This window comes from Palleronia rufa (assembly GCF_000743715.1).
Taxonomy (GTDB): Bacteria; Pseudomonadota; Alphaproteobacteria; order Rhodobacterales; family Rhodobacteraceae; genus Palleronia; species Palleronia rufa.
In genome coordinates this window covers 55,531-110,890 of the sequence record NZ_JQEY01000009.1, presented here as the reverse complement: position 1 = coordinate 110,890, position 55,360 = coordinate 55,531, and the positions used below count along the sequence as shown (strand labels likewise).

The following is a 55,360-nucleotide window of genomic DNA, read 5'->3' as shown; positions in this document are numbered from 1 at the left end:
GCACCGCAGTTCGTCGGTGAGCGACATCTGCCCGGGGTCCTTCCAGGTCGCGACATCGCCCACCATGAAGTCGATCGCGGCGAGGGTGCGATCTCCCTCGGCGGCGTCCTGGGGGCCGAACATCAGCCCCTCGTGGGTCATCGGGCCCGGCTGTACCAGCTCGGCGGCGGTCGAGGGCGGAAACGGGCGGAGCCCGGCCTGCATCATCAGGTGCGGGACGTCGAAGATCATCGCCGTCTCCGCGATCCTGCCGTTCGCGACCCGGTGGAAGGCGGCGTAGCGCAGCATCGCGACCCTGCCCGTGGGCGGGATGCCGAGCCAGACCGCGTCGAAGAGTCCCATCAGGTGGCCCATCGAGGCGACCCAGACCGACGCGAATCCGTCGATCTCGTTGCGGCCCGCGAAGAACAGGTCGAGCCTGCGCCGCATTGGGCGCAGCGACGCCTTCAGCGGCCTCCAGAACCGTTCGGCGACGAGGTGGGGGCCGCGGAGCTCGCCGAACGGATGACAGCCGCGCCAGAGCAGGTCGGGCGCGCAATGGCGTTCCATCGACGGTGCAAGGGCCGTGTCTTCGGCACCGTCGATCGCGGCGTAGAACTCGCGGACCACCCGTTTCGCATCCTGGAGGTCCGCCGTCACGCCGGGCGCCATCCCGGCTCGGTGGCGGAAACGGGGCTCATGTGCGCGCCTTTTCGAACCGTGTCCACGCGGCCTCGAAACTGGTGAAGTCGAAGCCGGGCGCGCGTGCCGCGTCGAGAACGATCCGCTCGGTCTCCAGCAGCCGGGCGATGCCGTCCGCCAGGCCCGGCACGACCTCGGCCGGGATCACCACGGCGCCGTGTCGATCGGCGTGGACCAGGTCGCCGGGCGACACGGTCAGGCCCATGACGGTGACGGGACAGTCGATCTCTCGCACATGGACGAAGCCGTGGCTGGGGCCCACCGATCCGGCCAGCACGGGAAAGCGGTCCGGCAGATCGCCGAGGTCGCGCACCACGCCGTTGGTCACCACGCCCGCGAGGCCGAACCCCCTGTGCACGGCGGTGTTGATCTCGCCCCAATAGGCGCCGATGCAGTCCGGCCAGTCCAGATCCTCGATCACGGCGATTGCCGGCGCGGGCGCCTCGGCCATGTAGCGGTAATAGGCCATCCGGCGCTCGCGGATGACCTCCGCCGCTTCCTCGGGCGGGTGTCGGGCAGCCAGTCGTGCGGTGCGCGCATAGCCCACCATAGCGGACGCGCCGGGGTCTGAGGCGACCATCGTGCCGCGGGTGAAGCGGTCGAACCCGCGCCGGGCCTCGACCACCTCGATCGCGTTGCAGACGGTCGGCGTGTCGACCCGTCCGAGAAGGTCCAGAAGTGCGCTGTCCATCATTCCTCCAGCCATCGTTTCAAAGCCGCATTGACCGCATCGGGCCGTTCGAGCACCGGCAGGTGGCCCGCGTCCTCGACGATCACCAGCCTTGCCCGCGGCATCAGCTCGTGCATCAGTTCGTGCCGCTCCACGGGGCAAAGCGCGTCATGGCGTCCGCAGAGCAGCAGCGTCGGGCCGTCATAGGCGCGCAGCGTGGCGCATTGATCCGGCCGGTCGGCGAGCGCGCGGGATTGCCGTTCGAAGACCTCCGGGCCCAGCGACAGCGCCATCTCCAGGCAGAGATCGAGCAGGTCTTCGTCCGGCGCGGCCAAGTACCGGGGTTTCATCTCCTGGCGCATGACCTGCGCGAGCCCGCCGGATCGCGCCGCCTCGATCTGCGGGACGCGGCGCGCCTTGACCTCGGCGGCCTCGGCCAGGGGATTGGTGTCGAGCAGCGCCAGCCGCGCAACCCGGTCCGGCGCCTGCCGGACGATCTCCATCGCCACGATCCCGCCCATGGACAGCCCGGCGAGCGCGAAGAGCGGCGGGGCGTTGGCCAGCACGTCCGCCGCCAGGGACTCAACCCTGTCGTGCCCGGACAGCGGCGCGTGTTGGACGGCGCGGGTCCCGGACAGGGCGGCGGTCTGCGGCGCGAAGAGCCGCGCGTCGCACATCATTCCGGGCAGAAGGACGAGCGGCGTCATCGGCCGACCAGGGCCGCGCCGTCCGACAATGCGGAAAGCTTGGCATAGGCGATGTCCGGATCCACGGCGCCGAAGCCCGCGAAGGTTCCGAAGCCGCAATCCGACCCGGCCATGACGCGGTCCGGCCCGACGATGTCGGCAAACCGGCCGATCCGCTGGGCCACGAGCCTCGGATGCTCGACGAAGTTCGTCGTGGTGTCGACGCAGCCGGGGACCAGCACCTTGTCGTCGGGGATCTCGGAGCGCCTGTCGCGGAACACTTCCCATTCGTGGGCGTGGCGGGGGTTGGAGCTCTCGAACAGGATATAGCGGGCGGGAACCGACATGAGCGTGGCGAACACCTTGTCCATGTCGATGTCGCAGACATGGGGCCCTTCGTAATTGCCCCAGCAGATGTGGACGCGGACCCGCGCCGGGTCGATGCCGGACAGCGCATGCCTCAGGGCGTCGACATGGCCGCCGGCGATGCGCACGAACTCGTCGTCGGAGAGGTCGGCGAACAGCATGTGGCGCGCCAGCGCAAGATCCGGGCAATCGAGCTGCAGCAACAGGCCGGCATCCACGATGGCCCGGTATTCCGCCGCCATCGCGTCGGCGAGCGCGCCGAGATAGGCGTCGCGGCTCGGGTAATGGGCGTTCTGCAGGAACAGCGAGATGACGCCCGGGGAGGCCGCGTTCATGAACCCTTCGCGCGCGCCGTGCGTCGCCATCGCGGCGCGCAGGTTCGCGATGTCCTTTTCAAGCTCGCCGTTCTCCTTGGGGCGCACCTCGCCCACGCACATCGGGCGGGCGTATTGCGGCGTGCCGCCGGAGCTGGCCAGACGCTCCAGGAAGCTCGGGAACCGCTTCAGGTCGGCGGGCGCGTTGCGCGGGCTGTCGCCCCCGAAGCCTGTGTAGCGGTCCTTGACGTAGGTCGCGTAGCTGATCTTGGAGGTCTCGCCGTCCGATACGCAGTCGACGCCCGCCTCGACCTGCCGGCGCACGGTCTCGGAGACCGCGCGCGCCATCGCGTCGTCGAACGCCGCCGCGTCATGGGGCGCGCCGCGCTCGCGGGCGAAGAGGAAATCCACCACCTCCTGCGAGCGCGGCAGAGAGCCCACATGCGTGACCGCGATCCGACTCATGCCGCGGACCAGGTGGCGCCGGCGGGATCGTCGGTGTTCGTCACCCGATAAAGGCTCGCCTCGCCGCTCATCGACGGCGCAAGGCTGTGACGCAGACCTTGCGGCACCAGACAGGTGTCGCCGGGCGCAAGGATCGCGCCGCCGCCGTCCCAGTCCACGCGCCAATGGCCGCGGACGACCATCAGCACCTCGTTCCTGTCGAGCGCATAGGCCTCCTCGGGCTCCGTGCCGCCGCGCAGGAACTCGACCTCGAAGCCGGGCCGGTCGCGGATCAGGCCGGTTTCGCCGATGACCTTCACCGGCGCCCCGGCACCGGCCAGGGCCATCATGTCGGCGTAGCGCCGGACGTAGCCGCCCACGACTTCCATCGGCGTCGGCTCGGGAAAGGCCTTCAGCTCCTCGTCGGTCAGCACCGGCATCGGCTTGACGCCCTCGGGCAGCGACTGCCCCGCCTTGGTATCGTAGAGCTTGCCGGACTCGGCCAGAACCAGGCCGTGATCCTTGGCGTCCTCGATCACCTGCGGCGCCCAGATCACGCCGCCGCCGGCATCGTCGCCGCCGAGGATCGCCATGATCATCCCGTAGTCCGTGCCGACATTCTCGAAGCCGCGGAAGATGCCGGTCGGGATGTCGAAGATGTCGCCCTCTTCGAGCACCACGTCGCCCGCGTCGCCCCAACGGCCCCAGAAGAACCGCCAGCGGCCCTTGAGGACGTAGAACACTTCGGCGGTTCGGTGCGAATGGAGCGAGTTGCGGCAGTTGGGCGGCTGCCCGGCGGCGCCGATGTTGAAGCCGACCCGGTCGGTGATGTGGACATGCTGATCGGGCGACTCGGAGACGCCGCCGCCGATGATGGTGAAGTTCTCCTTCTGGTTCGATCCCGGCGTATGGGCGTCGATGAAGGCGGTCTTGCAGGGAATCAGCTCGCCGTAATGGACGATCTGCGGCTGCGTGGCGGTCCGGTCGGCCTGTCGGGTCGGGGCCGCGTCGGTCATGGTCATGTTCCAGATCCTTCGCTGTTGAGTGTTGCATGGCGGGAGAGAGGGGGTGTCCGGCGCATCAGACCTCACCGGTGGCGAGCAGGATCTGTTTCCAGATCGCCGTCTCGTCGTAGAGGGTCCATTCGCGGCGCAGTCCCCAGGGCCCGAACTCGGCATGGGAGATGCCCAGCACGTAGACGTCGGCGCCGGTGGGCCGGCCGAAGGCGCCCCAGCCATCGTGCTTGCCGGTCAGGCTCCAGCGGACCGCCGCGCGGGGCGGCATCAGCGCGTCCTCGGCGCCGATCCGGTGCTCGACGCGGAACTCGGCCGAGGAGAAACTGGCGCGCAGGCCCATCCAGAACCGGTCGACCGCCCCGTGCGAATGGTCGGTCCGGCCCCCGGGATATTCCGACTGCACCGCGCGGTCGTATTCGCGCGGGATCACGGCCAGGTCGGCGGCCATGATCCGGCCGATGATGTCAGCGTATCTCGCGCCCCATGCGTTGTCGTTGCCGGTCCCTCGGTAGGGTCCCGGCCGGTCCGTCACGGGCGTGAGCGGACGCACGCAGGCCTCCGGGCCACCCTCGCGCGCGATCAGGTCGCGGGCATAGTCGCGGGGCTCCGATCCAAGCTGCCGGACGATGGCGCCCTGGTCACGGATCAGCCACTCGTCGTCGATCCGGTTGTCACGCGCGTGGCAGTCGGCCAGGATCCGGTAGCGCAGCCGCGTGCCCGTGGCCTGGCCATAGACACCGCTGCCGGAATGGGTCGCGGTCGAGAGCAGCCGGTGTGACGAAAGCATCCCCGCATCCGGCGTTCCGCACCAGATCACGTCCTCGCCCAGGAGCGTTCGGTCGGGAAACTCGGCCAGCGTCGCCATGGTCGCGGCGATGACGCCCTGGTTGCCGACCACGACCGCCGCGGGCGAGCGCACCACGATGTCCGGCGCGTAGTACTTGTGCAGCGTGTCGATGCCGCGGTCTTCCCAGATCTCCTTGGTGACGCCGATGATGAAATCGGGGAAATCTCGGAACTTGGGATCGAAGCCTTTCATCGGGGCCATCCTTCGGGAATGCGGGCGGAACTGCGAATGATCAGCGGGGCGTCGACGGACACCTGACGTGGCGGGACGCCCGCATCGTCGACATGCGCCAGCAGCGTCGAAACGGTCTCCTCGACCATCCGATTTGCGCGCTGGCGGATCGTGGTGAGGTCATAGGCCGCCCAGGCGGCGGGCGGCACGTCGTCGAAGCCCACCACCGACACGTCTTCGGGCACGCGCAGGCCGGATCCCGAGCGGATCGCGTCCATGGCCTGGAACGCCATGTGATCGTTGGCGACGAACAGCGCGTCGGGCGGGTCCGGCCGGTGGAACATGGCGTCGGCCGCCTGCCGGGCGGTCTCGCCGTCGAAATTGCCCACCTCGCGGGCGTGGAGCGCGACCCCGTGCGCGGCGAGGCCCGCGAGGAACCCGGCCTCGCGGTCGCGCTGCGTCGAGGCGCCGTGCCAGCCGGCGATGTAGCCGAACCGGCGGTGGCCGCCCGCCACCAGGAAGTCGGCCACCTGCCTGCCGCCGCCGAAATTGTCGGAGGTGACCGAGGAGATGCCGTCGATGTCCTGCCGGCGGTTGAAGAACACGACCGGAACTCCGGCCTTCTGGCAGCGCGAAGCTAGATCGGACGACAGCGAGACCGACGCCATGATGATGCCGTCGACCTGGAAATCGAGGATCTCCCCGAGGATCTCGTCGATGTTGCCGGCCTGCTGCGAGGCCATGAAGACGAGCACGTGGTAGCCGCGGGCCTGCAGCGCGTTCGACAGCTTTTCGAGCGCCTCGGGATAGAAGTAGTTCTCGAGATAGGCGACGACGAGGCCGATGAGGCGCGAGCGCCCGGTGATCAGCGACCGCGCCAGCGTGTTGGGCCGGTAGCCGAGCGCCTCGGCCGCCGCATGGATCCGGGCCGCCGTGCTCGGGGCGACCGAGGCGCCGGGGGTGAAGGCGCGACTGACCGCGGACTGGCTGACGCCGGCCCGTTCGGCGACCTGCTGGGCTGTGACCTTCTCGTCCGTCATCCGGCCGTCCATCCGCCATCGACCTTCAGCGCCGTGCCGGTCACCAGCGCCGAGGCGTCGGAGGCGAGATAGAGGACCGCCCCCATGATATCCTCGATCTCGCCCGGTCGGCCGAGCTTGATCTTGTCGGTGATCCAGGCGACGCGCTCGGGATCGGCGAAGGTCGCCTCGGTCAGCGGGGTGCGGATGAAGGTCGGGCAAAGCGTGTTGACGCGGATGCGGTGCGGCCCCCATTCGATGGCCATCGCCTTCACCATGCCTTCGAGCCCGTGTTTCGAGGCGCAGTAGACGGCGCGGTCGATGCCGCCCACATGCCCCATCTGGCTGGACACGTGGATGATCGAACCGGGCCGCCCGGCCGCGATCAGGGTGCGGGCGGCATGGGCGGACAGGAAATAGGCCGCGCGCAGGTTGATCGACATCACGGCATCGAAATCCTCGGCCCGGGTCTCGAGCGCGGGGCCGTGCCGGCCGAGACCGGCCGAGTTCACCACCACGTCGAAGGGCGCGCCGTCGAACACGGCCGGGAGGGCGTCGAGTTCGGCCATGTCGAGCGGCAGGGCCTCGACCGACCGGCCGTCCGCGGCCATCGCGCCGACCGCCGCGTCCAGCCGCTCGCGCCCGCGCGCCGCGCAGACGACATGCGCGCCGGCCTCGGCCAGCGCCATTGCCGCGCCGAGGCCGATCCCCGACGACGCGCCTGTCACCAGCGCCCGCCGTCCGTCGAGCCGCAGGGAGGGTGTCCGGGGGAGCCCGCTCATGCCGCCCTCCCTGTCTCGGGGTCGAAGCCCGTGCGTGCCTTGTTGAAGGCCCGCAGCCGGGCCAGGACATCGACGCCGACTTGGGCATAGGCGTCGAGCAGGTCGACCAGCACCCAGTTCTCGCGGATCAGGCCGTCCTCCAGCCGCCAGAAGTCGAGCGAACGCATGGTGATGCGCTGTCCGGCCGGGGCGATGCCCATCCAGCCGTCGTGGGTGACGGTCTGGATCATGTTGGGCCATCCGGTCACCGCGGCGTAGTCGCCGTCGCCGAAGAAATGGTAGGTGATCCCGTCGAGGTACTGCCCGCGGTCGGGCATGGCATTCAGGAACGGGATCTGGTGCCAATTGCGGAACCCCCTTATGCCACGGCCGGTGCCGATGCCCGAAGGTCCGTACCAGCTCATCCGGGGATGCCAGTAGCGGTCCATCTCCATGACCTCGGGCCCGCCCTCGGACGGATGGCGCTTCAACGCCGTCAGCATCTTGACGATGCGCTGCCGGGTCGCGGCGCTTTTCTCCGCGTCATGGGGGCCGCGCACGTGGCCGTCCTGCGTCGCCGGACCCGGCACGTGCCATTCCCGGCCGAGCGAGGGCGCCATCGGCCAGGCGCCCGCCTGCATCATCACCTCGGGGATGTCCCAGAGCGCCTGCACCTCGACGACGCGCCCCTCTTCGATCCGGAAGAACTCGTGGAACCGCATCGCGACCTGGTGGCCCGTCGGCGGGATATCGAGCCAGGGCCCGAGGAACGCTCCGGTATAATATCCCCCGCAGCCCACCCAGTCCGCGCCGTGCTCGTCGGGGCCGGCCATGACGATCGTGTCGCGCCGCTCGAGATCGGGGATCGCCGTGAAGAGCGCGGCATAGGCGCGGTCATAGAGACCCTCCCCGACGCAATCGCCTAGGGGATGCGCAAGATGGATCACGGCGTCGGCGGCGATCGCCCGGCCGATCGCCGCGCGCACCCCGGCATCGGTGAAGTCGTACATCGCCGCGCGCAGCGTCGCGACGAGGGCCTTGTTGCGGGTGTGCACGTCCATGGTCATTCCGCGGCGACACTGCGCGGCGCGGCCCCGCCATAGGGCACGTTGACCCCGCCGTAGCGGCGGACGCGCAGGTTGCACTGTTCGGCATGGCCGACGAACCCCTCGAGCAGGCAGAGCCGGGAGCCGTAGGCGCCGATCTCGCTCGCCGCCGCGTCCGTGGTGACCTTCTGGTAGCTGTGGGTCTTGAGGAACTTGCCGACCCAGAGCCCGCCGGTGTAGCGGCCGGCCTTCTTGGTGGGCAGCGTGTGGTTGGTGCCGATCACCTTGTCGCCGTTGGCCACGTTGGTGCGCGGGCCGAGGAACAGCGCGCCGTAGGAATGCATGTTCGCAAGGTACCAGTCATCGCGGTCTGTCATCACCTGCACGTGCTCGGACGCGATGTCGTTGGCGACCTTGAGCATCTCGTCGTGATTTCCGCAGACGATCACCTCGCCGTAGTCGCGCCAGGACACGGACGCGGTGTCGGCGGTGGGCAGGATGGCCAGGATGCGGTCGATCTCCGCCAGCGTCGCCTCGGCCAGCTTGCGCGAGGTCGTCACCAGTACCGCGGGCGAATTGTAGCCGTGCTCGGCCTGGCCCAGAAGGTCGGTGGCGCACATCTCGGCGTCCACCGTCTCGTCGGCGATCACCATCGTCTCGGTCGGCCCGGCGAAGAGGTCGATGCCGACGCGGCCGTAGAGCTGGCGCTTGGCCTCGGCCACGAAGGCGTTGCCGGGACCGACCAGCATGTCGACGGGCGCGATCGTCTCGGTGCCGAGCGCCATGGCGCCCACCGCCTGGATACCGCCGAGGACGTAGATCTCGTGCGCGCCGCCCAGATGCATCGCCGCGATGACGGCCGGATTGGGCTTGCCCTTGAAGGGCGGCGTCGCGGCGGCGATGCGCGGCACGCCCGCGACCGATGCCGTGAGAACGGACATGTGGGCGGAGGCGACCATGGGGAACTTGCCCGCCGGTACATAGCAGCCCACGGACTGGACGGGGATGTTGCGGTGCCCGAGGATCACGCCCGGCAGGGTCTCGATCTCGATATCGGTCATCGAGGCGCGCTGCGCCTCGGCGAAGGCGCGGACCTGGGCCTGGGCGAAGCGGATGTCGTCGAGATCGTCCTGTGGCACCTCGGCGATCAGCGCCGCGATCTCGTCTTCGGTCAGGCGGTAGCTGTCGCGGTCGTAGCCGTCGAACTTGTTGGCGAGCTCGCGCGCGGCGTCGTCGCCGCGCGCTTCGATCTGCGCGAGCGTCTCCTCGACGATCTTCCGGGTCTTCGCGTCGTCCTCGGAGCGTTCCGCGTCCGACTTGCCGCGCTTGAGATATTCGATGCTCATGGTCTCTCTTCGGGTTTGGGTTTCGGTGGGGTCTTCTCGCCGCGGTCGAAGGCCTCCCAGCCCTCGCCGGCGAAAACGTCGTGGCCGAGCTGGGCGAGGACATGGGGGAAATCCACCATCACCCAGTTGTCCGCGATCCGGCCGTCCGCGACGCGCCAGAAATCCATGTACCGGATCTCGACCCGCCGGCCGGTGGGCGCGAGGCCCATGAACGGGCCGGAATGGGTCGCTTCCTGGCGGCCGAACGCGGCCGCCCAGTCGCCCATGAAAAGCCGCGCCTCGTCGACGCAGACCTTGTCGGAGAACGCGGCCTGGAACGGCCGCTGCCAGTTGTCCTGGAACTCGCGAAGGCCGTTCTTGGTGCCGCATCCGTAGTTGCCGATCCAGCGGAAGTCCGGATGGAAGAACTGGCCGATGTCGTCGATGCGGTGGTCGTTCAGACCGTCCACCATGCCCTCGATCACGGCGCGGGTGGCGTCGGTCCGCGAGAGATCCGTGTCGCGGCTGAGGACGGCCTGTTCGGGTCGTGCGCCAGGCATGGTCAATCTCCGTAATCCAGGAATATCCGCGGCAGGCCGAGCGAGAGCGCGGGGATGAAGGCGATGATGAGAAGGGCCACGATCATCGCCACGACCCAGGGAAAGATGCGCCGGGCGATGTCGTCGAACGGGATGCGGCCGACCTGCGCGGCCATGAAGAGGTTCGCGCCGAGCGGCGGCGTGACGAAGCCGATGGCCAGCGCCACGATCATGACGATGCCGAAATGCACCGGATCGACGCCGAGCTCGGTCATCACCGGCAGCAGCACCGGCGTCAGGATGACGATGGCGGCGAGCGTCTCGAGGAAGGTGCCGACGATCAGCAGCAGCACGATCGCCGCGAGCAGGACGACGATCCAGCTCTGCGTCAGGCCAAGGACGAATTGCGACAGTTCCAGCGGGATCTGTTCCAGCGCGATGATCCGGCCGAAGGCGACCGAGGCGCCGATGATGACGAGCACGGCCGAGACGAGGAGCGCCGATTCCAGCATCATGGTCGGCAGGTCGCGGAGCGGGAGTTCGCGATAGACGAAGCAGCTCACGATCAGCGCGTAGACGACGGCGACGGCCGAACTCTCGGTCGGGGTGACGATGCCCGCATAGATCCCGCCGAGGACGACGAGCGGCATGAGGAGGGCGAGCTTGGCCTCGTTCAGGGCGGACAGGGTCTCGCGCCAGGTGGCCCTGGGCAGCGGTTCGGCGGGCGCCTGGACGCCGCGGCGGCGCAGGATGTTGTAGACGATCAGGGTCAGCGCGATGACGATGCCCGGCACGATGCCGGCCATGAAGAGCGCCGTGACCGAGACGCCTGCGGAGACGGCGTAGACGATCATCACGACCGACGGCGGGATCATCACGCCGAGACCCCCGGCGCTGGCGACCATGGCGCCCGCATAGGCGCGGTCGTAGCCGCGGGCGACGAGCGCCGGGATCATGGCGAGGCCGATGGCGGCCACGGTCGCCGAGCCGGTGCCCGAGATCGCCGCGAAGAAGAGACACGCCATGATGGTGACCGTGCCGAGGTCGCCCGGCGCCCGGCCGAAGACGTTGTCGGCGACCCTGATGAGGCGGCGCGAGATGCCGCCCTGGCTCATGATGTTGCCCGCGAGCGTGAAGAGGACGACGGCGATCAGCGTGAAGCTGTCGATGCCGCTGATGAGGCCGAGCGCGTAGAGGTCGAAGTTGAGGAACGGGATCCAGGCGATGGCGATCAGCGAGGCGGTGCCCAGGGCGATGCCGATCGGCACGCCGATGGCGAGAAGGGTGAAGAAACTGCCGAAGAGGATGGCGGAGGTCATGGCTCAGACGTCCATCTGAGGGGTCAGTTGGGTCTCGCCGCGGGCGGCTATGCGCCAGATGGAGTGGACGAGCCGCGCCGCGCTGAGCGCGCCGGAGAAGATGATGGCGGAGTAGAGGACCGAGGTCGGCCATTCGGTCGCGGACAGGATCCTGCCCCGCTCGGCCGCCTGCCGGGTGATGACGATGCCGAGCCAGCAGACGGCGAGCGAGTAGGCGAGGAACACGGCCTCGGCGGCCAGCATCAGGACGCGCCGCAACTCGGGCGGCGCGAGGTCGAGAAGAACGGTGACGCGCATGTGACGGCGGTCGCGGATCGCGTAGCTGACGCCGAAGTAGATCATGTAGACGAACGAGAGCCGGGCCACCTCTCCGGCGAAGGCGATGGAAGTGGAGAAGGCGAAGCGCGCCACGACGTCCGCGAACACCAGGACGACGATGACGCCGAGCGTCGTGACGATGACGGCAGGCTCGAAGTATCGTTCAAGCTTGGAGAACATCTTCGCCATCCCCGATGGTCACTGCGACAGCTTCGACATGAAGTCGTCGTAGAAGGCGTCGCCGACCCTGGCGCGGATGTCGGATTCAATGGCGGCGTTCATCGTGTCGCCCATCCTCTGACGTTCCTCCGCCGGCAGTTCGTTGATCGCGAGCCCTTCCTCGGCCAGGCGGTCCAGCGTCTCCGCGTTGGCCGTGGCGGCGAGATCGCGCTGGAGCGCCACGGTCTCGGCCGCGACCTCGGTGACCAGCGATTGCTGGCCCTCGTCGAGCCCCTCGAACCACGCGAGATCGGCCAGCCAGAGTTCCGGCCAGTAAATGTGGCCGGTGAGCGAGACGAAGTCCTGCACCTCGAAGAACCGCTCGACGACCATCGACGAGAGCGCGCTTTCCTGCCCGTCGATGAGGTTCTGCTGCAGCGACGAATAGATCTCGCCCCAGGCCAGCGGCACGGGCACGGCGCCGATGGAGCGCCAGGCGGTGATCTGGATCGGGTTGTCGGCCGAGCGCATCCGCAAGCCCTCGAACGCCTCGACGCTGTCTAGCGGGCCGCGGCTGTTGGTGAAGCTGCGGAACCCGAGTTCCATGAACCCCATGAGCTTCAGCCCGCGCGCCTCGACCGCCTGGGCCAGCGCATCGCCGCCCTCGCCGTCGAGCACGGCGTGGGCCTGCGCCTCGTCGTCGAACAGCAGGAACTGGTCGAGCACCGCAAGCTCGGCCACCGTCGAGGACAGCAGGACCGACGCGCCCGTGGTCATCGTGATGTTGCCCGACTGGACGAGCTCCACCATTTCCTGGACGCTGCCGATCTGGCCGCCGGGAAAGAGCTCGACCTCGAACGCGCCGTCGGAGCGGGATTCGAGCTCCTGCTCAAAGAACAGCAGCGACTGGTGGATCGGCGAAGTTTCCGGCGTGGCGTGGCCGATCCGTATCGTCTCCTGCGCCGCGGCAGGGGCAGCCAGCGCAAGCCCGAGGGCAAGGGCGGATAGCTTCGAGAAATTCATCGGGTCCTCCTCTTGAGTGGTGTGACTCTGCCCCCGGGTGGGGGCGCCGGTGCGCGATGGCGGCGCTCATCCCTTCACCGCCCCGGCGGTGAGGCCGCTGACGATCTGGCGCTGGAACACCATGACCAGAAGGAAGAGAGGCGCGGTGATGGAGACGGCGGCGGCGATCGCCTCCGCCTGGTCGGTGGTCGTGGTCTCGCGGTTGAAATAGCCGGCGATGGCGGGGACCATGGTCTGGTTCTGCGCGTCGAGGAGCAGCGAGGTCACGAGAAAGTCGTTGTAGCCCAGCAGGAAGCTGAACAGCCCGGTGGTGATGACGCCCGGCCACATCACCGGCATGATGACCCTGCGGAAGGCCTGCAGATGCGTGCAGCCGTCCACGCGCGCGGCCTCGTCCAGTTCCACCGGGATCGACTGGAAGAACGAGCGCAGCATCCAGATGGTGAAGGGCTGGTTGATCGCCACCAGCACCGCGATCACGGCGAGCGGTTGGCCGTAGAGCGTCGGCGCCGCGTCGCCCAGGATCGGGCGCAGGATCTCTGCGGAGTTGATGAAGACCGGCAGGTAGCCCGCCACCAGCACCGAATGGGGCAATGCGCGGAAGATCAGCGCCGCGATCAGCAGCCAGAAGGCGAGGTTCGATCCCGACCGCGCGAGACCGTAGCCCGCGAGGGTGCCCACCGTCAGCGATACGGTGACCACGCCGCCGGTGACGATCAGCGAGTTGATGAAGTTGCGGTAGAACTCGTTGCCGACCCAGACCGCACGATAGTGCTCTGCCGTCAGCCCGATGACCGGCTGGCCCAACGGCCCGGCGATGGCGTTGAGCGCATCGAGCACGACCGGCAGGAGCCCGAAGAAGAGCACGATGAACACCACCGCATAGCCGAGGCACCCCACCAGCCAGCCGAGAATGACGAGACCCGGCGCCGTGAAGGCACGCACCATTTGCGGCAGGCGCGTGAATGCGAACCGCACCGCGTACCAGAGGACGGCGAGGCCCAGCACCAGGTCGATCACCGACAGGCCCTTGCCGGCGGCGATGGTGCGCGGCCCGAAGATCACCGCCAGCGGGTTGGCGTCGAACGCGTCCGCGGGAGACTTGAAGCTCATCACCAGGATCCAGAAGAGCGGGAACGCGGCGATCAGGCACCAGAGAGTTAGGAACGCGGCCGATCCGAAGCGGAGCGACGCCGGCTGGCGCATGGCTTTCGGCGTGGCCATCACGAAATCCCCTTGTGGTCGCGCCAGGTTCGGCGCAGCGGCGGCAGCAGGATGATGACGATGCCGATCATGGTCAGCATGGCGCTGGCCGAGGCCCGGCTGATCGAGCGGTTGCCGGCGTCGTCGGGTTGCAGGAAGTCGTAGGTCAGCCATTGCAGCGTGATCCGCTGCGCCTGGGAGCTGAAGCCGACGACCTCCTCGAAGGCGCGATAGGCGTCCATCAGGTGAATGAGCGCGATGAAGACGATGAGCGGCATCAGGTGCGGGACGATCACGAAGCGCAGCCGCTGCCAGCGACTGGCCCCGTCTATGATCGCCGATTCCAGCGTGTCCTGGTTCACCGTCTGCAGCCCGGCGTAGAAGATGACGAAGGCGAACGGTGCGACGCTCCAGACCCGGTAGAACATCATCAGCGCCTCAACCGCGGCGCCGTTGGCGGCGACCGAGATGTCGGTGGAGAGCCACGTCTCCAGCCATGACGTCACGATGCCGTCGCCGTAGAAGAGCCAGCGGATGCTGAGCGCGCCGATCACCGGCGTGATGATGAAGGGCAGCAGCGAGACGAAGATGACCTGGCCGCGGATCGAACGCGCCGCGTTGTTCACCGCGAGCGCGATGGCGAGCCCCAGCCCGACGACGAGCGGCAGCGTGACGAGCGTGAAGGTGAGGGTGAAGCGCAGCGCCCGCCAGAAATCGATCTGCAGGATGCGCCCCGGCTCACCGTTCGAGATGGCCGCCCAGACCCGGTCGAACTGCAGCAGGTTGGCATAGCTCTCGAGCCCGACCCAGCGGGTCGTGGTCTCGACCTGTCCGCTCTCGTTGATCTTCGGTCGGGTCTTCACCTGCGTGGTGCACGTCTGTTCGAGGAAGCCCGCCGTGCAGGATTCCACCTCGATCCGTTCGATCACCGGCTGCGTGACCTGGAAGGACTGCACGAAGACGCTTGCGAGCGGCAACGCGATGAAAACGACCATCATGAAGACCGACGGTCCGACGAACGCGGCAAAAGTACGGAATTTCACGGTCGCTCTCCCTGTACTGGGCTCACCGTCCGGCCGACGGTTCGTCGCTGCGGGGACCGGCCACGGGTCTGAGCCCGGCCCCCGTGTCCGCCCGGCCTAGTTCAGCACGCCGGCTTCGCGCGCGGCGGTGGAGTAGCTGGCCTCGATCGCGTCCAGCGTCCTTTCGGCGCTGCGGCTGCCGGTAAGGTACGCCGCCACTTCGTTGCCGAGCGCGGTGTGCATCAGCCCCATCTCGACCGTCGAGGGATAGCTCAGCGGCGCGGGATCGTGGGTCGCCGTCGCGATGGCGCCCTGCGCCAGGCGGCCGGGCTCATAACCCTGGATGAGCCAGACGGCGGCATCGTTGTTGGCCTCGACCATCTCGGTATCCATGCCTTCCATGGCGACGCGGAACGCCGCTTCGGCCGCCTCGTCGGAGATGTTGCGGGCGATCACGATGCCGTCCCACCAGATCGTCGCCACCGGTCGATCCCCGAACGGCGCGATCGGCGACATGGCCGTCTCGACCTTGCCCACGACCGAACTCTCTGCCTCGTTGTCGACGGCGCCGGCGCGGCTGGCCCAGATATTGGCCATGGCGATCCTGCCCTGCTGCAACTGCTGCTGCACGTAGGTCGAGTCGCTGACGAGGAACTCGGGGTCCATGTAGTCACTCAGCGCCTTCAGGAGCTCCAGCGTGTTCATCCCGGTCTCGTTGTTGATGTTCGGCGTGCTGTCGTCGTTGACCAGCGGCTCTCCCGAGCTCTGGAAGACGTTGATGAATTCCATCGCCAGGTCCCAGCCCGACTTGGTCATCGCGCCCAGCGGATAGTCTATTCCCTCGGCGTCCTTGAGCGTCTCCGCGGCCGCGAGCAGGCCGTCGTAGTCCGTGGGCACGTCGATCCCGTACTCCTCGAACAGATCGGAGCGATAGGTCAGCTCGAACGTGTTGACCATCATCGCCACGGCCATGATTTCGCCATTGATCCGGATCAGCTGGTTGGGCTGCAGATGCTGGCCGTATTTCTCCACCAGATCGTCGAGAGGGCGGATCGTCCCCTCGTTCAGCAATGGCGTGATGGTGCCGTTCGAGACGCCGCCGATCTGGTAGAGCGACGGATTGGCCGCGAAGGCGGCCGGCTGCTTGGTCCGGAATTCCTGGTCCAGTTCCGCCTGTACGTTGCCGCATTCGGCCATCGCGTCGGTGACGGCCTTCCATGCCTCGAACGCGGCGGCAAGGATCTTGACATCGACATCGTTTTCAAAGGCGCAGTCCGCGCGGGCGGCGCCGCCCATGAGCATGGCCGTGGCGGCCAGAACGAGAGGTATCTTCATATTCCTTGGTCTCCCTGATGGTTCTGGGAAGTGTCCTTCCGGCGCGCCTCCCGGGTTGCGGCCTTACATCGGGCCGGTCGGCGTGGTCGCGATCCGCTCCGCATCCGATGCCGGTGGCGGGCCGTCGCCTGACGGTGGGTGCCGTGCGCCCGTTCGCTCGCCGCTGCGGCGATCGTAAAGGTGGCAGATGCCCGGCGGGACATGGAACGCGACCTCGTCGCCGATCTCGGCGCGGAAATCCTTGGGTGCCTTGACGCTGACGAGCGACCCACCGGCCCGCACAGTCAGCATCACGGCGTCCCCCAGAAGCTCGATCGTGTAGAGCTTCGACGTGATCTGCGGCGTCTCGCCCGGCCCTGCGACACTCGCATCCTCGGCGCGGAATCCCAGCGTCACCTCTTCGCCGGCGCCCGGAAGTCCCTCGATGCGAACATTGTTTCCCTGGAACACGCCGCCTTGCAGCGTGCCGTCCATCAGGTTCATCGCCGGACTGCCGATGAAGCTTGCGACGAAGGTGTTGGCCGGGTTGTCGTAGATTTCGGTCGGCGTGCCGACCTGCTGGATCACGCCCTTCTTCATCACCACCACGCGGTCCGCCAGCGTCATCGCCTCGATCTGGTCGTGGGTGACGTAGACGGTCGTGACCTTGAGCTCATGGCTCAGGTTCTTGATCTGCGCGCGGGTCGAGACGCGCAGCTTGGCATCCAGGTTCGACAGCGGTTCGTCCATCAGGAACACCGCCGGACGCCGGACGATGGCGCGGGCGAGCGCCACGCGCTGCCGCTGACCGCCCGACAGCTCGGCCGGCTTGCGGTGCAGGAAGTCGTCGAGTTCGACCATCGCGCTGGCCCGCCGCACCCGCTCGTCATGCTCGGCCTGGGGTACTTTGCGTACCCGCAGCGGGAAGCGGATGTTCTCGTAGACGTTGAGGTTGGGATAGAGGCCGTAGGACTGGAACACCATGGCCACGTCGCGGTCCTTGGGATCGAGGTCGTTGACCACGCGATCGCCGATGACGATCTCGCCCTCGGTGGCGTCCTCCAGCCCCGCGATCATGCGCATCGTCGTGGTCTTGCCGCAGCCCGACGGTCCAAGCAGGACCAGGAACTCACGGTCCGCGATGGTCAGGTCGAACTTGTCGACGCCCACGAAGTTGCCCCAGCGTTTCGCAACGTTGCGCAACTCGATCTTGGCCATCGGATCACCTCGATTGCATACGATTGCAACCTAATTAACCCAACGTCACCATCGAACGCAACAAAAAGTTTGCAATCGTATGCATCCGGCGCCGTTCGGCTGGCGGTGGCGACTCACCCTCCTGAAGCGGCTGTTCGGCCGACGTGCAGAATTTAGGGCTATGCGCGAGACGTCGCCGCGTCGCGGAGACTGTGTCCTGGTCTCAAATCCGCGACCGGACATTCGCGACCGCGCGTAAACTCGACGGGTCGGGTGGTGTCGATGCTTGGGCGGGAAGGGATGGACGGAGAAAACCTCATGCCCAGAATCCAACTTCCCGCCGTCAAGTCGAAGCGCCGGTCCCGGAACCGCGGCAGGCTTGTCGGGCCGAAGCGCCCACTGCTACCGGAACGGGTCTGGGCGATCCGCGCCCGCCTCGAATTTTCGGGCAACCCGCGCGACTTGGCTCTTTTCAACTCCGCGATCGACAGCAAGCTGCGAGACTGCGATCTCGTCCGGCTCAAGGCCGCCGATCTCTTCTACGGTCGAGCAGTCCACAGCCTGCCCGCGCCTGCGTCCATCTCGCGTTGATCGCTCTGCTGCGTTCGAATATGGCCAAGTTGCTTTAACTGGTTTATCGCGGTCAACGTTAGGTTGTTCACTGGCTGCAATCGTCACGGAGGTCGAACCTGGACCCGAATGACGGAAAGCGAATGCAGCCGATTGACGACGATGCACTACCGAACGACGCGACGACGGTCTGGAACGTCACGCCGGACCAGTGAGTATGCTCGATACCAACGGCATATGCGAGAGGAGCAATCCCGCACTGCAGGCCTTCTTCGGCCGGACCGGGCGCGAGCTTTCGGACCCGCCGATCTTCGAGTGGTTGCATCCCGACGACATGGCCGGCACGACCAAGTCCTTCGACACTCTCAAGGGGACCGGAAAGCCGATCATACGATACGTGAATCGCTGCCGGATCGCCGACGGAACCTATCGTTCGGTGTCCTGGGTCGTGGTGCCCGAGCGGGGGCGGTACCGTTGCACGGGCCGCGACGTGACCCCCGACCGGGAACGAGAGGCGGCGCTGGCCGAGCGCACGGCCGAACGCGACCGGATGTTGCGGGCGTCGCGCGATCTCTACATGTCGATCACGTTGGAAGGCGAGTACCTGACCGCGAACCCCGCCCGGAAGAGCGAGTTGGGCCTTCCGGCGGAGAATCTGAAGGGGATGCGCTTCGATGTTCTCCCCCATCCCGACGACCGCGAGGCGACGCACGCCGAGTTCGCCGCTGTTGTGGCGGGCACGGTTCTCTACGATCGTGACATACGGGTCGAGGCGGCCGATGGCACCTATCACTGGTACAGTTTTACCGCCTTCATCGACAATGGCGTCGCCTCGACCCTGAGACTATTGGCCGATCATGCTGATATCGATCTCGTTCTCACCGATAAGGCCATGCCCAAGATGACCGGGCTGCAGCGCGCCACCGCCGTTCGCGCGGCGCGCCCCGATCTGCCGATCGTGCTCGCCACGGGCTACGCCGAGCTTCCCGACGGCGGTGCCAAGCTCGTCGATCGACGGTTGGCAAAACCGTTCTCGCCGCATCACCTGCAGGATGCGGTGGCGTCGCTCGTGTCAAACTGACGGATGCGAGGCGTCAGTCGCAAGGTCTGAACTGTCGCGCGCAACGAGGTTACCTCCACTAGAAAGAGCGCCCCCTCTACCCGGTGCTGCGCGAAGGCCGAATGGTTTGACGGGGCGATCCTTTCGCTGGAATGGAAGGACGCCCTGTGGGACTCGTCACGAGAGCGACCGACCACGCACGCCTTCAGAGTAGCGATACAGCGGTCGCAAGCGTCGCTCGCCTAGCTGAGTCGGGAACCGGGCATCGATCCCGGGACGGTTTTGAACCGGCGCAAGCGCGCGACGGTTGAGGATGAAAACCGGGCCGACGGACCCGCGGTCCTCCGTGCTGCCCGGGACCCGCGACGGGTCGCGGTCCGGCGCCGCACGCGCCCGCCACTGGACGACCGCCTTCATGCCCTGCCGTCATCGATCCCGCATCTCACGCGGTCGGCGCTGCTGCCTTCGGCGCCATGGCATCTCGCGCCTGCCGGATGAAGGCGCCAGACGTTCGAGCGGTATCCCATAGGGCGCCTCCACATCGAGATCGCCGAGGCGCAGACAGCAGAGGGCAAGCGCCACCTGTTCGCCGGCATCGACCGGACGGCCCAGTTCGCGGTCGTCCAACGCGTTGCAACGGCGGCAGAAAGACCGCCCGGGCGTTTCTCCGGCAGATGATCGAGGCTGCGCCCTGTCGGGTCCCTCACCGATAACGGCAGTCCGTTCGCAGCGCGGCCCCGCAACCGGAACACCATCCATTCGCTTCGACATGATCCGCCAGGCCGACGGCACCGACCACCGGCCGACCAAGCCGAAATCCATGGACGAACGGCCGGGTCGGGCGAATGAACCGCCCGATCGCGGAGGCCACGGTCGAGCGCCTCCGCTCCGACAGCCACGATCGGCTGCGCCAGCAGCTCGCGGACGTCCCGGCGCCCGCCAACCTCGCCCGCCGACGCACCACCCCGAACGGTCTCACGCGCTACGAACACCAGAGCCGGATCGATCCACCCCCGACCGATCCACCAGATGCCGGGACGAAACATCTAGACAACCTATCCGCCCGGGTAGTTGCCGTTTTGTCGACGCTCAGCCCGACAGTATGCTCAAGAAGCGGTCGGTGTTTCTGGCCGCAGCGGACCAATCGCACACGAGCCGCGCGGGCACGAGCGCATCGTCGGGGCCTGCGAGGGCGCCCATGGAATAGAACTGGGCGCCGGCGGCCTTGAGCCGGCGGTGCGCGGCACGCGGAAAGGCGCAGTAGATGACGTTCGCATCCGCAGGATGCAGGATGGTTGCGATTCCGCTGGCGCGAAGTCCGTCGGCCAGTCGCGCGGCGGCGGCATTGGCGGCGGCGGCCATTTCCAGCCAGAGGTCATCCTCCAGGTAGGCTTCCATCTGCGCGGAAAGATAGCGGTGCTTTGACACGAGGTGACCGGCGCGTTTGCGGCGGAGCTCGAACTCCCAAGCGAGAGACGGATCGCGGATCACCGCAGCCTCGACGCCCAAGAGGCCGTTCTTGGTGCCGCCGAAGCTGATCGCGTCGAAGCCCGCCGCCAGCTCCGCCGTACTGCATCCCAGGGACACCTGCGCGTTGCCGAATCTCGCGCCGTCCAGATGGCAGGCCAGCCCATTCTTGCGGGCGACATCGGTCAGCGCGGCAAGGCGGTCGAGCGGGTAGACGCTGCCGCGCTCGGTCACGGTGGTGACGGAGACCGGGCCGCGCTGCATGGTGTGCACCGTGCCCTGATCCGTCGCGGCGATGCGGGCGGACAGACCTTCCGCCGTCATCATCGCGTCGGGGGCCTCTACCACGCCCAGCCGCGCGCCGCCGGTGAAGAACTCCGGCGCACCGCATTCGTCCTCCCTGATGTGGGCGACATCGCTGCAGTAGATCACCTGCCAGGGCTTCGTCATCGCCGCCAGCAGCAGGACGTTGGTCGCCGTACCCGTCGCGACCAGATAGATCGCCGCGTCCGGCGCATCGAACATCGCGCGGAGCCGCTCGCGCAGGCGCTCCATGGCCGCTTCGGCGCCGTAGGGCATGGCGTAGCCCTCATTGGCGCGGACGAGCGCCTCCATCACCTTGGGATGGGCCGGGCCGGTATTGTCGGAGGCGAAATGCATCAGATGGGCTCTTCGATGATGTGGTCCTCCCAGTCCTCCTCCGGGATCTCGAACTCCGGCACGGTGATCCCGCGGGCGGACACCCCGGCGGCATGGACCGTCTCCGGGTCGCCGGACAGAAGCGGATGCCACGGATACAGCGGCCGACCTTCGTGCAGGAGGCGATAGGCGCAGGTCGACGGCAGCCAATAGGCGATCTGGTCCAGCTTGGCAGGGGTCAGCACCACGCATTCGGGAACGAATTGCAGTCGGATGTCGTACTGGCCGCAGCGGCAGCTGTCGTCGTCGAAGAGACGGCAGGCGACGCGGGTCAGGGCGACCTCTCCGGTGTCCTCGTCTTCCAGCTTGTTCAGGCAGCATTTGCCGCAGCCGTCGCAGAGCGCCTCCCATTCGGCGTTCGACAACTCGGCCAGGGGGTAGCGCTCCCAGAATCGGGGGCGTCCGACATGGCGGCGGATCGGATCCCGAGTCATGGACTGTCTGCCAGGATCGCGCGGGCGCTGGCGCTGTCGCGGTCCATCTGGGCGATGAGCGCCTCCACCCCGTCGAATTTCTCCTCCGGCCGCAGAAACCTGCGCAGGCCGACGGACAGGTGCTGGCCGTAGAGATCCCCGGAGAAATCGAACAGGAATGTTTCCAGGTTCGGCGTGTTCTCTCCGAACATCGGTCGCACGCCGAGGGAGGCGACGCCGCCATGGGTGCCCTGTTGCGGGCCGGTCAGGATGTCCACGGTCACGGCATAGACCCCCAGGCGCGGCAGGTGGAGCCCGTCCAGCGTCATGTTGGCGGTGGGATACCCCAGATCCCGGCCGCGCCTCGCGCCGCCGACGACCGGCCCCTCGATCCGATGGAGATGGCCCAGCATGGCGGCGGCCCGCTCCGGGGCGCCGTCGGACAGGGCTTCCCGGATCCGGGTGGAGGAGACGTCGAAGCCGCTGTCGCGCAGCAGCGGCGCCGCGGTGACGCCAAAGCCCAACTCACCGCCCAGACTCTCTAACACTTCCGCGTTTCCGGCGCGGTCCTTGCCGAAGCGGAAATCGGCGCCGACGACCACATGGGAAAGCCCCAGCCCGTCGCGCAGGACCTGCCGCGCGAAGGCCCCCGGCGTCAGATTGGCGAGGTCGGCGTCGAAGGGAAGTTCAAAAAGTGCGTCGACGCCGATCTGTTCCAGCCTGTGGGCACGCGCCTCTGCGTTCATGAGGCGAAAAGGCGGTGCATCCGGTGCAAAGACCTGCCGGGGATGAGGCTCGAACGTGACGACGCCAAGGGGCGCGCCCAGTGTTCGGGCGTGATCGCGGGCGATATCCAGGACATGGCGGTGACCCAGATGAACGCCGTCGAAATTCCCGACCGCGGCAGAGGCGCCGCGGGCGTCGGGGGGCAGGTCTGTGTAACGGCGGTGGGTGCGCATGTGGCGGGAGGTAGAGCCAGCCCCGTCGGTGCGCAAGCCTCAGGCGGCGGCGGCCCGGGTTGGGGCGAGGACCAGCGCCTCTCCGTGAAGGACGCGGACGGGACCCACCATGCAGCGGGTGTCGAGCGTCACCCGGCCGCGGCGCAGGTCGATGGCCTTGACCTCGACCTCGGCGCGGACAGTGTCGCCGGGACGCACGGGCGCAAGGAACGCCATGGACTGGCGCAGATAGACCGTGCCGTGGCCCGGCAGACGTTCTCCGATGACGGCAGAGATCAGGGCCGCGGTCAGCATCCCGTGGGCGATCCGGCCCTTGAACATGGACGCCTCTGCATAGGCGTCGTTCAGGTGGACCGGGTTGCGATCCTCGGAGACCTCGGCAAAGAGTTCGATGTCGCGGTCGGCGATGCGCTTTTCCAGATGCCGTACCAGACCGACCTTCATGTCTTCGATGTAGATCGGGCCCGGGGCGGTCGTGTCGAGCATTGCAGGCTCCTCCGCGAAACATGTTTGCGCGAAAGATAAGTAGATCATCGCCGTGGTTTCGGCAAGGAAATTACTTTGCAGGTGCAGCAATTTCGGTGTGGATCGTGGTCGGAAGGATCAGCGCAAATACCCGATCGCATAGGTGGGCGAGGCATCTTCGCGTGTCAGAAAGGTTTTCAGGGCGTCCGGGTCGGGCTGCGCGGCAGGACCGCCCGCGGTTCCTGTTTCGACCGCGGCGAGTCCCCCGGTGACGAAAAGCGAATCGATCCCCTCGAGCCGCGCGCCCAGGACGTCGGTGGAGATGCCGTCGCCCACGGCAAGGATCGCATCGTCGGCGACGCCGGCGCCCCCGGCCTCGGCCAGCCGGCGGCGGGCGATGTCGTAGACCGGCGGATGCGGCTTGCCGAAGGCCAGCACCGTGCCGCCCATCTCTTCGTAGAGGCGGGCGACGGCGCCGCCGCACCACTCCCGCCGGTCGCCCCGATCCACCACGATGTCGGGGTTGGCGTTGAGCATGGTCAGCCCGCGCGCCTTGGCGGTGAGAAGTTGCGGGCGCAGGGTGTCGAGGTCGGCGGACGGATCGAAGGGGCCGGTGCAGACGATGCCCTCCGCACTGTCCAGGGCGACCTTTTCGATGGCGACGGGATCCTCGACGATGGCGAGCGGCTCGAAGAAGGTCGAGTCCCGGGTCTCTCCGATATGGTAGATCCGCGATCCCACCGCGCCGGTGAACATTGCCACGCGCGCGGCGTCCCCGGAGGTGGCGATGGTGTCCCAGGCGTCTTCGGGCACGCCGAACGTCGCGATCTGCTGCGCCACGTCGGCGCGCGGGCGGGGCGCGTTGGTCAGCAGCACCACCATGCCGCCCCGGGCGCGATAGTCTTGCAAGGCGGCGACGGCGGCCGGAAGGGCCGCGACCCCGTCGTGGAGGCACCCCCAGAGATCGCAGAACAGCGCGTCGTAGCGCCCGGAAATGTCGGAGAGCGCGCGGATGATCTCGGTCATGGGGCCTCATCGGATGGCGGATGCCGGACCATGGCTATTCGGAATGGCGCCGGGGCGAAAGGGGCGGGAGGTGCCGGAGAGGCCCGGCTTACGGCGGGACGAAGGAGAGACGGAACGGCAGCTTCCTGCCCTTTCGGCGCTGCCGGGCATCGACACGAAGCCAGCGAAAAGTGCGGTTTCGTCCGGGAACCGGAGATTGACGGGCGCCGCGGGGCCTTCGCTGCCCCGGTGCCGGACGCCCGCAGGGAATGCCGGATCGCGAGCGCCGGCGGAGGGCGACGAGGCCGCCGGGGCGCGGCCACGCCGGACCTCAGACGGTGAGGTTCGGGATGATCTGCTTCTTGCGGCTCACGATGCCCGGAAGCACCACGTGATCGGCATCGCCGCAGACGGTCGAAAAGCTCTTCTCGGCCACCTTCCGGACCGCGTCGTTCTGCAAAAGCATGGTCGCTTCGCCCTCCAGGATGTCGACGATGAACAGCAGCACGTGATCGACACCGTCCTCCTTTTCCACATCGGCCATCGCTGCCAGCAGCCCGTCCTTGCGCTTGAGCACCGTTTCGGGGGACGTCGTCTCGAGCACGGACACGCGAAAGCTTCGGCCTTCGACCTCGTGCTTCTTAGAGTCCATCCGCAGAAGTTCCGTGTCGGAAAAGCCGGAGACATCGGACTTCGCGGCGAACATCTTGGACGCATAGGCCGGAATCTGCACGTCGATCTCACCGGCAAGCTTCTCGGCCACCGTCCTGTCGTGATCGGTCGTCGTGGGTGAGCGGAACTCCAGCGTGTCGCTGAGGATGCACGACAGCATCGCCCCCTTGATCGGATCCGGCATCTTGGCCGCGTCGTCTCCCATCATGTCGTACATTACCGTCGCGGTGCAGGCGAGCGGCTGTATCGTGACCTGGATCGGCCCCTTGGTCTGAAGCCCGCCGACCAGGCGGTGGTGGTCGATGACGGCCAGAATGTCGGCGGCGTTGATGTCGGCGGGCAGCTCTGCGGGATTGTTGGTGTCCACGATCACCACCTGCTGGCCGGCTTCGACGCCGTCGATGATCCGCGGCTTGTCCAGCCCCCAGTGATCCAGCATCCATGCGGCCTCGGTATTGGGTTCGCCCAGTAGGACGGCCTCTGCGGTGTGGCCCTTCACCTCGTTCAGATACCAGGCCCAGACGATCGGCGCGCCGGTGGAGTCGGTGTCGGGGGCCTGATGGCCGAAGACGAGAGTGGTCATGGGATGCTCCTCGGGGTCATGGATGTCCGTCGCGGGGTCCTATAGGCGGATCGCCGGGGCTTGTCACGAACCTGCGCGGCGGGGGGTTTTGCCCCGGATGCGGTCAGGTCATGATCGACGCCATGTCGATCAGGGAAAGCGATCTTTATCCGCCGGTGAAGCGGTTGCTCGAAGCACAGGGCTACGACGTCAAGGGCGAGGTCGGGGCGCTCGACGTCATGGCCGTACGGGGCGCGGAGCCCCCGGTGGTGGTGGAACTGAAGCGCGGCTTCTCCCTGGCGCTGGTTCATCAGGGGATCGACCGGCAGGCGCTGACCGACTGGGTCTACTTGGCCGTGCCCAGGGGCCGCAGGCGGGAGGCGCGGCGCAACGCGGCCCTGTGCCGGCGTCTTGGGCTGGGGCTGATGGAGGTCCGCCTTGCCGACGGTCATGTAGAGATCGCCTGCGACCCCGCGCCGTTCCGCCCGCGTCGGTTCCCCGGCCGCACCGCGCGTCTCCTTCGGGAATTCGCGCGGCTGGAGGGCGATCCCAATCCCGGCGGGCGGGCGCGCCGCGGCGGGATCGTCACGGCCTATCGGCAGGATGCGCGGAAACTTGCCGTGGCCCTTGCGGACGGGGAGTCCAGCGGGGCGAAGCTGCGGCGGGCCACCGGCGTCGTCCAGGCGACGCGGATCATGTCCGACAACCACTACGGGTGGTTCGAGAAAGTCTCTCGCGGCATCTATCGGTTGAGTCCCCAAGGGGTTGCGGCGCTGGAGGGCGCCGCGCCGGCGGTCGAGACCTGACCGCACGTCGCGCAAGGGGACCAAGGCTGTCGGAACGGCGCGGCGGGGCCCGTGATCGGGAGGCCGCAAGAGGACGGTCGCAGCCGAGATATCGCGGTTGACAGGCATGAGAGACGTGCCTATCTCGCAATCGTTAGCACTCACGCAACGCGAGTGACAACATCACGAACATGCATGAACCAAGGAGCGTTCAGAGATGGCTTTCACCCCTCTTCACGACCGTGTGCTGGTCCGCCGCGTCGAGTCCGACGAGAAGACCAAGGGCGGTCTCATCATCCCCGACAGCGCCAAGGAAAAGCCCGCCGAAGGCATCGTCGTGTCCTGCGGCGAAGGCGCGCGTAAAGACTCGGGCGAACTGATCCCCATGGGCGTCACCGACGGCGACCACATCCTTTTCGGCAAATGGTCGGGCACCGAAGTGACGATCGACGGCGAAGAGCTGCTGATCATGAAGGAATCCGACATCCTCGGCATCATCGCCGACAAGGCCGCCGCGAAGGCCGCCTGAACGTCCGATCCCTTTTCCGACCAACAACAGACACTGACTCAAGGAGCACCCAACCATGGCTGCCAAAGACGTCAAATTCGACACCAGCGCCCGTGACAAGATGCTCAGGGGCGTCAACATTCTGGCTGACGCCGTCAAGGTGACGCTGGGCCCCAAGGGCCGCAACGTCGTCATCGACAAGAGCTTCGGCGCACCGCGCATCACCAAGGACGGCGTCACCGTCGCCAAGGAGATCGAGCTTGAGGACAAGTTCGAGAACATGGGCGCGCAGATGGTGAAGGAAGTCGCTTCCCGCACCAACGACGAAGCCGGCGACGGCACCACCACCGCCACCGTGCTGGCCCAGGCCATCATCAAGGAAGGCATGAAGTCCGTGGCCGCGGGTATGAACCCGATGGATCTCAAGCGCGGGATCGACCTTGCCACCGCAAAGGTCGTCGAGGCGATCATGTCCGCCGCCCGCAAGGTCGAGAACTCCGACGAGGTTGCGCAGGTCGGCACCATCTCCGCCAACGGCGAGGCCGAGATCGGCCGCCAGATCGCCGATGCGATGCAGAAGGTCGGCAACGAGGGCGTCATCACCGTCGAAGAGAACAAGGGACTCGAGACCGAGACCGACGTGGTCGAGGGCATGCAGTTCGACCGCGGCTACCTCAGCCCCTATTTCGTGACCAACTCCGACAAGATGATCGCCGATCTCGAAGACTGCATGATCCTGCTGCACGAGAAGAAACTCTCGTCGTTGCAGCCGATGGTGCCGCTTCTGGAGCAGGTGATCCAGAGCCAGAAGCCGCTCCTGATCATCGCCGAGGACGTTGAGGGCGAAGCCCTTGCCACCCTGGTGGTCAACAAGCTGCGCGGTGGCCTGAAGATCGCCGCCGTCAAGGCGCCGGGCTTCGGTGACCGTCGCAAGGCCATGCTGCAGGACATCGCGATCCTGACCGGCGGGCAGGTGATCTCGGAAGATCTGGGCATGAAGCTCGAGTCCGTGACCATGGACATGCTGGGCACCGCCCGGAAGGTCTCGATCACCAAGGACGAGACGACCATCGTCGACGGTCACGGCGAAAAGGCCGAGATCGAGGCGCGCGTGTCGCAGATCCGCCAGCAGATCGAGGACACGACCAGCGACTACGACCGCGAGAAGCTGCAGGAGCGGGTCGCCAAGCTGGCCGGCGGTGTGGCCGTGATCCGTGTCGGCGGCATGACCGAGGTCGAGGTGAAGGAGCGCAAGGACCGCGTCGATGACGCGCTGAACGCCACCCGCGCCGCGGTCCAGGAAGGTGTCGTCGTCGGCGGCGGTGTCGCCCTGATCCAGGGTGCCAAGGCGCTCGACGGTCTGGAAGGCGCGAACTCCGACCAGAACGTGGGCATCTCCATCGTCCGCAAGGCGCTCGAAGCGCCGCTGCGCCAGATCGCCGAGAACTCGGGGATGGACGGGTCGGTCGTTGCGGGCAAGATCCGCGAGAGCGACGACAAGACGTTCGGCTTCAACGCCCAGACCGAAGAATATGGCGACATGTTCAAGTTCGGCGTGATCGACCCGGCCAAGGTCGTGCGTCATGCCCTGCAGGACGCGGCGTCCATCGCCAGCCTGCTGATCACGACCGAGGCAATGATCGCCGACAAGCCGCAGAAAGAAGGCGCCGGTGGCGGCGGCGGCATGCCCGACATGGGCGGCATGGGCGGCATGATGTAAGTCGACTGCCACGCGCGTCGGCAACGCGCCGACGTCAGGGAGATCCTCCGTGTGACACAGTCCACCCGGGGACGGGCCTGACGACCAGACCTGCCGCGTCAATCGCGGCAGGTTTTTCTGTTTTGCGAAGGCATCCGCCCGCCACATGTCCGCGAAAGTTTTCAGGATCACCAGCCGACACCGGCACTCCCGACTGTTCGGTCGTCGCGCTGCCAAGAACGGATGACGCGGCATGACCCGACGAATGGCATGTGATGCAACCGGCCTCTGCAACGTCAGCGGGTCCATCGCCGCATGACGAGAAACACGATCTTTGGCGCACTGCGAAGGCGATGTGATCCGGGGGACGAAAAGGGCGATCGCCTGTCGAACGTCCGCTACGCGGACAAGGGGGTTCCCAGATGTCTGCTGTCACGCTTTTCCCGAGCCATCAGCATCGCGGGTGTGACGACCAGGGAAAGGGCCGTCGCGACGATCAGCCCGCCCGCGATGGCGCTCGCTGAGGGTCTTCGCCCAGGTGCCGACCTATCGCGGCAACGACGTGTTGTTCCGGCGAATCTTCACGGCGACAACCCTCGTAATCGGACCGGCCAATCAACGTGCAAAATTCAGTGCCAATTATCGTGAAAAGTCACACAGAACCACGCGGTCAAAACCGGTTGTTATCGCTTGTGACAGAAACGTGCGAGTTGTGACCATATCGGCTACATGGCCTCGCACTGCAACGTCCTCCGCGGTGATCCCGTCAGTAGCGGCGGTCGAACTCGGCCGTGTCTATCCCGAAATCTTCGACAAGCGCTGTGACTTCGGTTGTGTCGAGTATGCCGGGGTGCTTCTTGTAGGCGACGTAGACGCCTTCCAGCGCGAGGTCATACTCCCCAACCCAAAAGAACTGTTGATCCATGGATATGTCTATTCCTGACCTGACCAAGAATTCGATCTGCTTTTCTAGAAGGTCGATTGCTTCTTTGTCATCCATTTCTCACCTTGCGTTATCCACTACGCCTTCACCGGAGACGGGATATCCGGTTCGCACCTCACCATTGGGCGTCACGACAGGCTGTGTTGCACAAAGGGGCTTTGTTGCGCAAAGACTGGGTGAGGGATTCATCTCGTGAATCCAGCGTGGTAGCTGTCCTGCATGAGCAGACCGATCCCGCCGAGCTACAAGACAAAGAACTGGCCGGCCTACAACGAAGCGCTGAAGCAGCGTGGTTCCCTGACGATCTGGTTCGATCCGGACATGGTCTGGGTGCCGCCGCCGACCGGCAAGCGAGGCCGGCAGCCGTTATATAGCGACGCCGCGATCCAGACATGCCTGACGATGAAAGTCCTTTTCGGCATGGCGCTCCGACAGACGACCGGGTTCATTGAAAGCCTCCTGCGCCTGGTCGGCCTCGACTGGGCGGTGCCCGACTTCAGCACACTGAGCCGGCGCCAGAAGACCTTGTCCGTGACTATTCCCTACCGCGGCTCAGATGGGCCGCTGAACCTGTTGATCGACAGCACCGGCATCAAGGCAGAGGGTGAAGGCGAGTGGAAYGCCCGCAAGCATGGCGGCGCGAAACGCCGTCTATGGCGCAAGATCCACATCGGCGTCGACGAACAGACGCTGGAGATCCGAGCCATCGAGATCACCGGAAGCAACGTCGGGGACGCGCCCATGCTGCCCGAGTTGCTCAACCAGATCCCCGCCGGCGTGGAGATCGGATCGATCATCGCTGACGGAGCCTACGATACGCGCAAGTGCCATGACGCCGTCGCCGACCGCGGCGCCCATGCCGTCATACCGCCGCGCAAGAATGCCAAGCCGTGGAAGCCATCAACCCCAGCCGCCATTGCCCGGAACGAGGCTCTGCGCGCATCGAGATACCTCGGCCGCGCCATCTGGCGAAAATGGAGCGGATACCACCGCCGGAGCCGCGCCGAGACGAAGATGCATTGCGTGAAGCTACTGGGGCAGAGCCTCCTGGCGCGCGACTTCGATCGCCAGGTCGCCGAACTTCAGATCCGCGCCGCCGTGCTGAACGGCTACACCGCGCTCGGCATACCCATCACAGAGCCTGCGGGATAAGTGCGTCCGGGGAAAGGGGAAGTCCGGGATTTACGGTCTTTGCGCAACAAAGCCACTTCAGCATCACAAGCTTGGCGCATTGCAACGCCGTTGGGGAGAGAGCGGCATCCACCCCATCTCCACCTTGCGACTGGCATCGGGTCACACTGCTGACTTCCACGACCAACTAAGTTATCTATGACTTTTCTCTACGCCCCCTATCTTCTCAGATTGCCGCCCTCGAAGAATGACTGCTCCAACCTGATGTCAGGGTTATTGAGCATGTTCTTCTCTCAGACCTCTACGTCGCAGCCTTCCAAGGGGGCGCCGACCGGTATTCAAGCAGAAGCCCGACAAACTACCGTAGTCATCGTCGGTCAAACGTCGAGGAGCGCATCGATGACGGCGCATTCCGGGACGGCATCGCCGGTGCACCGGGCGACGGTCTCCGACAGGACACGTTCGATCCGTGTAAGGTCCGCGATCTTGGCCTGAACGTCTTTCAGATGCCCCTCGGCGACGGCCTGGACGTCGGCGCAGGTCTGGGACCGATCATCAACCAGTCCCAGCAGCCCACGTATCTCTTCCAGTGTGAATCCGAGATCGCGGGACCGCATGACGAATTTCAACCGTCTGACATGGGCATCATCATAGCTTCGGTACCCTTTTGCGCTGCGTGGCGGGTCCGGCATGATGCCGACCGTCTCGTAATAGCGAACGGTTTCAAGGTTGCAGCCGGTGGCGCGCGCCAGATCGATCCGCCTGAGCGGCTTCACGCTTCTGTTATCCATTTTCCTCGAAAACCCCTTGAGCCTGTATCTCCTACAGACCTTAGAACGGTGGAAAGATCCGAACAAGGGCGATTCGATGGAACATAGTCTTACAGACCAGGCACCCGGCCAGGCGCGTCAGGTCGGGGATGAAACCTCGTAGGGCTGGGGCGCGACAGGCTTCGGCGTGCTGGGTGCGCTGGCGATGACATCGTGCTGCATTCTCCCGCTTGTGCTGGTGAGCTTCGGCGTCACCGGGGTCTTCATCGTGCAGCTCAGCGCACTCTACGCCTACAAGTGGTATACCTTCGCGCTGAGCGCCGCGTTCCTCGGATACGGGTTCTACAAGGCCTACAAACCCGTGGACCCGGAAGCCTGCGCCGATGGCGCCTGTGGCCGTCCTGTCAATCGCAGGGTCATGCGCGCGACCCTCTGGGCAGCCGCCGCAATCGTCGCCGTGGCGATGAGCTTTCCATACGTCACGCCCTTCATCCTGAAATTCTGAGCAAGGACCCGTTTCATGAAAACCCTTCTGTTGTCTTCGGCCCTCGCCCTCGTCGCGTTTGCCTCGTCGTCCTTCGCAGACGAGCGCAAGGTCGAGATCGCGGTCAGTGAACTGACCTGCCCATCCTGCTCGTTCATCGTTGCCAGCTCGATGCGGGGCGTTCCATCGGTGCAGATCGATCAGTTCGTAGAAGGCCCCGACGAGGGTGGTGGCGTTTACAGCGTCACCTTCGATGACGCTCAGACCAGTGTGGAAAGCATCGTCGAAGCCGTGACGGCGAACGGATATCCCGCCCAGGTTCTGCCCGAGCCTGCCTCGTAAAGCCGGAGGCGCGGGCATGGATGACAAACTGATGGGCGAGCTGCTGGATTTCGGGGTTGCGGCCCCGGTCATGCGGTTGTGTGCTGCGGGGGTGAGATGGCTTCATTGGCGCCGATCTTTGGCGGATTCGGAGCGTGAATCTCGGGGCTTGGCGGGCTCCCCATTGCACTTCTGGTGCGCTCGCTTTCCTCGCTGCCCGAGAGTTCCGAAAATCGAACGCAAGACGCGTCTTTCGCCAATACGCCGCCAGACAGAAGGACTGCATCTTGACCGATCACGCCGAGGACCCCGACCGCTTGCTGAAATGGGGGCTGGGCGGCGCGCTTTTTGCGGCCCTGTGCTGTTTCACACCACTTCTTGTCGTCGTCGTTGCTGGGGTCGGCCTGTCGGCCCTGACCGGCTGGCTCGACTATGCGCTGTTCCCGTTGCTGTTCTTCTGCCTCGCCGTCGTGGCTCAAGCGCTCTGGCTGCGCGCAGGGCGGCCGGGGCCTACCCCGAAACGCTGGGCGACGGCGATTGCCGCTCTGCTGGCGGTGCTCATTATCTGGATCGAGTTCCGCTTCGCGCTGCGGATCACCTTGGGCGCTTTTGCTGTCGTCGGCATCTACGCCTTCTTCCTCAATCGAATGCAATCCAAAGGAGCAACTCAATGATGATGGGATCCTGCACGGCAGCCGGCATGTTTTTTGGCGTACTTGGAATGCTGACACCGCTCATCGCCATCGGCGCGATCATCTATCTGATCGTCGCCAAGCGGAAAAACCCCGACCTGCAAGAGGCACGGTGACATGAAGGATATCGACAGGAATGCCGACGGCAGCGGCGGCTACGACCTGATTGTCATCGGCGCCGGTTCGGCCGGCTTTTCCGCCGCGATCACCGCGGCCGAGACTGGCAAGCGCGTGGCGCTGGTAGGCCACGGCACGATCGGCGGGACATGCGTCAATGTCGGCTGCATGCCGTCCAAGGCGATGATCCACGCTGCCGAGGCGGTTCATGGTGGCGCCGCAGCCGGGCGTTTTCCGGGCATCGACCCCTGCGCGCCAAGAGTCGACTGGACAGCCCTCGTGAACGGCACCGCCGATCTGGTGGCCGAGATGCGGCAGAAGAAATACGCCGACCTGCTGCCCCAGTACGACGGCGTCGATTACATCGATGAAGGGGCCGCACTGCTAACGGAATCCGGAATTGTGGTCGGTAAACGGACGCTTTCCGCCGACCGCATCATCGTCGCAACCGGTTCGCGGCCTGCCAGGCCTGGAATTCCTGGTATCGAGACGGTCGAGGTGCTTGACAGCACCGGCCTTCTGGCTCTGCCAGAGCGCCCCGATAGCCTGATCGTCCTTGGCGGCGGCTATATCGGGGCGGAGCTGGCGCAGATGGCCGCACGGCTGGGCGTGAAGGTGACGCTGGTCACTCGCTCGCGGTTGCTGCCCAGCGCCGAGCCCGAGGTGTCCGAGGCGCTCGCCGACGTCATGCGGTCCGAGGGAATCCGGCTAGAGACCGGGTTGAGCTATCGCGAGGTCAAAGTACAGGACGGGGGCGTGGCGCTGATGATCGAGCGTGACGGCGAGCCGGTCACACTGACCGCCGCGCGGCTGGTGGCGACTACAGGTCGCGTCGCCAATACCGAAGCGTTGGGTGTGGGCGTGCTCGGTATCGAGACCGACCACCGCGGCGCGATCCGCGTCGGACCGGACATGGCCAGCACGCGCCCCGGCGTCTATGCCGCCGGCGATGTCACCGACCGCGACCAGTTCGTCTACATGGCCGCCTATGGCGCCAAGGTGGCGGTGAACAACGCGCTGGGGCTAGAACCGATGCGGTATGACAACGCCGCGATGCCTTGGGTCGTATTCACTGATCCGCAAGTCGCCGGAGTCGGTCTGTCCGAAGCGCAGGCGCGCGCCGCCGGCCATGTGATCAAGACCAGCGTGATCGGTCTTGACAACGTGGCGCGCGCGCTGGCGGCCCGCGACACGCGTGGCCTGATCAAGCTGGTTGCGGATGCGAAAACCGACCGGCTGCTCGGCGGTCAGATCGTGGCGCCCGAGGGGGCCGACACGATTCAGACGCTGGCCATGGCGCTGAAGATTGGCATGACCGCCAAGGCGCTCGGCGAGACGATCTTTCCCTATCTGACCACCGTAGAGGGGCTGAAACTCGCCGCGCAGACCTTCGACAAGGACGTGGCGAAGCTGAGCTGCTGTGCCGGCTGACATCGTTGGAAGGAACCAAATCGATGAGCAACAACTATGACTTGATCGTGATCGGCACAGGCACCGCGGCGTCCACGGTGGCCAGGAAAGTGCGGGCCGCTGGTCGCAGCGTGGCGGTGATCGACTTCCGTCCTTTCGGCGGCACCTGCGCACTCAGGGGGTGTGATCCGAAAAAAATGATGATCGGTGGCGCCCGAGCGGTCGATCACGCCACCCGGATGCGGGGCAAGGGTGTAACGGGCGACGTCGCGATCGACTGGCCCGATCTTCTCGGGTTCAAGCGAAGCTTTACCAATCCCGTCCCGGCGAAGAAGGAGCAAGGCTTCGCCGAGGCCGGTATCGACAGCTTCCACGGACGCGCGCGCTTCGTCGCACCGGACGCGGTGGAGGTGGGCGGCGAGAGACTGGAGGCGCGGAATATCGTCATTGCAAGCGGGGCCGAGCCCATTCCCCTCGGCATCGAGGGCGAGGAGCATCTGATCGACAACGAGGCGTTCCTGAATATGGAAAGCCTTCCGCAGCGGATCCTGCTTGTGGGTGGCGGCTACATCGCGGCCGAGTTCTCGCACATCGCGGCCCGGGCCGGTGCGAAGGTGACGATCCTCCAGCGCGGCAAGCGGATGCTCCAGGGTTTTGACCCCGATCTGGTCGGTTGGATGATGGAGAAATTCACCGAGCTTGGCATGGATGTCCGCACTGACACCGAAGTGACGCGGGTGGAAAAGCGAGGCGAAAGCTATCGCGTCACTGCTGTCGCTGACAGCGAGCCGTCGACCATAGAGGCCGATCTCGTCGTCCACGCGGCGGGCCGGAAACCGGATCTCAGGAGCCTTGACCTTGCTGCCGGCGGCGTCGAGGTACGAAACGGCCGGATCGCGCTGAACGACCACCTGCGGAGCGTGTCCAATCCGGCCGTCTACGTCGCCGGCGACGCGGCGCAGATGGGGCCGCCCCTAACCCCGGTTTCAAATCATGAGGGCAAGGTCGTGACGGCCAACCTGCTGGAGGGTAACCACCGCAAACCGAACTACAAGGGCGTTCCCTCCGTGGTCTTCACCATCCCGCCGCTCGCCCGCGTCGGCCTCGGCGAGGACGAGGCGCGCGAGATGGGGCTGCGTTTCCGCGTCAATTGCGACAGGACACCCGGCTGGTTCACCGCCCGACAGGCGGCGGAAACCGTGATGGGTCACAAGGTGCTGATCGAGGATGGCAGCGGCCGCATTCTGGGTGCGCATCTGATCGGCCCGCATGCCGATGAGATGATCAACGTCTTCACGCTCGCCGTCCGGCATGGGCTGTCAGCGGAGCAACTCGCAGAGACGATGTTCGCCTATCCCACCGGCGCCTCGGACATTTCGTCCATGCTGTGAAATCTGTGCCAGGCGATGCGAAGGGATAGAGAGATGCAAGATATGACAATCGGAAAGGCCGCGGAGGCGGCGGGCGTGAATGTCGAAACCGTGCGTTATTACGAGCGGCGGGGGCTGATCGCGCAGCCGCCGAAGCCAGCGGATGGTCGCGCGCGCCGCTATGCACCGAGCACGGTTCGCTGTCTGCGGTTCATCAAGGACGCACAGCGCATCGGGTTTTCCCTGAAAGAGATTTCCGAACTCCTGTCACTGAGGGCGCGTGCGGACGCCAGCTGCGGCCACGTCCGCGATCTTGCGGTTCAGAAGCGTCGGGAGGTTCAGGACCGGCTGGAACGACTGCAAAGGATCGCCGGCGTGCTGGACGAAGTGATCGCCGATTGTCCCGGCGATGGCAATCTTCGTGCCTGTTCGATCCTCGAGGCGATCGAGCGCGCGAAATAACCAGGAGCTCTGCGATCTTCTATTGACACCGTACCATGGTACGGAGGTTAGCCTGCGGCGAAACACGTCACGCAGGAGATCGACATGATCCGTCGCAATGGATCACGGGGACTCGCGGTTGCTGGCCTGCGGGCTAGCGGCTGGCCCGCTGCAGGCGCAATCCAACGACACAGCGTCCGACGCGGGGATGGCGATGATGGGCGGGATGGAGACCGAAGGGATCCCGCGCCTGCCGCCGGTCGCCGGCTACGCCGAGGGCGACCGCATCTTCTTCGTTCACATGGAAGCCTCCGACGCCGGCATCGCCGGGACGCTGACCGAGATGATGGGCTCGCCGGTGCCGGTCGTGCCGGCGCTCGCGGACGCTCCGGACAGCATGCTCGCCAATGTCTATGCGTTCGAGAACGGCATCCAGCCGGAAGGGCCTCGCGGTCCGCTGAACTACCAACCCGACGTCTTCGACCGGCCGGTCGGCAGCTACGGCTATACGCCTCTGCGCCGGATCATGCTGGTGACCTGGAAGAACGACGCCCGGGCGCGCGTCCTCACATCCGCCGCCGATGTCGAAGCGGCGAGATCGGCTGGAGATATCGAAGTTCGAGACAGCGGCATCGTCGTGAACATGCCGTTCCTTACCTGGCCGGGCGGCGAGCGCTGACCGAACAAGCCATCCTGGGCCTGGTTATCGGCCCTCAAGCACAGGAGACTCTCAATGACCGACCAGAACACCAAGGACTGCATCCAGGCCTGCCTCGACTGCATGTCCGCTTGCGAGACCTGCATCGACTGCTGCATCGGCGATGCGGCAATGGCCGACTGCCTCAGGCTCTGTCTGGACTGCGCGGAAATCTGCCAGGCTTGCGCCAAGGCGATGGCCCGCGGCTCGCCCTTCGCGGCGGATTGGTGCGCGCTTTGCGCGAAGATCTGCGACGCCTGCGCCACCGAGTGCGCCAAGCACGACAAGGAGGCATGCCAGCAATGCGCCGAGGCCTGCCGCCGCTGCGCCGCGGCTTGTCAGAGAATGGCCGCCTGAGACTGAGCTGCAGTCGCATTCCCAAGGTGACCAGACGTTAAAAGTAGAATGTCCGCGCCGCGTCCGACCCTATTTGAAGAAACACGATCGAATACCTCCCTCGCAAATTCACGATCGGGCGTGCCTTGAGACGTTGGCTCCCCCCGGTCCTCGGCGGCGTAGTGGCGCTGGCGCTGATCTTCTGGCTCTACCGCGACCTCGACTTCGAGCGCTTCGTAGAAGGGCTGGGCGAGGCGCATCCCGGCTGGATCGGGATGCTGGCGCTGACGATCCTGCTCGAGCAATTCGTCAACGGCTGGGAGTGGCAGCAGATCTTGCATGACGTCAAGCCGGTCGGGACGCTGCGGCTGACCGGCGCGCTGCTGGCGGGATACGGCGCCAACGTGCTGGTGCCACTCGGTATAAGCCCGCTCGTCCGCTCTTGGCTGATCGCCCGCATGGAAGGCCTGAAGATGGGCACGGTGCTGACCACAACGATCATCGCGCGGTTCATCGACGGCGTGGTTTTCGCGCTTTTCGCCGAGCTGGTAGCGATGGCGGGCAAGGTGCCGCAGATCGCGGGCAACCTCGAACTCGGCCTCGCCGTCGCGGGGGCGCTGAACTTCGCGCTCTTCGGCGCGCTTCTGTGGGCGATGTTTCGGTTCCGCGCCCTGTTCGCGCGCGAGGGTCCGCTGATCTGCCGGCTTTTCGACTGGGTGGCAAAGTGGTTCCGCGCGAACGGCGCCGCCCTGCGCGGATCGCTCTGCGACGGCGTCGTGTGGCCACGCAGTCCTCGGCGCCGGGCGGGGGTCTTGGTCGCGGCGGTGGCGGCCAAGCTCGTCTCGGCCACGCACTATGTCTGGGCGGGGCTGGCGGTGGGCGTGGTGCTGGCGCCGTTCGACTATCTCTTCCTGATGGTCTTCGCCGGATTCTCGCTGGTGCTGTCGCGTTTCGTGCGCGTGCCCGGCGGTTTCGTCATCGGCTCGGCGCTCGCCTTCGAACTGCTGGGCGTGCCCGAAGAGCAGGCTTTGCTGATGATCCTCTTCAACTGGATGATGTCGATCATCCTCGTCGTGGGGGTCGGGCTCATCGTGCTCTGGCAGTCGGGCATCGACATCCGCCGCGCGCGCATCGAGGCGGAGGCCGCCGATGGAGGTGATCGAGCCGAGCCGCTCGAGGTCTAGCGTCACGTCGAACACGTCGGTGTCGAAGCGAACCGGCACGTCGAAATCGAAGCCTGCGATGATGGCGACGCCGGCGCCTGGTGCTGCGCCAAAGCTGACCACGCCGGTCGTGGTGTCGACCGTCCAGCCGGAAGGCTGCTCGACCCCGCCGAGCGCGATGCGCACGGTGCCCGTCACCGGCTTGGCGATGGCGCGCGTCCAGGAGTGCGCGCCCGAGGCGTAGCGCTTCACCAACTGGAAGGCGGTCGTCGCGCCGTCACCGGTTCCGATCGCCTGGTCGGTGGGCGATGGCGTGCCCGAAGGCAGGCAGGACTTGTGGTCGGCCCAGTCCTTGAAGCGGAAGCCATGGAGACGACCGTTGCGCGCCTCGAAGAAGGCGACCACCGCCGCCAGATCGTCAGCGCGACGGATGCCGTAGGCGACGTCGTAGCGGCGGCGCGAGTTGGCCCAGCTGGCGTTGCGCTCCTCGTCGCCCGAGGCGAGCTCGACGATCTGGGTGCGCCGTTCCGGCCCGCCCCGCGCGCCCCGGCTGATATTGTCGGGAAACCGGACCTCGTGGAACGCCATCACATGCCCCTCCGCCCGAGCGAGACGGCGCGGGCGATGTCCGCCGCGACCTGTGTGCGGGACTGCCGGAAGCTTTCGGCGTCGCGCGCCATGATGGTGACGTTGACCCCGCCGCCCGCGCCGTAGCTCTGTGCCTCCCGCCGCGACAGCACCCGTTCGCCGCGTTGCAGGATCGCGGGCACCTCGTCGTGACGAAGCCCCGCCATGCCACCGCCATGCATGCGGGGCGCGGCGGCAAAAGCGATGGCCGGGACCATGCGGGTCGGGCCTGCTGCGCCGACCATCCCGCCCGAATGCAGGACGTTGGCGAAGGTGAGAGGGGACCGTGGCCCCAGTGGGGCCGCGTAAGCCCCGCGAACGCCCGCCCCGGAGAAGACGCCGGAGAGCGCGTCTGCGATTGGCCCGAGGATGAACCGCCGCGCCGCGAGCTGGGCGAGATCGGCCAGCAGCGAGGTGACCAGATCGCGGAAGTTCAGCTTTCCCGTCTTCACGAACTGGCCCACCGCGTTCTCGGCCGATTGGAAGGCGCCGACGAGGCTCTGGCCGATGTCGCCACCGATGTCGCGGGCCTTGCTGGCGTAATCCGACAGCGCAGCTGTGACCGCCCGCCAACCGGTGACGGCAGCATCGGTCGCGGGCTCCGCTGCCGCAGCAGCAGCTGCTCTGGCTGCCGCACCCGTACCGGTGGCGGCTCGACCTGCATCGCCGAGGGCCGTCTCCAATCTCTCGGCCGCTCCGGTGGCTTCGGTCAGCGCATCGGCACCGTTCGGCGGGACAACCGTCCCCCGGACGGTTGTCTGATCCGCCTCACCGTCGGTGCCGCGCACGGCATCGCGCAGCGCCTGCCAGCTTGCTAGCGGCGCGCGGGCGCCCTCGGCCAGATCGCGCGCGGCGCTACGGTAGATATTCGCGGACTCGAGCGCCCCGTTCGCCGCCTCGGTCAGGCCGAGATCAGGCGCGGTCAGCGGGTTGTCCTCGAAGGCCCGATCAAAGGCTGCCTGCGCCGCCGTCGTTGCCGCACTGGCCGCGCCCTCGAAGCGGTTCTCGATCTCGCCGAGGTCGAGGTCGGGCACCAGCGAGATGCGCCGCTCCAAGCCGAGCGCTTCCAGCCCCTGGTTGATGCCGCCAATGAAGCCGTTGATGCGCGACACCACGCCGTTCAGCATTGCCTCGACGCCGTCGACCAGGCTGTTCGCCGCCTGGAACGCCAGATCGCCGATGGCTGCCGGCAGGAGACTCCAGATCGCCTTGATCGCCTCGTAGGCGCCCTCAAAGGTGTTCGCGGCCGTGTTGCCGAAACCGACGACGCTCTCGATGGCGCTCTGCATGCCCGACGCTGCGTCAGCCTTCAGGTCGAAGAACATCGCCGTGGCCGCAGCTCCCGCCGCAGCAGCGCCCATCTTGACGCGTTCCCAGACCTCGACCGCGAGGTCCTTCAGGAGCGACATCGCTTCGCCGAAGCCGCCCGCGCCGGAGACAAAACGGGTGAACTGGTAGACAAGCTCGCCCGCACCGACAATCAGCGCGCCGATGCCGGTGCGGATCAGCGCCCCGCGCAGCACGACCAGCGCTGTGGCGAGGCCGCGGACGGAGAGCGCCGCGGCGGCCAAGCCCGCCACCCAGCGGCCTGCGAGGAAGGCGGCGAAGGTCGCAAAGTAGGTTGTCAGACGGCCGATGTTGTCGAAGAGACCGCGGATCGCGATGCCGAGCGGCCCGGTGCGGCTGGCGACCGCCGCCATGGCGTCGGCGACGGCTTCCAACGCAGGCGCGGCAGCAACCGCCAGCTGGTTCGACAGGCCGCGCCAGATCAGCCCGAGCCGGGAGATGGCATCGTTCGTCCGCTCGATCTGGTCGGCATCCTGTGCGGAGACCACGACACCGAAGGCGCGCACGTCTTCCATCGCCTGGCGCAGCGTCGCGGTGTCGATCCGGCTCATGGCGATGGAGCCTTCCTCGCCGAAGAGCTGGCCCGCAACGGCGGCGCGTTCGGCGGTGGGCACGAAGCTCTCGATGGCCGCGTTGATGGCGCCAACGCGCTGGTCCAGCGGTAGTGCGATCAGCTCGTTGGCCGAAAGCCCGAGCCGGTCCAGCGCATCAGCGGCAGGACCGCTCCCGGCGGCCGCCTGGCTGAGACGGCGCGTCAGATCCTTGGTGGCCTGTTCGATGCCGGACATCGACACACCGGCCAGCTCGCCCGCGCGCTCCAGGGTCTGGATCGAGGCGACCGTGGTGCCGAGCGACTGCGCGAGCTTGGCCTGCGCATCGACAGTCTGCAGACCGGAACGGATCATTGCCACACCGGCGGCGGTGGCGGCGGCCACGGCAGCGGCGGCTGCTACCGCAACACGTCGCGAGAAGGCCGCCAGCCGGCTGTTCGCCGCTTCCATCTCGCGGCTCAGCCGTCCGAAGCCCCGCGACCCGGCTTCGCCCACGCCCTCCAGCTCGGCGCGCACCTGCCGTCCGCCCACGGCCGCGAGGCGGACGCTAACCCGTTTTTCCGCCATTGGTCAGAGTCCTTGCTTTCGCCCCATGGACGTCTTACGTTTTAGTCATCGATCAAGTGAGAGTATGACCATGGCAGAGACCGCGACCCTGTCCTCGAAGTTCCAGATCTCGATTCCCAAGGCGATCCGCGCGGCGCAGCACTGGGAAGCCGGGCTGACCTTTGCCTTCATCCCGAAAGGCACGGGCGTCCTGCTTGTGCCGGTGCCGAAGCGGGAGGCGTTGAAGGGGCTCGCGCGCGGCGCGTCCGCCACCGATTATCGCGACCGGACGGATCGGTTCTGATGATCCTCGTCGACACGTCGGCGTGGATCGAGTGGCTCATCGGCTCGCCGAGCGGCGAGAAGCTGTCCAAACATCTGCCCGACCAGGCCGCGTGGCTCGTCCCGACCATGGTCCAGCTGGAGCTGGCAAAATGGCTGACCCGCGAGGTCGGCGAGGACAAGGCCGATCAGGTGATCGCCTTCACGCAGGTCTGCCATGTGGTGCCGCTCGACACCGAGATCGCGCTGGCGGCGGCAGAGGCCTGCCGGGAGCACAAGCTTGCGACCGCCGACGCCATCATCTTCGCGACCGCCTGCGCGCAGGGCGCGACGCTTCTGACCTGTGACGCGCATTTCGAAGGTCTGCCCGGCGTCACCCTGATCGAGAAGATCACGGCCTGAAACCCGGGCCGCCATTCGCACTCAGTTCCTCGTTCAGCTTCCGGACCATCACCGCCTCGATGACGGGCAGCAGTTCGGCCATGGCGAGGGGCGAGACCCCGAGCGCGTCACCGAGCGCGAGCGTCGCCGACATGTCCCAGCCGATCACTGCGCCGGGAAGGACACGCAGCTGCCCGCCGAGGCGGCCGACCAGGTCCCAGACCTGCCAACCCTCCGGAGTTTCCGGCCGGTTCAGCCGCGCCGGGCAGTCCGGGCAGGCTTGCTCGCGGCCCTCGTAGGGTGCGCAGGCTTGGCAGTAGCGATCGCCCCCGCCGAAGGACCATTCGGCGAAAGCGCGGAGACGTTTTTTTCCTGTTCCAGCAGCAGACCCTTCGAGACATAGGTCAGCTGGAAGGCTTCGAAGATCGGCCAGACGTCGAGCAGCGCGTCGACGGCCTCGGGACTCGGGTCGATGGGGTTGCCGTCGGCATCGCCGATGCCGTCCCAGGCGAGCACCGCCCGTCGCGCGAGAGCCTTGGCGAAGGCGACCGCGCGTTCCTCGTCGGAAGCCTCCTCAGGCATCGCCTCCACTGCGGGATCGCTGCGCGTCGCCACCATCAGCGCGGTGGTCAGCGGGCGCAGCTGCACCCGCACGCCCGGCACGAGGTCATGCCAACGAGGGTCATTCGAGAGATCGAGAGTCAGCATTCAATATTCCTCGCGGTCGTTGGTCAGGGTGATCGTGCACATCCGGCCGACCGTACTGTCTCGCGCCGCCTGCCAGTCGAAGGTAGCCTGCACGCCTTGCGGCCCGGAAATCTCGATCCGCGGGCGCGGCAGATAGACGGCGTGGACGGTCAGCAGCAGGCTCTCGCCCGAGGGCAGCGAATAGCCGAACTCCATCTCGCAGGGTTCGCCCTCGATCGCCTGGGCTACCAGCACCCGGTCGGCGAAGCGCACCTCGATCGAGCCGGTCAGCGCGGCAATGGACGGGTCCGCCCCGTCGATGCGCCCGTCCGAGCGGATGGTCTCGATCCGGACGAGGTTGTTGGCGTAGGTGATGTCGGCTGGACCTGTCGCGATTTCGTGCCGCCCCAAGTGCTCGTTTAAGCCACTTTTCTTTCGAATGCGACGGGGCTTTTCCAGCCCAGTGCTGAGTGGCGGCGACGCGGATTGTAGAAGCCATTGATGTATTCAAAGATCGCCACTTCAGCTTGCCGCCGCGTTTCCCATGACCTGCGCCAGATCAGCTCGGCCTTGATCGTCTTGAAGAAGGTTTCGACAGCGGCGTTGTCATAGCAATTGCCCTTGCCGCTCATCGACACCTTGAAGCCATGCTGGCGCAAAAGCTTCTGATAGTCGTGTGAACAATATTGCGACCCGCGATCCGTATGATGGATGCAGCCTTTGGGCGGCGCCCGAAAAGCTATGGCCATGTTCAACGCCCGGATCGCCAAGTCGCGTTTCATCCGGTTGCTCACGGCCCAGCCGATCACACGCCGTGAATGCAGATCGAGGATTACGGCCAGATACAACCAGCCTTCGCGGGTCCAGACATAGCTAATGTCACCGGCCCACTTCTGGTTGGGCGCATCAGTGTTGAAGTCTCGATCCAGCAGGTTCGGCGCGATATTGAACTTGTGATCGCTATCGGTCGTCACCTTGTGTTTGCGGGTTCTGACGACAGATATGCCGTTCTGGCGCATCAAACGGCCCACACGGCGATGACCGACGTCCAGGCCGATCTCCTTCAACTCTTCGGTCATTCGCGGCCTGCCGTAGCTACCAAGGCTCAGGCGGGACTGTTCTTTGATGTGTGCAAGCGTGACCATATCAGATCGTTGTCTGCGACTGGCAGGGCGGCTACGGAAGGCCCGCAAGCCACGTGTGCTGACGCCAACGACACTGCATAAACGGTTGGCTGGGAAATGGTTCCTGTGTTCCTCGACAAACCTAAATCTCATTGCTTTAGGCCCGCGAAGAACTGGGTGGCCTTTTTTAGGATTTCCCTCTCCTCCCTGAGAAGCCGGATCTCACGTCGAAGCCGCTCATTCTCTTTGGCGAGGTCCAAATCCTCTTGTGAAACCACGTTCGTGTCTCGATGCGCTGTGATCCATTTGTTCAGCGTCGACATTCCAACGCCCAGATCATCAGCCACCTGCTTGCGCGTCAGCCCGCTGGTCAGCGCAATACGCACCGCATCCTGGCGGAATTCGTCCGTCCGTTTCAATCCCATAGTTCGTCTCCTTTGTTGCAGTAAATGCTATCAAAGGAGCGGCATCAAACCGCGACAGGTCCAAGCAGCTTTCGCAGGTTTTTGTCCAGATGAAGCTGACCGTGGTGCCGCCCGATCGGTCGGAGGAGATCGTGCCGAAGATCTCCGAGTTCGCGAACACCCAGAACAAGGTGAACGCGGCGGACTTCTTCTCCAACCACCCGTTCCACATCCGGATCGAACAGTTCTCCCGCAGCGTGATCTTCACGGCCCGCGAAGGCGAGCGCCATGACAGCAAGTGGTTCTACGAGCGGTCCCGCGGTCAGTTCATCAACGCGCGCGGGCGTTTGACGCCTGCGCAGCAGAAGAAGTTCGACCTGGAGTTTCCCAAGGCGCAGCTCTTCAGCAAGACCGACCTTGCGAAGTTCGATTATTCGGCTGCTGGCCATCCTGACTTGGTTTCGAAAGGTGCACAGAAGAACTTCGCCGAATTCGCCAAGGAGATCGGCGAGGCCTGGGCCAAGAGCGATGCACGATACGACGAACTATGGTATCGGCGGCTGATCGCGAAGGCCATCATCTTCAGGAAGCTGGAAACCGAGGTGCCGAAACAACCTTGGTACGAAGGCGGCTACCGCGCGAATATCGTGACCTACGCCATGGCCAAGGTCTTCCATGACGCGACGAGCGACAAGCAGGTGCTGGACGTCGATGCCATCTGGCGGCGTCAGGCAGTCTCGGACGCCTTATTGCGTGCGCTGCTCGTCGCCGCGGCCGAAGCCAACGATGTCATCACGCACCCACCGGCCGGGGTCCGGAACATGTCCGAGTGGGCAAAGCAACAGGCGTGTTGGAACGGCTTGAAGAGCAGGCAGCTCGACTACGATGACGACTTCGCCAGTTGCCTGACGCCGGTGGAGTCCGTGCGAACCGCGGCGCGGGACGCGAAGGCAAAGAAGGCGTTGACCGAAGGCATCAACGCCCAGACCGAAGTGGTCAACCTGGGGGGCGAATTCTGGGCCAAGGTGATGGACTGGGGGAAGGCTGAAAGGAAGCTGTCACCCAAGGACCTGCAGATATTGCAGATATGCATGTCGATGCCGCGCAGGGTCCCGTCGGATTTCCAAGCCAAGCATGCCATGGACGTGTTGCAGAGGATGAAAGATCAAGGTTTTGAGGTCGAACATTGATCATTGTCCGCCACATCTCGACGGCTATGTCGCTGCGCCAGGACCAGCAAGGTTCTTGAACGGGAGACCACTGAGCCTTGAATGTTCTGTCAAGGCGACTGATGACGCGGTCCCAATAAGTGACGGCGCAGAAGCGGGCTAGCGGTCACACAGCTGCTCGAATCGACCACGCGGCCGAAAACGAGACCTCGTTCTGTCGCTGCGCTGCGGTCGATGATCCCTCACCAACCCTCGGCAGTTGGCTTGCCGGGCGCCCGTTCCGGGTCTTCCCGTCCCATCAAATCCCGCCTCACAACCGAATCCCACTGATGGGATTTATGGTGGGACAGATAAGCGGCGAGGCCATTTTTCTGTTTAATATCAGCATCTTAAGGGGAGAAAATGGCAGCCCGTAGGGGAATCGAACCCCTCTTTCCAGGTTGAAAACCTGGCGTCCTAACCGATAGACGAACGGGCCATCGCTGGCGTGGGCGGTGTTTAGGAAAACTGGCCCGGCGGCGCAAGGGGGATTTCGCGGCGCGCGTCGGGATGCGGCGTTCAGGCGGGGGCCGCGTCTTCCAGCCGCAGTTGCGGACGGGCGCGGCCCTGCCAGTGGTTCAGTTCCAGTCGCCCGACCAGATGGAACCGCGCACCGGCGTGGGACAACAGCGCCGGGCCCAGGCCGGTGTCGAAGGCGCCGAAGGCGATGGCGTCGAGCTTCGGGCCGATCCCGTCGGTGAAGGCGATCTTGAGGTGGCTCTCGCCGACCCGGCGGGCGGCGGCGATGCGCATGTCGGCGAAGGCGAAGCGGGGGGCGGGGGCGCCCATCCCGAACGGGCCTGCGCCGTCGATCTGGGCGATCAGCTCCGGCGTCGCGCCGCCGGGCATCAGCAGCCCCGCCAGGTCGAGCGCGCGCGGTCCTTCCCGGCCCGCGCCCTGACGGGAGAGCAAGTCGCCAAGGCGCGCCATGGCGTCCTCAAGCCGCCCGGCCTCGACGGTGAGGCCCGCGGCCATGCGATGTCCGCCGCCCTTGATCAGAAGGCCTTCGCGGGCCAGGCGCTGTACCGCGGCCCCCAGGTCCACGCCCGCGATCGACCGCGCAGAGCCCTTGCCGATACCGTTCTCCAGCCCGATGACCACCGCCGGCCGGCCCGTCGCCTCCTTGAGCCGGGCGGCAACGATGCCGACCACGCCGGGGTGCCAGCCCTCTCCTGCCGCCCAGACCAGCGGACCGTCGACACCCCGTTCCTCTGCCTGGGCGAGGGCGGCGTCGCGGACCGCCTGTTCGATGCTGCGGCGCTCTGTGTTCAGGCGGTCGAGCCGTTCGGCCAGGGCGGCGGATTCGTGCGGACAGTCGGTCGAGAGGAGCCGCGCCCCCAGGTCGGCCTGACCGATCCGACCGCCGGCATTGATGCGCGGGCCGAGCACATAGCCCAGATGATAGGCGGCCGGCGGCACGTCGAGCCTGGCGATGTCGCCAAGGGCCGCCAGACCCGGCCGTGCGCGGTGGCGCATGACGTCCAGACCGCGCCGGACCAGCGCCCGGTTCACCCCCACCAGGGGCGCCACATCGGCCACGGTGGCCAGCGCCACGAGATCGAGCATCGCCATCAGGTCGGGTCCGGTCGTGCCGCGCGCGCGCAGCCGGCGATTGGTTTCGACCAGCAGCAGAAACACCACGGCGGCGGCGCAGAGATGCGACAGCTCACCGCTCTCGTCCTGGCGGTTGGGGTTCACCACGGCCACCGCGTCGGGCAGGGTTTCCGCACCGAGATGGTGGTCGAGCACCACGACGTCCGCCCCCCGGGCCGCCGCGATGGGGCCGTGGGACAGCGTGCCGCAATCGACGCAGAGGATCAGGTCGTGATCGCGGGCCAGGGCGGCCATCGCGTCCTCGTTCGGGCCATAGCCCTCATCGATGCGGTCGGGGATGTACAGCGTCGCGGGCCGGCCCATATCGCGCAGCCAGGTGATGAGCAGCGCGGCGGACGCGCCGCCGTCCACGTCGTAATCCCCGAAGACCGCGATCCGCTGGGATCCGTCCAGCGCGGCGATGAGCCGGTCGGAGGCGCGGCCCATGTCGCGCAGGCCGAGCGGGTCGGGCAGCAGGTCCCGGATCGACGGCGCAAGGTAGGCGGCGGCGTCCTGGGGGGGCACGCCGGCGCGACACAGAACGCGGGCGACCGGATCCGGCAGGCCGGTCCGCTGGCACATGGCCTCTGCCAGACGGTCCTCTGCCGCGCCGGGTCCGCGCCAGGAGCGCCCGGTCAGGGAGTGCTCGACGCCGAGAAAGGCACGGTGGGTATCGTCGCGGGGCATGTCCAAGTCTTGCACCATGACGGGGCCGGAGCACAAGATGCAGCGTGCCGTCGCGCGGGTTTCGGGGCGCTCAGCCCTCGACCCGCCAATGCAGCGGCATCCCGGGATCGAACACGGTCACGGGGCCGTCCGCGGTTTCGATCCGGTCCGGGAAGGCGACCGGCTCTCCCCGGCTCAGGGTCACGGTGTCGTCGTTCGCGGGCAGGCGGTAAAAGGCAGGTCCGTTCAGCGAGGCGAAGGATTCGAGCCGGTCGAGCGCGCCCATGGTGTCGAACACCTCTGCCAGGATCGACAAGGTGTTGGGCGCGGTGAAGCAGCCCGCGCAGCCGCAGGGCTGGAGCTTGGCCGCGTCCGTATGGGGGGCACTGTCGGTGCCGAGGAAGAACGGCGCGGCACCGGATGTGGCGGCGTCCACCAGCGCGCGGCGGTGGCTTTCGCGCTTGGCGACCGGCAGGCAGTAGTAATGGGGCCGGATGCCGCCGGCCAGGATGTGGTTGCGGTTGATGACCAGGTGATGGGCCGTGATCGTGGCCGCCAGGTCCGCGCCGCCGTCGCGCACGTAGTCGGCGGCCCCCGCGGTGGTGATATGCTCCATGACGACGCGCAGCCCGGGGATGTCCCGGCGGATCGGGTCGAGCACCCGGTCGATGAACACGGCCTCGCGGTCGAAGATGTCCACGTCCGGGTCCGCGACCTCTCCGTGGACCAGAAGCGGCAGGCCGATCTGGGCCATGTTCTCCAGCACCCGCCTGACCCTGGCGAAGTCGCGCACGCCCGAGGCGGAGTTGGTGGTCGCGCCTGCGGGGTAGAGCTTGACCGCCGCGATCAGACCGATCTCTGCCGCGGCGCGCAGATCGCGGACCTCTGTCTCTTCGGTCAGGTAGAGGGTCATCAGCGGGCGGAAGCGCGAGCCGACCGGCTTGGCGGACAGGATCCGGTCACGATATTCGGCGGCATCGCGCCCGGTCACCACGGGGGGCACCAGATTGGGCATGACGATGGCGCGGGCGAAGTGACGCGCGGTGTAGGGCAGGACGGCGCGCATCATGGCGCCGTCGCGCAGATGCAGGTGCCAGTCGTCGGGGCGGCGGAGGGTCAGTCGGTCCATGCTCCGGGCATAGCGCCTCAGGCGTCCGCGGGCCAGACGCCTGTCGCGCGCGGGCGGGGCGGCGGACCGGCTGTCGCGGGCAGGGGTCGTTGCCGCGACCTGCGCCGGCCGAGTCGCAGGGCCGCGTGGGCGCAAGGTGCCGGTCGCGGCAAGACCCGACAGGCCCGGGCATGGCAGCGTGCGCCCCGGCCGGACGGGATCGGCCGGAGCACCGGGGTGCCGAGGACCGGTCGCGCCTTTCGGCGATCGGGCCGCGCAGGTCGATCCGCCCGCGGTGTTCGCAAAGGTCGACCTGCCGGCAGAACGCCGCCGGGAGAGGACGCCCATGACCGGGCACAGGGCATACCGTCGATCCGGTCTGCGCAGGGACGGGGCGTTCCTCCGGCCCCGGCACCCCGGGAGGCAGGTTGGCACCACCGTTCGCGTCAGGCCTGTCCCGGCACCGGAATCGGCTGGATCGGGGCGACGCGGTCCGGCTTTTCTGTGAGACGGGTGACGAACTTCGTGCCGACGTACTTGCGCAGCTGGGCGTTGGAGGTCTCCTTCAGCCCGACCTCTGCCAGCACCTTCTGGCGGCGGTAGTGGACGCAGTAGATCGTGCGGTCGTCGGGGATCGGCTTGCCGCGCAGCCGGCCGCCCAGGATGAAATGCCGCTCTTCGGGCAGCACGTTCCAGTCCAGACCCGCGGCCCGGATCGCCGGCGCCAGGCTCATCTGGTCGAGATACGGGCGGCGCCGCTCCAGCGTGGCCATTCGGTCGAGCGTGCGGGCGGTGTCGTACCAGACGCGGGGAAAGCGGCCATGCGGGCCGGGGGCTTCCGAAAAGGCCACGAAGCCCGAGGAGAAATAGGGCACGACCGCGCCCTGCTTTTTCTGGCGCATCATCTCCATGCGCTCTTCGGGCAAGGTTAGCCCGAGTTCGCCGTAGATCGCGCGCCAGGTTCGCTCATCGCCATTCCAGCCCATGGACGCGGCCATGGAGGCGGAGACGGCCCCCTCCGTGACCAGCTCGCCCAGGGGGATCGGATGCAGGAACAGCACGTCGCTGTCCACGAAGGCGGAGGCGCGGGTGCTCCGCTCTTGCAGGCAGGCGATGATCTTGTTGCCATGCGGATAGGGTGTGTCCCACATGCCTTCGGTCACCATGGGCCGGATCTCGGCGCCGAGAAGGGCGTGCGCCTTGAACACCGCGGGGTGCAGCTCTTCCATCCGATGCGCGGGGCAATAGCCGACAAGCCGGATGTCGGGGCCGTAGGCCTCCCGCAGGGAGGCGGCGAGCCGCACGCCCAGCATCTGATATTCGGGCGGTTCGACGATGTAGAAGAACGTGAAGTCCACCCTCAGGACTCCAGGGCGCCGGACGGGTCGACTCCGATCCGTTCGCACATGCGCGCGGCGTAGGAGCCGGCCAGGGGCGCGTTCTTTCGCCACCACGGCCGCGTGCCGTTGGTATAGAGGTGCACCGACAATGTGGCGTCGGTGAACCAGCCTTCGACGCGGCCGTGGGGATCGTAGAAGATATCGTTCAGCTGGAACGGCACCGGATAGAGCACCTCCGGCGCCATGGCCCGGTCGAAATCGCCGGTTTGCCGGGCGAAGTAGGTGAAGGCCTGCGGCCCGAAGGCGGTGCGCTCTGCCTTGTAGATCTTGACCGCCCGGGGCAGGGAGCTGTCCTGCCTGTCCAGCCGGCGGCGCTGGTTCTTGTTGAACCAGGCCGGGTAGTCGGGAAGGTTGTCGTAGTAGTCGATGAGCCTTTCGATCAGCTCTCCGCCGGGCGGGAGGTAGACCACGCCGCAGTTCAGCGCGCCGCGCATTCCGTGACCGCCAAAGATCGCGTCGATCTCATCGGGGAACGGGCGGTGGCAGAACGCGTCGCAGTCGATCCAGACGGCGCCGGTCTTGCGGATCATCTTGTAGCGGAACACGTTGGACAGGAACGACGCGGACGTCTCCTGCACCACGCCCATGGGGATCTCCATGATGTCGGTGGCGGGTCTGACGGTCACCCCATCAGGCACGTTCGCCACCGTATCCGTGCAGTAGAGGGTCGTCGGATGACCGGCCTGCACGTGGCTCAGCAGGCAAAGCTGGTTGAGATAGTGCAGCCGCGTGCCGATCCACAGGGACGCGACGGGCCGGCGTTCGGGTGATGACATGGCAATGGGCTTCGCGTTGTTGGCTGGGACGGCGTGACGTTGCGGGCCGGACGTCAGGACGGCTTTTCACTCATTGGTTGCACCTCATGCGCCAGTCTGCCGCAAGCCTGTGTCATAATTGCGGCGGCGCCCCGCGGCCTGCGTTGCGAATGCGCGTCACCCTATGGCACGGTTCGCGCGAGGCTGCCAAGTCCGCAACCGTACCGTGTATAAGGCCCCCATGCCGCAGACGACGCAGACCCTTCCCATGCTCTCGGCGCCGCTCCGGCCCGGCAGCCGCCACGGGCGGATCACGGCGGTGTCGATGATGAAGGACGAAGGGCCCTACGTGCTGGAATGGGTCGCCCACCATCTGGCCGTCGGATTCACGGATCTGGTGGTCTATACCAACGACTGTACCGACGGCACCGATGACATGCTGATCCGGCTCGAAGAGCTTGGACTGGCCCACCACCGGCGCAATCGCATCGCCAGGGGGATCAAGCCGCAGCCTTCGGCCATCAGGCACGCGCAGACCGATCCGCTGGTTCAGCGCAGCGACTGGGTGCTGGTCTTCGACGCGGATGAATTCCTGTGCATCCGCCACGGCGACGGCACGCTGGACGGGCTTATCGACGGCATTCTGGCCGCCGATGCCAGCGGCATGGTGATCACCTGGCGGATCTTCGGCTCCGGCGGCGTGCGGGACTGGAGCCGGGACTTCGTGACCGAGCAGTACCTGATGGCGGCGCCCCCGATGTGGAACAAGGGCTGGGGCGTGAAGACGCTGTTCCGGTTCGAGCCGGAGAACTGGAAGCTGGGCATCCACCGTCCGAAGATGAAGAACCGGGTACTGGACACCGACTATCCGCACTCGATCACATGGCTGAACGGGTCCGGCCGGCGAATGGAGGACTACTTCAAGTTTCGCGGCTGGCGGTCGATCGTGCGCACCGTCGGCTACGACTGGGCGCAGATGAACCACTATGCGGTAAAATCCATGGACAGCTACGCGATCCGCAAGGCGCGCGGCAACGTCAACGACAAGGCGGACAAGTACAATGCCGCATACTGGGCGCTCCAGGACCGCAACGAGGTGCGCGACGACACCATGCTGCGCTATTCCGCACGCCGTCGGGAGATCTTTCAGGCGATGCTGTCCGATCCGGTGCTCAACCGCCTCCACCACGCCGCGCTGGACCGGGCCGAGGGGCTGCTGGCCGCCTTCAAGGCATCCGGCGATTACGCGGGCTTCGTCGAAAGCCTCGCCGCCGCCTCCCGGATCCCGATCACCCGGGTCGAGGCCAGGCCCCCGAAACCCCGCGACGCGCAGGCCATCGCCGCCCGGATGAAGGACGTGGAAAAGCGCGCCGCCCTTCGACGCACGGAGGCGAAGGAGGACCCGGCGGGCCCGGGATTGCCCCCCGTGGACATCTACGTGCGCGGTCCGGTGGACATGGCGGAAGCTCCGGCGTTGGAATGGCACGCCAACCACACCGTGGAGCTGCCCGCCGACCCGCGCCTCTTCACGCCGCCGGCGCTGTTGCAGATCTGCGCCGGCAAGTTCGAGCGCAACCTGGCGCGCAACCTTCCGCAGATGCTGCCCGCCAACGGCCGGTTCCTGGACGTGGGCGCCGGGTCCGGGTTCCTCGGGACCCATCTTTCCCGGGTCCGACCCGACGCGCATGTGACGCTTCAGGAAAACGATCCGGGCCGGCGGATGTTCATTGCGCGGCTCTGGGCGCGCAATGGCGTGGTCGCCGGACCCCGGCTTGACCTCACCCCGGAGGATCTGACCGACCCCGCCATGCTAAAAGCGCGGCTGCGGGCGATGCCGCCCGACATTCTGGTGCTGGGCGCGCCGGAGGTGACGCGGGACGCCATCGGCCGGGTGGTCGGCGCGCTCGACCGCCGGCCCGCCTGCCTTCTGGTGACCGGCCGTCTGCTGGCGGAGATCCACCCGGACCTGGGCGGCTGGCAGGACACGCTCGCCGCCCACGGATACGCACCCCGCGCCGGGCTGGACCCGCTTGCCGCCGCCGGTTTCAGCCTGTCCGGGACCGGCTGATGCGCCCGCCCGCGGAGACGACCGCCATCTTCGTGGCCGACGGTGCGGCGATGCAGGCGCAGGGCCTGCTGCTGGCCCATTCGCTCCGGCGGCACGGCGGTGCGGGCCTTGCCGTCATCGCCTACGTGCCGGAGGGCGCGGAGCCGCCCGACGCGGCCATGCGCGCGGGCTACGCCGCCGTCGGCGCACGGCTGGAACCACTGGAGACGCCCGCCATCTGGAAGAAACCGTTCCCGCATGGCAACAAGATCCACGCCTGCTGCGCGGCGCGGGACCGGCCGGCCACGCTGTTCCTGGACACCGACACGGTGCTGATCCGCGCGCTCGACACCGCTGCCATCGCGCCGGGCGCCCGGATCGCCGCGGTGCCGGAGGGAAAACCCACCTGGGGCAAGGACAACGACCGCTGGGACAGGGTCTATGCGCATTTCGGCCTTCCGCTGCCCTCCGACCGCGTGCGGCTGGTGCGTGGACGCAGGCGCACGTTCCTGCCCTATTTCAACGCCGGGTTCATCGCCTTCGCCGAGGACGGCGCCTTTGCCCGCGGCTGGCGGGACACCGCCTGGGAGATCGACCACAAGGTGTCCGTCGCGCAAAAGCGTCCATGGCTGGACCAGGTGGCCCTGCCGGTGTCCTGCGCGCGCGCGGGACGCCGGATCGGGGTGCTGGACGAACGCTACAACTATTCCATCTCCGACCGTGCGCCGGGGAACGAGGCGCCCGTGCTGCTGCATTACCACCGCATGAGCTATTGCGCGGCCTGGCCGGCCTGGTCCGGCGCCTATGCCGCGCTGCGGTCCGATCTGGGTGCGGATCTTCCCCGGGCGGCCCGCGCGGTCCTGGACAGGGGCTTGCCGGACGCTGCCGATGGCTGAGCGGATCCTTGTCGTCACCGCGGTCCGGGACGAGGGACCGAACCTGGTGCACTGGATCGCCCATAATCGCGCCGCCGGGGTCGACGCGCACCTGGTCTTTTCCAACGATTGCGCCGATGGCACCGCGGAGCTGCTCGACCGGCTGGCGCCGGCCGGCGTCACCCACTTGCGCAACCGCGTGCCGCAGGGGCGCACCCCCCAGTGGGCGGCGCTGAAACAGGCCGCCCGCCATCCCGAGACGACACGCGCCGACTGGATCATGGTGCTTGATTGCGACGAGTATCTGAACCTGCGTCCGCCGCTGACGTCGGTACCCGATCTCATCGCGCGGGCGCGGGCCGATGCCGTCGTTCTGCCCTGGCGGCTCTTCGGCAGTTCGGGTCATGCCGACCGGCCGGACCCGCCTCCGACCCGCGCGTTCACCCGGGCGATCGCGCCCGACGCGCTCTTTCCGCCGCTGTCGCGCTTCTTCAAGACCCTCTACCGTCGCGCCGCCTTCCGCGCGCCGGGCGTGCACCGGCCGAAGCCCGGCCCGATCGCCGCCGACTGGGCCGACGGCTCTGGCGCGCGCCTGCCCCGGGCCTTCGCGCAGGGCAGGCAGATCATGCAATGGGGCGCGCCCCTGGCCACGGATCTGGTCCAGCTGAACCACTACTCCGTGCGCTCCGCCGCGGAATTCACCGCCAAGGCGGCACGCGGCCTGCCCAATCACACCGCCAAGCCCGTGGACCTTGCCTACTGGGTCGAGCGCAACTTCAACACGGTCGAGGACACGAGCATCCTTGCCATGGAGCCTGCCACGCAATCCGTGGCGGCCTGGCTCCGCGCGCTCCCCGGCGTGGCCGAGATCGAGGACGAAAGCCGCGCATGGCACAGGTCCCGCTTTGCCGCCGCTCTGACCGATCCCGACATGCTGAAGCTTTACGGCCGTCTTCTCATGGCGCCCGGCAGCCACGCCCCGGACCGCGACACCGCGCTCCGGCTGGTCGACCTCTACGGGCGGTGCACGGGGCAGGGGGCACCATAGGCGCATTGACCCCGGAGCGCCGGGCGTCAGGGTCGTCGCGACGGGACAGGAGGGGGAACCACATGACCGATCTGCCGGACTCCATCGACGCCGTGCAGGCGATGCTGAGAGAGCAGGACTACGTCTGCGGACGGCCGCTCGCCACGGTGACCTTTCTGGCGCTGCGGCTGGGACGGCCGCTGTTTCTGGAGGGGGAGGCCGGGACGGGCAAGACCGAGATCGCCAAGGCCATCGCCGCCGCGCTGGGGCGCCGCCTCATCCGCCTGCAGTGCTACGAGGGGCTGGATTCCGCCTCGGCCGTCTATGAATGGAACTTCGCCGAGCAGATGATCGCGATCCGCGCGGCGGAGGCCTCTGGCGGCGCCGACCGCGACACGCTCAAGACAGAGCTGTTCACGGAGGAGTACCTGATCTCGCGCCCGCTGCTGGACGCGATGCGGCCCCAGCCGGGCGGTGCCCCGGTGCTGCTGATCGATGAGATCGACCGCACCGACGCCCCGTTCGAGGCGTTCCTGCTCGAAGCCCTGTCGGA

The 55,360-nt window shown here is 66.8% G+C and carries 56 protein-coding genes, 1 tRNA gene and 3 pseudogenes (2 of these 60 running past the window's edge); 23 read left to right on the top strand and 37 right to left on the bottom strand.

The annotated features are described in order from the left end of the window. From KW83_RS12705 to KW83_RS12620, 18 genes are all read right to left on the bottom strand, one after another. Positions 1 to 639: the 5' portion of a nuclear transport factor 2 family protein gene (locus KW83_RS12705; protein ID WP_036179445.1), read on the bottom strand. It extends 378 nt beyond the left edge of the window; the window shows 639 of its 1,017 coding nt (coding positions 1-639); its start codon is at positions 637 to 639; its stop codon lies off the left edge, out of view. A gap of 37 nt (positions 640 to 676) precedes the next feature. Next, the gene (locus tag KW83_RS12700; protein ID WP_036179325.1) at positions 677 to 1,372 is read right to left on the bottom strand and encodes an RraA family protein; all 696 of its coding nucleotides are present in this window, start codon (positions 1,370 to 1,372) and stop codon (positions 677 to 679) included. Further along, positions 1,372 to 2,058, bottom strand: a complete 687-nt coding sequence (locus KW83_RS12695; RefSeq protein ID WP_036179322.1) for an alpha/beta fold hydrolase — start codon at positions 2,056 to 2,058, stop codon at positions 1,372 to 1,374. The genes KW83_RS12700 and KW83_RS12695 overlap by 1 nt, the downstream gene beginning before the upstream one ends. Further along, entirely contained in the window at positions 2,055 to 3,182 is a 1,128-nt protein-coding gene (locus KW83_RS12690) for a cobalamin-independent methionine synthase II family protein (RefSeq protein ID WP_036179319.1), read from the bottom strand. Before KW83_RS12690 ends, KW83_RS12695 begins: the two co-directional genes overlap by 4 nt. Further along, positions 3,179 to 4,183, bottom strand: coding sequence for a cupin domain-containing protein (locus KW83_RS12685; RefSeq protein ID WP_235191421.1), 1,005 nt, complete (start codon positions 4,181 to 4,183; stop codon positions 3,179 to 3,181). The genes KW83_RS12690 and KW83_RS12685 overlap by 4 nt, the downstream gene beginning before the upstream one ends. 58 nt (positions 4,184 to 4,241) lie before the next feature. Further along, positions 4,242 to 5,216: a nuclear transport factor 2 family protein gene (locus KW83_RS12680; protein ID WP_036179316.1), complete on the bottom strand. Its 975-nt coding sequence runs from the start codon at positions 5,214 to 5,216 to the stop codon at positions 4,242 to 4,244. Then, positions 5,213 to 6,235, bottom strand: coding sequence for a LacI family DNA-binding transcriptional regulator (locus tag KW83_RS12675; RefSeq protein ID WP_036179439.1), 1,023 nt, complete (start codon positions 6,233 to 6,235; stop codon positions 5,213 to 5,215). The genes KW83_RS12680 and KW83_RS12675 overlap by 4 nt, the downstream gene beginning before the upstream one ends. Beyond that, the gene (locus tag KW83_RS12670) at positions 6,232 to 6,996 is read right to left on the bottom strand and encodes an SDR family NAD(P)-dependent oxidoreductase (RefSeq protein WP_036179314.1); all 765 of its coding nucleotides are present in this window, start codon (positions 6,994 to 6,996) and stop codon (positions 6,232 to 6,234) included. The genes KW83_RS12675 and KW83_RS12670 overlap by 4 nt, the downstream gene beginning before the upstream one ends. Beyond that, positions 6,993 to 8,036 (bottom strand): ester cyclase, encoded by a 1,044-nt coding sequence (locus KW83_RS12665; RefSeq protein ID WP_036179312.1) that lies wholly within the window; start codon positions 8,034 to 8,036, stop codon positions 6,993 to 6,995. The genes KW83_RS12670 and KW83_RS12665 overlap by 4 nt, the downstream gene beginning before the upstream one ends. 2 nt (positions 8,037 to 8,038) lie before the next feature. After that, entirely contained in the window at positions 8,039 to 9,367 is a 1,329-nt protein-coding gene (gene hisD, locus KW83_RS12660) for a histidinol dehydrogenase (RefSeq protein ID WP_036179296.1), read from the bottom strand. After that, positions 9,364 to 9,906 carry an ester cyclase gene (locus tag KW83_RS12655; protein ID WP_036179293.1) on the bottom strand — a complete coding sequence of 181 codons (543 nt, stop codon included), beginning with the start codon at positions 9,904 to 9,906 and terminating at the stop codon, positions 9,364 to 9,366. The genes hisD and KW83_RS12655 overlap by 4 nt, the downstream gene beginning before the upstream one ends. A 2-nt stretch (positions 9,907 to 9,908) precedes the next feature. Then, positions 9,909 to 11,204, bottom strand: coding sequence for a TRAP transporter large permease (locus KW83_RS12650; protein ID WP_036179290.1), 1,296 nt, complete (start codon positions 11,202 to 11,204; stop codon positions 9,909 to 9,911). 3 nt (positions 11,205 to 11,207) lie between these two features. Next, entirely contained in the window at positions 11,208 to 11,711 is a 504-nt protein-coding gene (locus KW83_RS12645) for a TRAP transporter small permease (RefSeq protein WP_235191420.1), read from the bottom strand. 9 nt (positions 11,712 to 11,720) lie between these two features. After that, on the bottom strand, positions 11,721 to 12,704 hold the full coding sequence (locus KW83_RS12640) for a TRAP transporter substrate-binding protein (RefSeq protein ID WP_036179287.1): 984 nt from the start codon (positions 12,702 to 12,704) through the stop codon (positions 11,721 to 11,723). 66 nt (positions 12,705 to 12,770) lie between these two features. Beyond that, positions 12,771 to 13,928 carry a carbohydrate ABC transporter permease gene (locus tag KW83_RS12635; protein WP_036179284.1) on the bottom strand — a complete coding sequence of 386 codons (1,158 nt, stop codon included), beginning with the start codon at positions 13,926 to 13,928 and terminating at the stop codon, positions 12,771 to 12,773. Beyond that, entirely contained in the window at positions 13,928 to 14,950 is a 1,023-nt protein-coding gene (locus KW83_RS12630; RefSeq protein WP_036179281.1) for a carbohydrate ABC transporter permease, read from the bottom strand. The genes KW83_RS12635 and KW83_RS12630 overlap by 1 nt, the downstream gene beginning before the upstream one ends. A 96-nt stretch (positions 14,951 to 15,046) precedes the next feature. Further along, the gene (locus tag KW83_RS12625) at positions 15,047 to 16,264 is read right to left on the bottom strand and encodes an ABC transporter substrate-binding protein (protein WP_036179278.1); all 1,218 of its coding nucleotides are present in this window, start codon (positions 16,262 to 16,264) and stop codon (positions 15,047 to 15,049) included. Between the two features lie 63 nt (positions 16,265 to 16,327). Further along, positions 16,328 to 17,461, bottom strand: a complete 1,134-nt coding sequence (locus KW83_RS12620) for an ABC transporter ATP-binding protein (RefSeq protein ID WP_036179276.1) — start codon at positions 17,459 to 17,461, stop codon at positions 16,328 to 16,330. Positions 17,462 to 17,758: 297 nt separating this feature from the next. Between KW83_RS12620 and KW83_RS12615 the strand changes: the two are divergent. Continuing rightward, positions 17,759 to 17,977, top strand: a pseudogene (locus KW83_RS12615) (integrase); the annotation flags it as partial. A gap of 223 nt (positions 17,978 to 18,200) precedes the next feature. Next, entirely contained in the window at positions 18,201 to 19,091 is an 891-nt protein-coding gene (locus tag KW83_RS12610; protein ID WP_268745545.1) for a PAS domain-containing protein, read from the top strand. Between the two features lie 1,068 nt (positions 19,092 to 20,159). On the opposite strand, the gene KW83_RS12605 is transcribed toward KW83_RS12610, so the two are convergent. The 6 genes from KW83_RS12605 to KW83_RS12580 form a co-directional block, all read right to left on the bottom strand. Next, entirely contained in the window at positions 20,160 to 21,197 is a 1,038-nt protein-coding gene (locus tag KW83_RS12605) for a threonine aldolase family protein (protein ID WP_036179271.1), read from the bottom strand. Further along, on the bottom strand, positions 21,197 to 21,670 hold the full coding sequence (locus KW83_RS12600) for a YcgN family cysteine cluster protein (RefSeq protein ID WP_036179269.1): 474 nt from the start codon (positions 21,668 to 21,670) through the stop codon (positions 21,197 to 21,199). The genes KW83_RS12605 and KW83_RS12600 overlap by 1 nt, the downstream gene beginning before the upstream one ends. Beyond that, positions 21,667 to 22,608: a bifunctional riboflavin kinase/FAD synthetase gene (locus KW83_RS12595; RefSeq protein ID WP_036179266.1), complete on the bottom strand. Its 942-nt coding sequence runs from the start codon at positions 22,606 to 22,608 to the stop codon at positions 21,667 to 21,669. Before KW83_RS12595 ends, KW83_RS12600 begins: the two co-directional genes overlap by 4 nt. Before the next feature lie 39 nt (positions 22,609 to 22,647). Beyond that, positions 22,648 to 23,094: a MaoC family dehydratase gene (locus KW83_RS12590; RefSeq protein ID WP_036179263.1), complete on the bottom strand. Its 447-nt coding sequence runs from the start codon at positions 23,092 to 23,094 to the stop codon at positions 22,648 to 22,650. Between the two features lie 117 nt (positions 23,095 to 23,211). Next, positions 23,212 to 24,099, bottom strand: a complete 888-nt coding sequence (locus KW83_RS12585) for a TIGR01459 family HAD-type hydrolase (protein WP_036179260.1) — start codon at positions 24,097 to 24,099, stop codon at positions 23,212 to 23,214. A 310-nt stretch (positions 24,100 to 24,409) separates the two neighbouring features. Then, complete coding sequence (locus KW83_RS12580; protein WP_036179257.1) at positions 24,410 to 25,333, bottom strand: manganese-dependent inorganic pyrophosphatase; 924 nt, start codon at positions 25,331 to 25,333, stop codon at positions 24,410 to 24,412. 110 nt (positions 25,334 to 25,443) lie between these two features. Here KW83_RS12580 and KW83_RS12575 point away from each other — a divergent pair, with 110 nt between their 5' ends. The 3 genes from KW83_RS12575 to groL all read left to right on the top strand — a co-directional run bounded on the left by KW83_RS12575 (position 25,444) and on the right by groL (position 28,325). Then, a complete protein-coding gene (locus KW83_RS12575) occupies positions 25,444 to 26,118 on the top strand; it encodes a DUF2161 domain-containing phosphodiesterase (RefSeq protein ID WP_200879684.1) in 675 nt (224 codons plus the stop codon). 196 nt (positions 26,119 to 26,314) lie between these two features. Further along, on the top strand, positions 26,315 to 26,626 hold the full coding sequence (locus tag KW83_RS12570; RefSeq protein ID WP_036179254.1) for a co-chaperone GroES: 312 nt from the start codon (positions 26,315 to 26,317) through the stop codon (positions 26,624 to 26,626). Positions 26,627 to 26,681: 55 nt separating this feature from the next. Further along, positions 26,682 to 28,325, top strand: coding sequence for a chaperonin GroEL (gene groL / locus KW83_RS12565; protein WP_036179251.1), 1,644 nt, complete (start codon positions 26,682 to 26,684; stop codon positions 28,323 to 28,325). 745 nt (positions 28,326 to 29,070) lie between these two features. Here the strand turns inward: groL and KW83_RS12560 are convergent. Then, positions 29,071 to 29,304 carry a hypothetical protein gene (locus tag KW83_RS12560; protein WP_036179248.1) on the bottom strand — a complete coding sequence of 78 codons (234 nt, stop codon included), beginning with the start codon at positions 29,302 to 29,304 and terminating at the stop codon, positions 29,071 to 29,073. A gap of 162 nt (positions 29,305 to 29,466) precedes the next feature. Between KW83_RS12560 and KW83_RS12555 the strand changes: the two genes are divergently transcribed. Then, entirely contained in the window at positions 29,467 to 30,399 is a 933-nt protein-coding gene (locus tag KW83_RS12555) for an IS5 family transposase (RefSeq protein WP_036179246.1), read from the top strand. Positions 30,400 to 30,755: 356 nt separating this feature from the next. On the opposite strand, the gene KW83_RS12550 is transcribed toward KW83_RS12555, so the two are convergent. Next, the gene (locus KW83_RS12550; RefSeq protein WP_200879683.1) at positions 30,756 to 31,169 is read right to left on the bottom strand and encodes a MerR family transcriptional regulator; all 414 of its coding nucleotides are present in this window, start codon (positions 31,167 to 31,169) and stop codon (positions 30,756 to 30,758) included. Between the two features lie 166 nt (positions 31,170 to 31,335). Between KW83_RS12550 and KW83_RS12545 the strand changes: the two genes are divergently transcribed. The 10 genes from KW83_RS12545 to KW83_RS19220 all read left to right on the top strand — a co-directional run bounded on the left by KW83_RS12545 (position 31,336) and on the right by KW83_RS19220 (position 38,200). Then, complete coding sequence (locus tag KW83_RS12545; protein WP_051928483.1) at positions 31,336 to 31,653, top strand: mercuric transporter MerT family protein; 318 nt, start codon at positions 31,336 to 31,338, stop codon at positions 31,651 to 31,653. A gap of 15 nt (positions 31,654 to 31,668) precedes the next feature. Beyond that, complete coding sequence (locus KW83_RS12540; protein WP_036179243.1) at positions 31,669 to 31,974, top strand: heavy-metal-associated domain-containing protein; 306 nt, start codon at positions 31,669 to 31,671, stop codon at positions 31,972 to 31,974. Between the two features lie 266 nt (positions 31,975 to 32,240). Next, positions 32,241 to 32,627 (top strand): mercury resistance system transport protein MerF, encoded by a 387-nt coding sequence (merF, locus tag KW83_RS19225; RefSeq protein WP_051928482.1) that lies wholly within the window; start codon positions 32,241 to 32,243, stop codon positions 32,625 to 32,627. Beyond that, entirely contained in the window at positions 32,624 to 32,761 is a 138-nt protein-coding gene (locus tag KW83_RS20970; RefSeq protein WP_161785495.1) for a hypothetical protein, read from the top strand. The genes merF and KW83_RS20970 overlap by 4 nt, the downstream gene beginning before the upstream one ends. Before the next feature lies 1 nt (position 32,762). Continuing rightward, positions 32,763 to 34,193, top strand: coding sequence for a mercury(II) reductase (gene merA / locus KW83_RS12530; protein ID WP_036179240.1), 1,431 nt, complete (start codon positions 32,763 to 32,765; stop codon positions 34,191 to 34,193). Positions 34,194 to 34,216: 23 nt separating this feature from the next. Further along, positions 34,217 to 35,563 carry a dihydrolipoyl dehydrogenase family protein gene (locus KW83_RS12525; RefSeq protein ID WP_036179237.1) on the top strand — a complete coding sequence of 449 codons (1,347 nt, stop codon included), beginning with the start codon at positions 34,217 to 34,219 and terminating at the stop codon, positions 35,561 to 35,563. 42 nt (positions 35,564 to 35,605) lie between these two features. Next, the gene (locus tag KW83_RS12520) at positions 35,606 to 36,004 is read left to right on the top strand and encodes a MerR family transcriptional regulator (RefSeq protein WP_200879682.1); all 399 of its coding nucleotides are present in this window, start codon (positions 35,606 to 35,608) and stop codon (positions 36,002 to 36,004) included. A gap of 187 nt (positions 36,005 to 36,191) precedes the next feature. After that, entirely contained in the window at positions 36,192 to 36,662 is a 471-nt protein-coding gene (locus tag KW83_RS12515) for a DUF7482 domain-containing protein (protein WP_200879681.1), read from the top strand. 54 nt (positions 36,663 to 36,716) lie between these two features. Further along, a complete protein-coding gene (locus KW83_RS12510; RefSeq protein ID WP_036179228.1) occupies positions 36,717 to 37,037 on the top strand; it encodes a four-helix bundle copper-binding protein in 321 nt (106 codons plus the stop codon). 125 nt (positions 37,038 to 37,162) lie between these two features. Then, positions 37,163 to 38,200, top strand: a complete 1,038-nt coding sequence (locus KW83_RS19220; RefSeq protein ID WP_161785494.1) for a lysylphosphatidylglycerol synthase transmembrane domain-containing protein — start codon at positions 37,163 to 37,165, stop codon at positions 38,198 to 38,200. Here the strand turns inward: KW83_RS19220 and KW83_RS19990 are convergent. Both KW83_RS19990 and KW83_RS12500 read right to left on the bottom strand, forming a co-directional pair. Then, positions 38,165 to 38,767 (bottom strand): annotated as a pseudogene (locus KW83_RS19990) (phage distal tail protein, Rcc01695 family); the annotation flags it as partial. The gene KW83_RS19220 and the pseudogene KW83_RS19990 sit on opposite strands and share 36 nt — an antisense overlap. After that, positions 38,767 to 41,271 carry a phage tail tape measure C-terminal domain-containing protein gene (locus KW83_RS12500; RefSeq protein ID WP_036179225.1) on the bottom strand — a complete coding sequence of 835 codons (2,505 nt, stop codon included), beginning with the start codon at positions 41,269 to 41,271 and terminating at the stop codon, positions 38,767 to 38,769. The pseudogene KW83_RS19990 and the gene KW83_RS12500, both read right to left, overlap by 1 nt. A gap of 70 nt (positions 41,272 to 41,341) precedes the next feature. Between KW83_RS12500 and KW83_RS12495 the strand changes: the two genes are divergently transcribed. Both KW83_RS12495 and KW83_RS12490 read left to right on the top strand, forming a co-directional pair. Then, complete coding sequence (locus KW83_RS12495) at positions 41,342 to 41,554, top strand: AbrB/MazE/SpoVT family DNA-binding domain-containing protein (RefSeq protein WP_036179405.1); 213 nt, start codon at positions 41,342 to 41,344, stop codon at positions 41,552 to 41,554. After that, positions 41,554 to 41,934: a type II toxin-antitoxin system VapC family toxin gene (locus tag KW83_RS12490; protein WP_036179222.1), complete on the top strand. Its 381-nt coding sequence runs from the start codon at positions 41,554 to 41,556 to the stop codon at positions 41,932 to 41,934. The genes KW83_RS12495 and KW83_RS12490 overlap by 1 nt, the downstream gene beginning before the upstream one ends. On the opposite strand, the gene KW83_RS21510 is transcribed toward KW83_RS12490, so the two are convergent. The 4 genes and pseudogenes from KW83_RS21510 to KW83_RS12475 form a co-directional block, all read right to left on the bottom strand. Continuing rightward, entirely contained in the window at positions 41,924 to 42,103 is a 180-nt protein-coding gene (locus KW83_RS21510) for a DUF7697 family protein (RefSeq protein ID WP_456088819.1), read from the bottom strand. The two genes, KW83_RS12490 and KW83_RS21510, sit on opposite strands and share 11 nt — an antisense overlap. Positions 42,104 to 42,165: 62 nt before the next feature. After that, positions 42,166 to 42,621, bottom strand: a complete 456-nt coding sequence (locus KW83_RS12485; RefSeq protein WP_036179219.1) for a hypothetical protein — start codon at positions 42,619 to 42,621, stop codon at positions 42,166 to 42,168. Then, positions 42,622 to 42,981, bottom strand: a pseudogene (locus KW83_RS12480) (phage tail tube protein); the annotation flags it as partial. Between the two features lie 38 nt (positions 42,982 to 43,019). Beyond that, positions 43,020 to 44,149, bottom strand: a protein-coding gene (locus KW83_RS12475) for an IS3 family transposase (protein ID WP_152563458.1) whose coding sequence is annotated in 2 segments (ribosomal slippage) — positions 43,020 to 43,906 and positions 43,906 to 44,149 — 1,131 coding nt in all. Because the reading frame shifts where the segments join, the coding sequence is not laid out codon by codon here. Between the two features lie 29 nt (positions 44,150 to 44,178). Between KW83_RS12475 and KW83_RS12465 the strand changes: the two genes are divergently transcribed. After that, entirely contained in the window at positions 44,179 to 45,318 is a 1,140-nt protein-coding gene (locus KW83_RS12465) for an AIPR family protein (RefSeq protein WP_407667864.1), read from the top strand. Positions 45,319 to 45,700: 382 nt separating this feature from the next. Here the strand turns inward: KW83_RS12465 and KW83_RS12460 are convergent. The 5 genes from KW83_RS12460 to KW83_RS12440 form a co-directional block, all read right to left on the bottom strand. Then, a tRNA-Glu gene (locus KW83_RS12460) sits at positions 45,701 to 45,775 on the bottom strand. Positions 45,776 to 45,855: 80 nt separating this feature from the next. Further along, a complete protein-coding gene (gene recJ, locus KW83_RS12455; RefSeq protein WP_036179216.1) occupies positions 45,856 to 47,616 on the bottom strand; it encodes a single-stranded-DNA-specific exonuclease RecJ in 1,761 nt (586 codons plus the stop codon). A 70-nt stretch (positions 47,617 to 47,686) separates the two neighbouring features. Then, the gene (gene pyrC / locus KW83_RS12450; RefSeq protein WP_036179213.1) at positions 47,687 to 48,724 is read right to left on the bottom strand and encodes a dihydroorotase; all 1,038 of its coding nucleotides are present in this window, start codon (positions 48,722 to 48,724) and stop codon (positions 47,687 to 47,689) included. A gap of 425 nt (positions 48,725 to 49,149) precedes the next feature. Then, a complete protein-coding gene (locus KW83_RS12445) occupies positions 49,150 to 50,061 on the bottom strand; it encodes a hypothetical protein (protein WP_152563581.1) in 912 nt (303 codons plus the stop codon). A gap of 2 nt (positions 50,062 to 50,063) precedes the next feature. Continuing rightward, positions 50,064 to 50,879: a glycosyltransferase family 32 protein gene (locus KW83_RS12440; protein WP_036179209.1), complete on the bottom strand. Its 816-nt coding sequence runs from the start codon at positions 50,877 to 50,879 to the stop codon at positions 50,064 to 50,066. Positions 50,880 to 51,099: 220 nt separating this feature from the next. On the opposite strand from KW83_RS12440, the gene KW83_RS12435 reads away from it, so the two are divergent. The 4 genes from KW83_RS12435 to KW83_RS12420 all read left to right on the top strand — a co-directional run. Further along, on the top strand, positions 51,100 to 52,926 hold the full coding sequence (locus tag KW83_RS12435) for a glycosyltransferase family 2 protein (RefSeq protein WP_051928479.1): 1,827 nt from the start codon (positions 51,100 to 51,102) through the stop codon (positions 52,924 to 52,926). Then, the gene (locus KW83_RS12430; RefSeq protein ID WP_036179206.1) at positions 52,926 to 53,801 is read left to right on the top strand and encodes a hypothetical protein; all 876 of its coding nucleotides are present in this window, start codon (positions 52,926 to 52,928) and stop codon (positions 53,799 to 53,801) included. The genes KW83_RS12435 and KW83_RS12430 overlap by 1 nt, the downstream gene beginning before the upstream one ends. Continuing rightward, the gene (locus KW83_RS12425; protein ID WP_051928478.1) at positions 53,794 to 54,828 is read left to right on the top strand and encodes a glycosyltransferase family 2 protein; all 1,035 of its coding nucleotides are present in this window, start codon (positions 53,794 to 53,796) and stop codon (positions 54,826 to 54,828) included. Before KW83_RS12430 ends, KW83_RS12425 begins: the two co-directional genes overlap by 8 nt. A gap of 62 nt (positions 54,829 to 54,890) precedes the next feature. Beyond that, positions 54,891 to 55,360, top strand: the 5' portion of a protein-coding gene (locus KW83_RS12420) for an AAA family ATPase (protein WP_036179203.1). It continues 442 nt past the right edge of the window; only the first 470 of its 912 coding nucleotides appear in the window; its start codon is at positions 54,891 to 54,893; its stop codon lies off the right edge, out of view.

Excerpts from the sequence above, each read along its gene's own strand:
- KW83_RS12500 (WP_036179225.1), bottom strand. The coding sequence starts at position 41,271 with ATGGCGGAAAAACGGGTTAGCGTCCGCCTCGCGGCCGTGGGCGGACGG.
- KW83_RS12575 (WP_200879684.1), top strand. The coding sequence starts at position 25,444 with ATGATCGACGCCATGTCGATCAGGGAAAGCGATCTTTATCCGCCGGTG.
- KW83_RS20970 (WP_161785495.1), top strand. The coding sequence starts at position 32,624 with ATGATGATGGGATCCTGCACGGCAGCCGGCATGTTTTTTGGCGTACTT.
- KW83_RS12655 (WP_036179293.1), bottom strand. The coding sequence starts at position 9,906 with ATGCCTGGCGCACGACCCGAACAGGCCGTCCTCAGCCGCGACACGGAT.
- KW83_RS12495 (WP_036179405.1), top strand. The coding sequence starts at position 41,342 with ATGGCAGAGACCGCGACCCTGTCCTCGAAGTTCCAGATCTCGATTCCC.
- KW83_RS12490 (WP_036179222.1), top strand. The coding sequence starts at position 41,554 with ATGATCCTCGTCGACACGTCGGCGTGGATCGAGTGGCTCATCGGCTCG.
- KW83_RS12640 (WP_036179287.1), bottom strand. The coding sequence starts at position 12,704 with ATGAATTTCTCGAAGCTATCCGCCCTTGCCCTCGGGCTTGCGCTGGCT.
- KW83_RS12520 (WP_200879682.1), top strand. The coding sequence starts at position 35,606 with ATGACAATCGGAAAGGCCGCGGAGGCGGCGGGCGTGAATGTCGAAACC.
- KW83_RS12670 (WP_036179314.1), bottom strand. The coding sequence starts at position 6,996 with ATGAGCGGGCTCCCCCGGACACCCTCCCTGCGGCTCGACGGACGGCGG.
- KW83_RS12435 (WP_051928479.1), top strand. The coding sequence starts at position 51,100 with ATGCCGCAGACGACGCAGACCCTTCCCATGCTCTCGGCGCCGCTCCGG.
- KW83_RS12440 (WP_036179209.1), bottom strand. The coding sequence starts at position 50,879 with ATGTCATCACCCGAACGCCGGCCCGTCGCGTCCCTGTGGATCGGCACG.
- KW83_RS12620 (WP_036179276.1), bottom strand. The coding sequence starts at position 17,461 with ATGGCCAAGATCGAGTTGCGCAACGTTGCGAAACGCTGGGGCAACTTC.
- recJ (WP_036179216.1), bottom strand. The coding sequence starts at position 47,616 with ATGCCCCGCGACGATACCCACCGTGCCTTTCTCGGCGTCGAGCACTCC.
- KW83_RS12665 (WP_036179312.1), bottom strand. The coding sequence starts at position 8,036 with ATGGACGTGCACACCCGCAACAAGGCCCTCGTCGCGACGCTGCGCGCG.
- KW83_RS12600 (WP_036179269.1), bottom strand. The coding sequence starts at position 21,670 with ATGACTCGGGATCCGATCCGCCGCCATGTCGGACGCCCCCGATTCTGG.
- KW83_RS12635 (WP_036179284.1), bottom strand. The coding sequence starts at position 13,928 with ATGGCCACGCCGAAAGCCATGCGCCAGCCGGCGTCGCTCCGCTTCGGA.
- KW83_RS12645 (WP_235191420.1), bottom strand. The coding sequence starts at position 11,711 with ATGGCGAAGATGTTCTCCAAGCTTGAACGATACTTCGAGCCTGCCGTC.
- KW83_RS12515 (WP_200879681.1), top strand. The coding sequence starts at position 36,192 with ATGGCGATGATGGGCGGGATGGAGACCGAAGGGATCCCGCGCCTGCCG.
- KW83_RS12540 (WP_036179243.1), top strand. The coding sequence starts at position 31,669 with ATGAAAACCCTTCTGTTGTCTTCGGCCCTCGCCCTCGTCGCGTTTGCC.
- KW83_RS12525 (WP_036179237.1), top strand. The coding sequence starts at position 34,217 with ATGAGCAACAACTATGACTTGATCGTGATCGGCACAGGCACCGCGGCG.
- hisD (WP_036179296.1), bottom strand. The coding sequence starts at position 9,367 with ATGAGCATCGAATATCTCAAGCGCGGCAAGTCGGACGCGGAACGCTCC.
- pyrC (WP_036179213.1), bottom strand. The coding sequence starts at position 48,724 with ATGGACCGACTGACCCTCCGCCGCCCCGACGACTGGCACCTGCATCTG.
- KW83_RS12675 (WP_036179439.1), bottom strand. The coding sequence starts at position 6,235 with ATGACGGACGAGAAGGTCACAGCCCAGCAGGTCGCCGAACGGGCCGGC.
- KW83_RS12485 (WP_036179219.1), bottom strand. The coding sequence starts at position 42,621 with ATGCTGACTCTCGATCTCTCGAATGACCCTCGTTGGCATGACCTCGTG.
- KW83_RS12550 (WP_200879683.1), bottom strand. The coding sequence starts at position 31,169 with ATGGATAACAGAAGCGTGAAGCCGCTCAGGCGGATCGATCTGGCGCGC.
- KW83_RS12680 (WP_036179316.1), bottom strand. The coding sequence starts at position 5,216 with ATGAAAGGCTTCGATCCCAAGTTCCGAGATTTCCCCGATTTCATCATC.
- KW83_RS12430 (WP_036179206.1), top strand. The coding sequence starts at position 52,926 with ATGCGCCCGCCCGCGGAGACGACCGCCATCTTCGTGGCCGACGGTGCG.
- KW83_RS12685 (WP_235191421.1), bottom strand. The coding sequence starts at position 4,183 with ATGACCATGACCGACGCGGCCCCGACCCGACAGGCCGACCGGACCGCC.
- KW83_RS12425 (WP_051928478.1), top strand. The coding sequence starts at position 53,794 with ATGGCTGAGCGGATCCTTGTCGTCACCGCGGTCCGGGACGAGGGACCG.
- KW83_RS12580 (WP_036179257.1), bottom strand. The coding sequence starts at position 25,333 with ATGACCACTCTCGTCTTCGGCCATCAGGCCCCCGACACCGACTCCACC.
- KW83_RS12625 (WP_036179278.1), bottom strand. The coding sequence starts at position 16,264 with ATGAAGATACCTCTCGTTCTGGCCGCCACGGCCATGCTCATGGGCGGC.
- KW83_RS12690 (WP_036179319.1), bottom strand. The coding sequence starts at position 3,182 with ATGAGTCGGATCGCGGTCACGCATGTGGGCTCTCTGCCGCGCTCGCAG.
- KW83_RS12560 (WP_036179248.1), bottom strand. The coding sequence starts at position 29,304 with ATGGATGACAAAGAAGCAATCGACCTTCTAGAAAAGCAGATCGAATTC.
- KW83_RS12595 (WP_036179266.1), bottom strand. The coding sequence starts at position 22,608 with ATGCGCACCCACCGCCGTTACACAGACCTGCCCCCCGACGCCCGCGGC.
- KW83_RS12590 (WP_036179263.1), bottom strand. The coding sequence starts at position 23,094 with ATGCTCGACACGACCGCCCCGGGCCCGATCTACATCGAAGACATGAAG.
- KW83_RS12650 (WP_036179290.1), bottom strand. The coding sequence starts at position 11,204 with ATGACCTCCGCCATCCTCTTCGGCAGTTTCTTCACCCTTCTCGCCATC.
- KW83_RS12695 (WP_036179322.1), bottom strand. The coding sequence starts at position 2,058 with ATGACGCCGCTCGTCCTTCTGCCCGGAATGATGTGCGACGCGCGGCTC.
- merA (WP_036179240.1), top strand. The coding sequence starts at position 32,763 with ATGAAGGATATCGACAGGAATGCCGACGGCAGCGGCGGCTACGACCTG.
- KW83_RS12570 (WP_036179254.1), top strand. The coding sequence starts at position 26,315 with ATGGCTTTCACCCCTCTTCACGACCGTGTGCTGGTCCGCCGCGTCGAG.
- groL (WP_036179251.1), top strand. The coding sequence starts at position 26,682 with ATGGCTGCCAAAGACGTCAAATTCGACACCAGCGCCCGTGACAAGATG.
- KW83_RS12605 (WP_036179271.1), bottom strand. The coding sequence starts at position 21,197 with ATGCATTTCGCCTCCGACAATACCGGCCCGGCCCATCCCAAGGTGATG.
- KW83_RS12585 (WP_036179260.1), bottom strand. The coding sequence starts at position 24,099 with ATGACCGAGATCATCCGCGCGCTCTCCGACATTTCCGGGCGCTACGAC.
- KW83_RS12510 (WP_036179228.1), top strand. The coding sequence starts at position 36,717 with ATGACCGACCAGAACACCAAGGACTGCATCCAGGCCTGCCTCGACTGC.
- KW83_RS12700 (WP_036179325.1), bottom strand. The coding sequence starts at position 1,372 with ATGGACAGCGCACTTCTGGACCTTCTCGGACGGGTCGACACGCCGACC.